Genomic DNA, 49,884 nt, shown 5'->3' on the forward strand with positions numbered 1-49,884 from the left:
CGGACCGCGAGCCTCTCTTCCTGGTAGAGCCGGAACAGTTTCTTGTGGTTGACCAGATAGCCCTCCCGCCTGAGCAGAACATGCAGGCGCCGATAGCCGAAGCGACGGCGCACCTCGGCAATCGCTCTCATGCGTTGGCGTAGGGCCGCGTCGTCCGCCCGGGTCGTCCGATATCTGATGGTCATGCGGCAACAGCCGATGGCTTTACACGCCCGCCGTTCGCTCATCCCGTGGGCGTCCACGAGATGGGCGACAGCTTTCCGCTTCCCCGCGGGCGTCACCACTTCTTTCCCAGGAGGTCCTTTAACGCCGCATTGTCCAGCATGGCGTCGGCCAAAAGCCGCTTCAGCCGCGTGTTCTCATCCTCCAGCGTCCTCAGCCGCTTGGCCTCCGAGACCTCCATCCCGCCAAATTTGGCTTTCCATTTGTAGATGCTGGCATCGCTGACGCCGTGCTTCCGGCACAGATCGACAACCGACACGCCAGCCTCGTGCTCCTTCAAAATCCCGATGATCTGCTCTTCCGTAAAGCGGCTGTGCTTCATGCTCTGGTCCTCATATGGGCCAGAGCGAACTTCAATCTGGATTAAGTCCAGGGGGCAAGGTCAAGTGCGATTGGTTGCGGCGTCGGTTACTCGGCCGCGGAGGCTCTTGCTCGACCCGCGTTTACCCTAAGCACCACCAGAACGGCGGTTACACTTGTGACAGTTACAGCGGCCGACCTGGGCTTCAAGGGCGAGACGGTGCCGTTGCGGCAAATCTACGAACTCGCGCAGCAACTGGGCTTCGGGCTTGCACCGCCCGAAATCGCCCCGCAGCTTAGACTTCAATATCTGGACCAGCCTGTAGGTGAGTTTCTGGTGATCGGGATGAACCCGATCCGGACATGGACTGGTGAAGAAGTCATCCTGCCCGTGGCAAATGGCGGAGCGGGCCTCATTCTCATCGGCCACGATGGTCGCCTCGATGCGGAGATACCTGTGACCTCCCGCTTCGTGTTCCTGCGCTCCTTGCCCATGGCGCCAGCGGCGCTGATTCGAAACTGACTGTCCAAGATGGCCGAGGTGATAAAATGCTGGCGATCCAATGCGATGAAGTACGTTGCGGTTCCATTCTGTGCACTGCTGCTGTTCACGACCGCGATACTTGCGCGAGATGACGGGCGCTATGCGAACTCCCCGCTGAAGTCGTGGTTCGAGGGTCACCGCGGGGACATACGACATGGTAGCGGCCTTCCATTCCCACCGGCTGCCGGGACGTATTCTAGGATCCAAGGGCGCCCTAACCGCCCCGTCGGCGTTCTCCCTTTCTGAATCAGCGATCAAGGACTCGCGGACTATTCAGGCCATTCGAGCCGTTAGCCCGACCCCGAGAATTGAGTTCTGTGTCGGGATTTTAGGCGGCGAAGCGCGAGCTCGAACGCGGTCTGCTCCGCCCAGACCCGCAGCGTCGGCTTGCGGGCGTTCTCGAGCAAGAGCGCGAGCGCCGGCGCCCGGATGGCCGGTAGCTCCAACCCGAGAACTTCCAGCAGAGCATGACAATCGTCGACGGCCCGGTGCGCCTGGTGGAAGAAGCCGGCGCCGTTCAGCAGATATCCGAGCTGCGAGCCCGCGAAGCCGTGTTTGCGGCAGTCGATCTCGCTCATGCTGCAGCCCCACGCCTTCTGCTCGAACACGGGCCAGTAGCGTTCGAAAAATTTCCGATCGAACCCGCTGTTGTGCGCGATGACCACGACCACCGAATCGTCGACGAAGGCGTTCACAGCGGCCTCGTCGATCTTGTGGCCAGCCACCATTTCGTCGGTGATGCCGGTGATCGACGTCACCTCCGCCGGGATCGGCGCGGACGGCTCGTTGAAGGCGGAAAACGTGTCTCTGACGCAGACGATCCGCCCGTCCGGCGTGTAGTCGAACTTGACCATCCCGAGCTCGCGCGCGGAAGCCTACGATATACTGCGCGGCATGGCCGGAAAGCTGGAGAAGGCGCTGGTGACCGCGTTCAAGCCGGTCGCGCTCACGAGGTGAGCGCGTCGACTGCGCCGCAACCTCGGCTACTGCGTCGCTCGGTACGGTCGCGGGAAAATCGATCTGCTTCAAGCCAGACTAATCGGTGCCGACTAATCCGCGCTGCACCAAACTTGCGTCAGAGCGCATTGCCGCATCTAGAATGTTCTGGAAAACTTCTCGCCGATGATTGGGTCGGTGCCACCGAATTGGTTCGGTGGCCGCTATGGCGGGAAAGATCAGTATGGGCGCGCGGCGCGAAGTGGTGTCAGCGGTTCCTTACTACGATTCGAGCTGCGTGATGTGTCGCCATCCTAAGCATGTGTGCACGCTATATCGACGCTGTTATCATCGCTCTAGTGCAACGGACCTGAATGCCTTGATTGCCAATGAATTCTACGGAGGTGAACCGCTTCGCTGGTCCGCACCGCGTGAACTCGGAATGCATGTGCCCGACGAGCCGGTAGTCTGCTCCTCCTGCAGGAGCGCGCCTCCTCGGATTACTTGCTGGCTTCAACGATCCGACGAACACGCCTGAGCCTTAGGTGCGCGGAGCGTAGTAACCGTATGTTCCGCTTTGGTGTGTAGCTGTTTACGCCGCAATCGTTGCAACGGCTGCGTTCGCGCTGAACTTCAGAACATGGTTCGAAAAGCAGGTTCGTCTTGATTTAACGCTCATGCCCGATGCTGTCCTGATTGGCGGCCAAGTAGCGCACAGCAGTTAATTTTGATCATCCGCGCATTTGCTCATGCACCTATGGCGGAATTCGGCAAGCTCTTACTACTTGCGCTAAGGCGCGCCTCAATTAGACGATGATCCGGGCTTTGCATCAGTTCGTTCCAAATTCGGGAACGCGGCGAAGCAAAAGTCCCGAGCGTTGCACATTTACAACCCGCACAGCCATTGGAGATACTAAGCTCATCAATCGAGACGGGCCGAAACATACTCTCATAGCTTACTTCATACGAATAGCGGGGACGGAAAGTGTTTGATGTCTATCGCAATGATAAGCGCGACTTTCTCGTTCTAAGCACAGGCGCTGCGATACCCGTAGTTTGCTCTCGGAATAAGTGGCGCAAGAGCAGAAAACGAGTTCTCAAAGTCAGCGACGAGATCAAGTCAGCCGTTCAAAGACAGGGCTATTACGTTCGCAGCTTGCGGGTCACCAAGGAGCGGATGATCTAGGTCGAGCAGGCCGGCGGTTTCTCGGTGTGCTACCTCTACAGCATCACCCACCATCAAGCCTTCATTCTCGCGTCTTCCGCATGGTCAACCGATGCGTTGGCGCCTTGCAGCCGATGCCGGTGTCTTCCCGTACTATCCCGCGCCCATGATCCGCAACACAGATGCCGGGGACCGAGAAGTCGCTGAAGTTCGTACGCTTCATTTGTCCGGATGGCGCTGCGTCTGCTCCGGCGTGCTATGTCCCGCTGTCTGCGAGGTTCGGTTTGTGGTCGCTTCAAACACGGCGATACGCCGATCGAATTGCCATAGCTCGATGTCGTTGGCATCAACTAGCTGCTGAGCGCGTTCTCTTGCGTCCTGCTCGTCGGCACACTGCAAACTGGCCACGCTTATAACGTGGCGGTGCTGATCCAGAAGGTAAGCTCGGTAGTGCGCCATCCCCACGCTCCCCAACGCCGAGAGCAACATTACTCCAGTGACGCAAAGGAAAACCACGGAAATCTGAGTTGGGGAGTTCACGCTTGATGTCTATCGCTTTCAAAAAGTCCATGTGCCCTCGAACGCCCGCCGATTGCACACTCGCGTCAAAATGCCAGAGTGGTAGAATAGACCGCAAGAATTCGCACCAAACAGAGTGCATTCGTGAGTGCTGCAAGTACCGGCGACGCGCGAGCGATGAACATCTTGCGCGAACTGCACGAGGCCGAGACGGAGCTGGTCGGCAAGACCGTCGTCTTGGCTGACGGCAAGGCTGGCACAATTGATCGCGTCTTCCTCGATGATGAGCACGGACTTCGCATCTCGGTCGCGGGACATGAAGGTCGCTGGCCGGTTTCGACGATGAAACACATTGAGGGCTGATCGGCCGTGCGCCCGGTGGCAGCGTTACCCTCCCAGCAGCGCGCGCTCGACGACCTGCGATCAATCAGTGAATGGTTGACTTCACCGGGTCTGCCGATTGATCGAGAGCTGTATTCTCCTCGGCCTCTCGCACTCGGCCTCGAAGGGTCTCAAGTTCGGCAAGCTGAGAAAGAAGCGCCTGAGCGCGCAGGCACAGGACAACGCGGTTGTACGCCCGATTACGGTTACTCATTGCACGCCCCCGATGTTTGAAGAGTTGGCTCCTTGGGTCGGTTCTCATCCCCGTATTGCAAGGGTTTTCTCACCCGGCCAGATCAAGCGAGCTGGTCGAGCTACCGACGTTGCATTCCCGGAAGTGGGACGACAGCTCAAGCTCAGCCAAGTGTTCCCAGCATTCCGCGTCCGCGAGGAGTTTCCATTTGTTCATGCTGTTGTACGCGGCCTGTTGACGGCACAGCGAACCCATCGCGCGCAAGCGTCGCACCTTCTCCACTGCGAACCTCCTTCAGGTTTTTTCCAAAACATTGTTGGTCTCGGATGGAAAGTCTCGCAGATTAAAATGACGGGTGATAGTCCGGTGTTTGACTGGTTTAAATGACAGCGCAATCGTCTGACTTTTCAGCGGCGTAGTATTTTCAGAAAGCGCTTGATTGCATCCAATGCTTCGATCAAGGACGGCCGCACTGGTCGAGGTGGCAAGCGTGGCTTGCGAGGGGGCATCGTGATCACAACAAACAAAACGTTGATCAGTAGCCATAGCCCAAGAACTAAAAGGGTAGTCCGCACGCGAACGTCCCAAATTTAACTAAATATAGGGGCACCGCGCGGGACAGTAATGACCGCTTTGCCTCTCACGGCCAGCACAGCCAACCGATTGTCGGCCGTGCCACCATGGCTGGAATTGCATCATGCAAAAGGCCACCAACTGAGAGCCTCTGAGGTCCGTCGGCTTCACTCACGTTCATAGACGTATAAACAGCGCCCTTCAGCAGTCCGTCCACGCCTGAACACGCGTATTGCACGCTGCTAAGCGCATGACCGTCGCGGTCGCCTATTTGATCCTGGATTGGCGCACCAATAACGCTGCACTCGTAACGACCAACTGGATCTGCCACGGCAACTTCGTTTGCGGCAAGGAAAGCAAGCACGAAGCAGATAAAGGCGGACGGTATTCGTAGGACATGGATATCAATCATGGGAATGCTCCATCGGAAAAAAGGACAGTATGAATGCGGATGCATCCTAGCCCTTCTGCAACCGCAAGCAAGCTTATGCCGATCGTCCCTACGCCGAAGTTGATCGAATGCCGCCGGCCGCGGTCATTGCGCTACCGCGATGCGGAATAGAGTGGAGGCGAACGCATCTGGTGGCTGAAGACGGCTGCCTTCGAAGGTGAGTTTTAATGTTGGAGGCTTGAAACTTGCTGGTTTCTGCTGGGGTTTGTTTCAGCCAGAAGAAACACCGTCGCGGAGGAGGAAAACATGAACCAGCTAAATCGGCCATTGAGCAGGAGCGCAGTTATAGCTGGCAGCGTCGCTGCTGGTCTTCTTGCGCTCTCCGGTACGGGCGCCTCGGCTGCCATTGCGTGTAGGGGAGACGTTTGCTGGCGTGTTCATACGCCCTATCTCTACCCGCCGTCTTCGACAATAGTCATCCATCCTGACTATTGGAGGCCCCCAACTCCGACAATTGTCATTCGCGAGCACTGGCGTCCGGTGGAGCGCTTCACGCGGGAGTACATCGTGCGGGAGTATGGCAGCTTCGACGATCCCGAATGGTAGCCCAAGCCGCATAAAGGCAGACTGGAAGCCCCAGTACGTACATGGCACCCTGGGGGCGGGACTCCGATTGTCCTGGGTTGTTGCCTGTCTTAAGCTCGACCGGTGTGCTGTTGCGCCACCGATGCCACGATAGTTCGCCGCAGGCAAAGAAAGGCCCCAGTCCGGGGCTGACTCGAGACTGGGGCTAGCTGGTCTACTCGGCACCCATTGTTGGGGGATGCTCGCTTTAAAGGGGGCGCGCTTTGGTTCAATCTGAGCTCTCACTCGGATCGGCTGTCTTGCTCAGCCGCGGTCGCGGTGGTGATGCTCATGATGATGGATGAGGCCCCTCCAGACTTCGCGATGGCGGTTGACGTCAACGACGTCGAAAGCAACGCCGTCAGCGCCGGCGGGGTCACGACGGCGAACTTGCCGCAGTTCTTCACGCGCGGCCGACCGAAGCACTCGAAGCGAAGTTAATCCATCTATTTGCGCAGACAGCTCAGCCGCCAAGCCGCCTGAGTGGAGTTGCTCATGAGTACTGAGCCGAATCCCGACCGCACCGTGATCCTATTGTTCGCGATCGCAGTGACAATCACAGCCTTCGCAGCATTCGTCACCACGTTTGAGCGGGTTGGGAGCACCACACATGATGCCAAGACTCTCTCCGGCACCACAGGCTTCGCCAGCCCTCGGCGGCCTCTCGATCGCGGAGCGGGGCGACCAGCAGTGCGGAAGTAAGCAGGGCGCCGCTTCCGTGCGCTGCGGCATAAGATCCGCTGCCGGACTTTCGAACGACAGCCGACCCGAAAGGCAACGAAACAGACGAGCAACGACAGTATGGTGTCCGCCTTTCCACGTTCACGCTACCGGTCGTCTTTTGAGGCTTGCATGTTCCTACCTCTAATTGCATACTTTCCCGTTATCGCCTGCACATCGTTTCAATAGAATTGTTCGAGGCGGTGATGAGTAATCGAGGTCAGGTTTTCAACTTTTCGGCTATTCTGCGCGAACGGGTCGAGGGGCTGCTCGCATTTTTCGGGGAACTGCAGACGCTCCGAGGGCGCCTACGCGCCGCTAACGCGAGACGGATTGGCAGTGGTCGGCGTATCCGGAAGTCGGCCCGCAGAAGGAGAGTTCTTCGGCGGCCGTAACTACCGTTCAATGCGACAAGTGGTCTTGTTTAACGGTACATTGCGGAGAGCGGCTAGTGCTCACCTTTCAGGAAAAATACTGCGCCTCTGTCACTAGCCTGTGCAAGAATCTCCCATTCTGATGCGAACCTAAGCCATGATTCCCGATCGGCCTCATTCTCCGCCAGGCGGGCCGATTGGCGGCATTCCTGCGCCTCCTTTCGCAGCCGCTCGGCATCTGTAGGCTTCAACTATTCACCATCGGTATGGCACGCGTCTATTGTTGGAAAAACGCCGCTTGCCGTTAGCGGGTTTCTAAAGGTTTCCGCTTCATCTCGGCAGCGCGCACTTCTACAGACATGCGGCTCGTTCCAAGAGCTTCGACGATCTCTTGCCAGGACTTTCCTGCCTCTCAGCTTGTGAACGACTTGTGCGGATTCGCGCGCGCGTATCTGGTTGGTGGGTCGCGTTCGAATGCTGGGGGGCGAGATCGATCCACTGGCAGTGCAACTGTCCAGCGGCTGCGCCAACGCACGCTAGAGTCGACGCGCTCAATGCCGGGGACTGTGTTACCAGGCCGCACAGGGATTACTCATGATAGGCCCCTATTCGAAATGAGCACAGATGCACGGGCCTGGATCGTAATCAGTCGCCGCTTACGGCTGCTGCACGGGTGAGCCGCGCAACGCGCCGCACTCTATCCCAAACTTCTATAATCGGATGGGCTTCGAGAAACTTCTCGGCTCGGTGCCTTGCTTCGTCATCGCCCGCACATTCCAGTTCGTAAATGGCCAGCGCCACTCCGGACAAATCTACTGCGTACGCTACGTAGCGCATTGGAACGGTCTCTCGAACCCGGCGGAATGCCCGCGAGTAAAACGGCGCAATTCTGACTCGGGATCGGGAGAATAGTTCCTGGCTGGCGGCTCAGCTGGTTCTTCTCCGTGGCTAAGCCCTGATCTATTCGAACCAGCCTCTGTCTCGCGGTGTGGCAGGGTTCGCCAGAGCCTCCCCTTGCCTAGATTGCACCAACGGTCTCGCTCGGAATCACTCCTCGAGAACGCGATCGTTTCCTCTGGGTCCCGGAACGGTCTGACGCTCTGGGGCCAGAGCAACAGCGGAAGATGGCCTCATAGCCGCGCGCCATATTAGAAGATCTGGGGCGGCATTCCTGGCCCGCGATTGATACCGACGTATCAATTAATAGAACGCGACAGCAACACGTTTCTCTTTGCGCCAGACAACAGCGCAGCGGCGCAAGTCACCGTCGGGAATAACAGTCAGCGCGAATTCGTCGGGAATTTTTTCATCTGCGGCAAGATCGAGGGCTGCGCCGAAGGCAGATATGCTGCGAATAGTGCAATCGGTTTTCGAACGGCCGAAGCTGATCAAGCCGACTCTTGCAACTTCTTTCGAACGAGGGCTGTTGTCATCCATAGTGTCCTCCAATTTCCGAGGAGCGCAAATTACGCATGGCAATGAATCGGCGGTGATGGTGCATGCCTTCCAGTGTCACCGAAGAGTTGGTTCACAGTTGTGCCAGTCAGTCCAACAACGCCCCGTCGGCAGCGGCAGGGCTTGCTTGCCTCAAAGAAAATCCCGCAGCCGAGCGATTTCGGATATCTCTTCTGCGGTCAGTACGGCCGTAATAAGTTGCGTTTGCGGAGCAGTATGTATCTCATAGAGATGACGCTGGCTGGCGGGCTTCGCTAGGAGACCCCGGATGCATGCGTCCAAAGTGCCCTCGATTACGAGATATGGACTAAGCGATGCCGCTGCGCGTTGATTTCCAATTGAAGGCCATTTTTTTAGTGCTGCCGCGGCAGTGAAATCGATTTGCGCGCGCTGCTTCGAGCCGACCGGCGCCCCTGACGCCCCTCTCCGGCGATCCGCCGATTCCGTTCTTTTCGCAGCTCTAATCATTGCGCGGGCCAGGGTCCGGACCGGGATGTTTGCGCTTTAAACTTTCCGGCTTCGTCAATAACAATTTTAGAAACTCCACCGCCGGTGCTGCGGGACTTCCCCCGAACTGAGCAGCAATCTCTGCGCTCGGCACTTTCACGGCCGAGGTTTCAAGTTTGCCTATGTCGTTTTCAGTCGGAGGCCGGATGTTACGTTGAGGCATTGTCCTCTCCTCCAATGCAAACGGTCCTCAGGCTTTTCCTAAAAGGAAGACTGCCGGAGCTGAAATGGCGCTGGAACATTAAATGTCGTAATTAAATCTGAGATAATATATGATGTTTTAATTGGATAATAAAGATAATAATCGATGGATTAACGCAGGCTCGAATGCCCGACGCCACCCCTTTGTATTATCTTGCATTTTTGGTGCCGCGCCGGGTGAAGAGAGGCGCTAGTTCCCTTCGCAGCGGAGAACGGTATTTAATTTGACAATTTAAATAGGCTCGCACCATAGCGTCTCGGGCTGGCAGCGGGACAAGTTCTACCCAGCCGCCTATGGCGATGGTTGCAGGAGGAGGTCTCGGTAACCCTCTCTTGGGAATCGCGCGGAATCGCGCGACAGGATGACCGCCTATCTTCTCCGCGCCCGCTTGTCCCTTGATAGGCTAGCGCACTTTTTTCGTCGCGCTATGCGAGCCTCTTACCGCGTGGCAATCAATCCGCTCGCAGTCGCAACTATCCAACGGTTACCCCAACGCACGATAGAGTCGATCCGCCCGATGCCGGGGATCACGTCGCCCCGTGCAGCCATTCGAATCCCATCGGGCCCTTCGAGCACTGCCGTTCCGCCGCGAACGTCAAGGACTGCCCAACCTCCAATAGTGTTGGTCTTGTCTCGGGGACCGACAGGAGCTGCCCCGTAGACCCGAGCGAGCCGGTCACAGACACGTCCGCCTCGACAGCCGAAGAAGCTTGGTTCGAAGCTTCCGCCGATTGCGCCCCACTCGACGCTTTGGGCAGGGGCTTCGGAGCAAGGCCCGCGCTTATTGTGGAGGGCTGACCTACACCAGGCGGTGTTCGCGAGGCTGATGCTAATGCTATCTTTCGGGCGCTTTCGATCCTACCGCCTGACTTCGTGTCCGGCATGCGGCGCGAAACCGTTTCTACCTGAGCAATTGGGTGGAGAACCGAGATAGTTGCAGGACCGTACCAAGCCCCAGCCCATCCCAACCCGAAGCCCCCAGCCAATGCGGCGACGACGAGCCAAATGGTGCGATTTGGATGGCCGCTTGGCGCCAATAGCGCCAGGATCTCATCTCGATTCGAGGTCGAGAAATCTGATTGGTCGAGAGTGACGGGCCAGGTCGCGAGCTCGCAACTGCCTTGATCCACGACCGTCTCGAACCTCTCCAAGGTATTCGCATGATGCAGTGGCATGCTCGGGTCCCTTGTGGCCCCCAATGATCATGCTGGGAACTAAACCAACCCTTAACAGCCGATGCATCTCGGCACGAATAAGACAGTGGTGCATCGCGCAGAAGACCAAAGGAGTGATCTACCGGATGCCCCCGCAGCGCTCAATTGACTGCCGACTTTTGAACCGAAGCCTGGTCGATTAGGAACTCATCCAACTTCCCGCCGCCTCGAAGCTGCGGCCGCAGCCACCGAGGCAGCCTGCCGCGACCGGACCATGTCTCCGCCGGGTTCTTCGGATTGCGATATTTGGGACGAACGGGCGGGTATGGACGGCGCTTACGATCGAGCCGTGTGGCCTCGCCGGCCAGTCCCATCCTGTGGAGCCGTTCCTCCAACTTCGCTTTTTGCACCAACATTTTTTGAGTGAGGCTGGCGGTGACCTGTTCGTGAAGTATCCAGAGCTCGTCAAGGGAGAGCGAATTTAAATGCGCGGTGTCCATGGCTCGATCCAAATTCTTGGGAGAAGGCCCAGGCAGACAAGTCGGGAATGAAGGAGCAGACAAGCCACCAGCTAAATATTAGCCGTACAATCCACATTTAAATGCGGAGGTAGCAGGGAGAAAGGCACCACGGCGGTAATATCGTGGCGAAGCTTTTAATGGTGCGAGGGGTAACTCTCGCTAGCGGCTCGCAGACCGATATCGTGACATCCACAAACTTAACGCCCTGACCGGTTGGGCTTTCGCTGCTGATGACGCTGGGGGCTTCTCAATCTTAAGCTCGAGCCGCACGGTTCGGCACGCCGCGAGATTACGCGGCTGAGCCATCGATGAGTTCTAGAGCGCTGGTATAGCCGAATTGCCACACGTACAAAGGTTCCGCGTACGTGCACTCACTTTTGGCACTGCCTCACACCCACGTCGGATTACGATTGCGGTCCCGTTGGGGGACTGGCCATGCGGTACAAAGTCTTCGTGGTGGAGAGCGGCAGGCGAGTCATTTGCGCCGCAAAGCTCGACTGCATTGACGAACAAGCTGCGAGACGTCGAGCCGAGCAAATGTGCGGCGAGCACGACGTTGAGCTTTGGGAAGCCGATCGGCTCGTTGCTGTATTTCGAAGTGCCACGTCGGCCGACACGAAGGGCGGCCGCTCTCCTGAATAGATGGCCGGTCTAGCCTCCGCGGAGTTAGTGCATGCTCTCATCGATCGAGGCGCGATTCGCTCTTCTCATACTCGCGGGCCAAAAATCGGTTTCCCTCTCTTATCGGAACGGCGCCGCGGTCGCTGGTGCGCCTCAAGATGGTCGACGGCGTTTTCGTGCCTGGCACGTCGTGTAGCAGAAGTCGCGGAGCGTTGCACATTTACAACCCGCACCGCGGTTCGAGGTTGTAAGCTGGTCGATTAGAATGACCGAAACGTATTTTGTGTTTACTTCGATTGGATTAGCGGGGGCGAAAAGTGTTTGATGTCTATCGCAATGGGAGGCGTGACTTGCTCGTTCTAAGCACAGGCTCCGCGATACCCGGGCCTTACTCTGCAAATAAGTGGCGCAAGAGCAGAAAACGAATTGTCCTAGGCCAATGTTGCCGAACTTCGATAGCGTTCGTGACGCAACTTGCATACTGCAACACCGACTGCTCGCAACCTCATAACTGTTTGTAAACTGCTTCGGCGTAAATTCTCGGACACGACAATCTACAGATAGCCGGCGTGGTGGTCGTCATTATGGCAAGACTAGTCCAAGTTGGCCTGCCCCGTTGTATTTCGCGTACAGCTCTATTTTTCATAGTCTCGTGTTTTTCATGTTCGGCAAAGCGACGCCGATCCGTAATTGAGAATTGCGACCATGTCTTCAGTGCTAAAATTCCGGCAGCCATACAAGGCGAAATCTGAGACAAGTCCCCAGAGACTGCCCGGCATTGTGGCGAATGTCGCCGCTCTGTTGTCGCAGGTTCAAGCTCTCGACATTCAAACAGCAGATGACATCCGTCGGGCTGTTTTCATTCTTGAGCTCGCAAATAGCTGCATCCGATTGATCGTGGGGCAGACACAACTGAATGAAGCGACGAGAACGACTCTACTGGCTCAGTCGACGAAGATCGATTTGCTTATTGCAGAGACGCTCAGGGAGGCGGCGCATTTATTTGGAGAAACTGATTTGAAATTGGGGATTGCAGATGATGGAGAACAACCGAAAAACGCACCGTGTTCGCTTTGAACACAAGCATACGGTCAGCATCATGGGTGTCGATGGGACGTGGCGACGAAGCTGCACTCTTGTCGATGCCTCTGCAACCTGCCAAGCTTGAGGTCGACGGCTCAACAGACCCCCTGAAAGCACAGGAATTCTTCTTGGTTCTGTCCTCCACGGGTCTGGCATTTCGGCGTCGCCGACGTCCGACCCGTTGTCGTGACGATACGCCCAGCCCCTATCAATCGTAAAGCTTCGTGCGTCCCAAGCCGGTCACTTCGCAGGCATGGTCAATCGTGCAGGTGAGCCGCTGGGCGAATGGCATCGTGCTCGGTTCTGCTGCTTTCGGAGCGGATAGACTGACTTGTGACTGTTGTCCGCCAGTTTCCTCTCGTCGATTGTATCTCACGTGGCCCTCCATTCGCACAAAGCTCGACTGGGCAAGAGTTGATGGTGCGACGAGCAACGTCAATGCGAACATCCGAGGGCGCTCGCGTACGACAGCGCATGTCAGCGGCGCTTTGAATGTTTCCGGACACCAAAGGGTGACGAGGAAATTCTTCGCGAATGCGCCAGCCACAGTGAGGCATCGCGCCAAGGCTAGTCTGCTAGTGTCGGCAGCAAATTCCCCAAGCGTTCGCCGCTGTTCACCAGCGTCTTATTCAACCATTATTCAACGAACGCGGCTGATGGCTACCTAAGTGCCTGAGTTTGCTGGCGCGCCGTCCAGAACAAAACCGCGAACTCATACACAATTGAAATTGCTTGTGATTTTTCTTGTCGTCAATCATTCGACGCCGGTCGGCCCGCTGTCGTAGGGGATTTCAGCCCGCCTCACGACGGCGAGCGCCTTTTGCTCCGGGATCGTAGTATTGTCGTCGGAAGCCGTCGAAGCTTCGAGACCGAGGATTTCGCGCAGCACTCGATCGCGGCGCTCAAAGAGATGCACTCCAGATCAAGCTGATGATCGCGGCAGCGGTCGGACGGCACGACAAACGGAGGACATTATGGCGTGGCGTGACGACAGGGCACGGGCAACTCTCATCCGCGAGGCAGCGGGCAGCGTGCAGCCGGGCCGGAGCCCCCGGGCCTTTGCCGAGCTTCTGTTCGGCTACACCAATGTCGAGGATCTCGCCAATCACGATGCCTCGTCGCTGGCCTTCCTGGCGGAACAGGCCTGGGAGCACGTGCAGCAGCGCACGGCCGGCAGCGCCGATATCCGCGTCGTCAATCCGATGATGCCGGACGGGCGCGAGATTTCCGTGCTCGAAATTCTCAACGACAACATGCCCTTCCTGTTCGATTCCACGATGGCGGAGCTCGCCGAGCAGGGCATCGAAGTCACCCTCGTCGCTCACCCGATCATCGCGGTGGAGCGCGATGACCAAGGCAAGCTCCTGCGCTTTTACGGCGAATCACTGCCGGCGGGAGCAAAGGGCGCGCGCGAGAGCCTGATTCATCTCCACATCACTCGCCTGGACGCCGATGCGGATCGTCAGAAGCTGATCGACGGCCTCGCCGGCACGTTGAACGACGTCAGCGCCTGCGTCACCGACTGGCGCGCCATGCGCGAGCGCGTTGAGGCGGCAATCAAGACGTTCTCCTCCAATCCGCCGCCGCTGCCGATCGACGAGGTCGCCGAGGCCAATCAGTTCCTGCAATGGCTGTGCGCGGACAATTTCACCTTTCTCGGGGTGCGCGAATATCGCTTCTCGCCGGACAGCGATGCGTCCGACGACATCACGACCGGCGAAGGCCTCGGCATCCTCCGCGATCCCGATGTGAAGGTGCTGCGCCGCGGCAGCGAAATGGTGGTGATGACCTCGGAAATCCGCGAGTTCATGCGCGAGCCGACGCTGCTGATCGTCATCAAGGCCAATGTCTCCAGCCGCGTCCATCGCCGCATCCGGATGGATTACATCGGCATCAAACTCTATACGCCCGACGGCCGGCTCGAGGGCGAATTGCGCGTCGTCGGCCTGTTCACCTCGGGCGCCTACACCCGCTCGGCACGACAGATTCCTTATGTCCGCCACAAAGTTTCACAGGTGCTCCAGCGCGCCGGCTTCGACCCGAACAGCCATTCGGGCAAGGCGCTGGCACACATTCTCGAAGACTATCCGCGCGACGAACTGTTCCAGGTCGACATCGATACCCTCTACAATTTCGTCATGGAGATCCTGATCCTCTATGAGCGCCCCCGCGTCCGCGCGCTGGCACGGATCGACAAGTTTGATCGCTTCGTCTCCATCCTCGTCTTCATTCCGCGCGACAAATACGATACCGACGTGCGCACGCGCGTCGCCAACTTCCTCGCGCAGGTCTACAAGGGAACGCTAGCGGCATCCTACGTGTCCTTCCCCGAAGGATCGCTTGCGCGCGTCCACTACATCGTCGGGCGCTATGAAGGCAAAACGCCCGTCATCGAACGCGCCACGCTCGAAGCCGGGATCAGCGCCATCGCCGCGACCTGGGCCGACAAGCTGAAGGCAGCGCTCACCGCCTCGACCGACGGCATGCGGGCGCGCATGCTCACCAACCGATATGCCCGGGCCTTTAGCGGCGGCTATACCGAGGTGTTCGGCGCGGAGCAGGCGATCACCGACATCACGACAATCGAAAAGCTCACGCCAGCCCGCCCGGTGATGATCTCGGTTCACCGCCTCGAAGGCGAGGACGATCCCAGGCGCTTCGGCCTCAAAGTGTTTTCGGACGCCGCACCGCTGTCGCTGTCTTATCGCGTGCCGGTGATCGAACATCATGGTCTGCGCGTGGTCAACGAACGCACCTATCAGATCGTGCCGGGTACCAGGCCGGAGCCGGTCTGGCTGCACGACATGACGATCGAGACCAGCGACGGCGAGCCGATCGAGATCAACCCGGACTTCAGCCACCGCCTGGAAGCCTCGATCATGGCGGTGGTCCGCGATCGCGCCGAATCCGATGGATACAACGGCTTGATCCTGCGCACGGCCCTTGGCTGGCGGGAAGTCTCGACCATCCGGGCGCTGTCGCGCTACCTGCACCAGATTCGCGCGCCGTTCACCCAGGATTATATGTGGGCGACGCTGCGCAAGAACGCCGCTATTACGGCCACCCTCGTCGCGCTGTTCCAGGCCCGCCTCGATCCACGCCTCGCCGCCACGGACGCCGAGCGTTCGGCACGAGAGACAGCCCTCCTTGCCGAGATCGAGGAGCAGCTCAAATCCGTCGCCTCGCTCGATGAAGACCGCATCCTGCGCCGCTTCACCAATCTGGTGCAGGCAACCATTCGCACCAATCTGTGGCAGATCGGCGAGGATGGACATCCGCGTCCGGTGATCTCCTTCAAGTTCGACGCGCGCAGGATCGATGACCTGCCGGCACCACGACCGCTCTACGAGATCTTCGTCTATTCACCTCGTGTCGAAGGTATTCACCTGCGCTTCGGCAAGGTTGCGCGCGGTGGCTTACGCTGGTCCGACCGGCCGCAGGATTTCCGCACCGAGATCCTAGGCTTGGTAAAAGCGCAGCAGGTCAAGAACGCCGTGATCGTGCCGGTCGGCGCCAAAGGCGGCTTCGTGCCCAAGCGCCTGCCGTCGCCTTCCAATCGCGACGCCTGGCTCGCGGAGGGCACCGAAGCCTATCGCATCTTCGTTCGCTCGCTGCTCGAACTCACCGACAATCTCGACGGCGACGTCGTCGTGCCGCCCGAATCGACCGTGCGCCACGACGGCGACGACCCCTACCTCGTCGTCGCCGCCGACAAGGGCACTGCCACCTTCTCCGACGTCGCCAACGCGATCTCGGCCGAGAAGAACCATTGGCTCGGCGATGCCTTCGCATCCGGCGGCAGCCAGGGCTACGATCACAAGAAGATGGGGATCACGGCGCGCGGCGCTTGGGAGGCGGTCAAGCGCCACTTCCGCGAGCTCGGCACCGACATTCAGACCACCGCATTCACCGCGGTCGGTGTGGGCGACATGTCCGGCGACGTTTTCGGCAATGGCATGCTGCTCTCGCCGGCGACAAAGCTTGTGGCGGCTTTCGATCATCGCGACATCTTCATCGATCCCTCGCCTGATCCCGCCATCAGCTTCGCTGAGCGCAAGGGCTTGTTCGATGCGCCGCGATCGAGCTGGCAGGACTACAACAAGTCGCTGATCTCGCAGGGCGGCGGCGTGTTCTCGCGCCAGCTCAAGGCGATCCCGCTCGCTCCGGAAGTGCGCACCCTGCTCGATCTCGACAAGCCGCAAGCCACGCCTTTCGAGGTGATGACGGCGATCCTGAAGGCTCGCGCCGATCTCTTGTGGTTTGGCGGCATCGGCACCTATGTCCGCTCCTCCGGGGAAAGCGACGATCAGGTCGGGGACCGCTCCAACGATCCGATCCGCATCGCGGGTGGTGACGTGCGCGCCCGGGTGATCGGCGAAGGAGCCAATCTCGGCGTCACCCAGCGCGGCCGCATCGAAGCGGCGCAGAAGGGCGTCAAGCTCAACACCGACGCCATCGACAATTCGGCCGGCGTGAACACGTCCGACGTCGAGGTCAATATCAAGATCGCGCTGGCGCGCCCCGAGCGCGAGGGACGCCTCAGTCCCACTGACCGCAACAGCCTGCTTGCCGCGATGACCGACGAGGTCGGCGCGCTGGTGCTGCGCAACAACTATTTGCAAACGCTGGCGCTCTCGCTGGCCGAGCGCAAGGGTGTGGCTGAGACCGGCTTCCTCGCCCGCCTGATGCAGTCGCTCGAGCAGCGCGGCTTGCTCAGCCGGGCGGTGGAGTTCTTGCCCGACGACGCAGCGCTCACTGAGCGCACACGGCGCGGCCAGTTCCTGACGCGGCCCGAGCTTGCCGTGTTGCTCGCCTACGCCAAGCTGACCCTCTACGATGACCTGCTCGTCACCAGCGTGCCCGATGACCCCTATCTTGCCCGCGAGCTGTCTCAGTATTTTCCGCGCGAGATTCAGGACAAGTTCCCGACAGCGGTCGAATTCCATCGCCTGCGCCGGGAGATCATCGCGACCAGCCTCGCCAATGCGGTGATCAACCGCGGCGGCCCTGCCTGTATCGTACGCCTGATCGACCAGACGGACGCCGATATCCCGACCATCGTCATGGCCTACGTGGCGGTCGATGAATGCTACGGTCTGAAGGGGCTCAATGACGCGATCGATGCACTCGACGCCTGCATCGACGGGCAGGTGCAGCTGTCCCTGTACGCTTCCGTGCAGGACCTCCTGCTCTCCCGCATGGTCTGGTACGTGCGCAATCTCGATTTCAAGGGCGGGCTGGAGGCCGTAGTCGCGCGCTTCGGCCCGGCTATCCGCCAGATTGTCGGCGCGCTCGATACCACGCTGCCGCCGGACTTGCAGGCCGCACGCGCCAAGCGTCGGCAGGACCTGACCGACGCTGGCGTTCCGGCCGGCCTTGCCGGCGAGCTCGCCGATCTCGACGCTCTGGTCTCGGCACCTGACATCGTGGCGGTTGCCGAGCGCACCACGCGCCTCATTGGCGACGCCGCTGCGACCTTCTTTGCCGCCGAGGCGAATTTCCGTCTCGACCGCATCATCGCCGCCGCGCGCCACGTGCCGGCAAACGATTATTTCGAGCGCATGGCCATCGATCGCGCCGTTGAGCAGATCGCCGGCGCCGAAAGAAGACTGGCCGCGGATATGCTGGCGACCGGCCAATCCGGCCGGCAGGCTGTCGAGACCTGGCTCGCGGCTCACCCCGAAGCGACGCGTATCCGCCGCTCGGTCGAGGAGATTGCTGCCAGCGGCCTGACGCTCGCCAAGCTGACGGTGGCGGCGAACCTGCTGGGGGACTTGGTCAAAGCCTGAGGACGTTGCGAGGCAGCGATGCAACACGTGCAATGCCAGCGCCGGTTGTCGCCGGCGGACGGAGGAATCCAATGATCCACGCCACTTGCCATACCGCCGATAATGTCCGCTGCATCGAGTTCGATGCCACACCCTGGTTCAACGAGGCTGACGCTCCGAGCATTATCGACTTGGCCCAACGAGGATGGGCCAGTACCGCGATTGCAGATTCCCTCGAGGGCCGACGCGGATACGAACGGCTGCACGACCTCGTTGAGTATGCGGCGAAGCGACTGCAATCAGAATCCCTGGAGGACCCCACCTGGGAAACCTTCGAGTGCGTCGTCGACGGACCGGAGGCCGTGGCCTGGCTTGAGAAAAACCAACCCGACGTGATGACAAGGATCGGTAAGCCACGAAAAGCGCTGCAACGGCGCGCTTGATTGGCGGCATTGCGAAAATCAATTCAAGCGCAAAGCTTCACTCATCCAATTTCTTGTTCAGTTCAGGATCGAGCTTGGTCCGGTCGACAGACTGATAGAACGTGATAGGTCTGCATTTTCCTTCGAAATCGGCGAGGACGACCGCCGTCCACGGGCTCGTGGTCTCGCCCGAACCGTCGCGGGGGTCCGGCATGACCTTGCGAGCAGCGACCACATACCAAGCGCGACCGGCAGTTGCCGCCTTCGCAGCCGCAGCGAACTCATCCAATATCCCGCGCAGATTTTTGCGCATTTCTTCTTCAGTGTCCCCGCGGAGGTATTTTCGAGACGACTTTCCCGCCTCCCCGTACTCATGATGAATGTTCAACTGCAGTCGGGCATCGTCCACTTCGATCTTGGTCACCCGTGTCACCGCTCCGCCTTCGCGAAGATAGTCTCGCACCCGGACGTCGCAGGCCAAAAATCTGTCGGTGGGCGGCTGAGCAACGCTAGCTGCAGGGGAGACTGCGGCAAGTTTCTTTTTTCGAGGAGCAGCATCCGCAGGCATCGTGGCGAGGGTGGCGCTGAGGAGCGCCACGGCAAGCACGACTGGAAGAGGGGCATTCATGAGTGCGCTGCCAATTCGGTCTTTCTAAAACGCACGGGCCTCGCATTGGTTCCGCGGCGAGGCCAGGGTGGAGCAATCATGAAGGCCCTGAGAAGCGGGCGGCGGCAGCTCAGGAACTTTTTCCTCAACACAGTCTTGTTTGTTATTGTTCTACGACCTTACGGAGGCGGCTTTTTCGACCGTCGGCCGGTCATGGACTCGATACTCATCAAGATCTTCGCCACGGCGCTTGCCTTCAGCCAGGTCACGACGCGGCCGGATGGGGTCAAGACGGAGTTCGATGCGGTGCGCGACCGCTTCGAGGTGGCGCAGCTTTTGAGTGCCGGCTGCGCCCACATGCGCAAGGCTTTCGACATCGAGGACATCAACCTGGACGATCTGATTGCCACTGCCATGGATGACAAGCAGGCGTTGAACAACGAGATCAAGGCGCTCAAAGGACTGAATTTGGCCGACCTCCAGGTGGCCTATAAGCAGTTCTGCAAGGTCGAAAACGTGGAAGAATCTCCGGTCGATCTTGGTCAGGTCATCGCCTTCTACAACAGCGCGGTCAAGGATCTGCCCGACGCGGTGCAGCTTAAGCACCTCAGGCTTCCTGGCACCAGCATAGTCCTCGACAACAAGGGCGAGCGCCTGGCCGAGATTTACGTGCCGAACAATCGCCGCATCTGGGTCAAGCTTGCGGATATCCCGGAAGCGGTGCGTAACGCATTCATCGCCGCCGAGGACAAGCGCTTCTTCCAACACGCCGGCATTGACGAGCGCGGACTGGTCCGCGCTTTCATCGGCAACTTCACGCACCCGGGCCGGCCGCAGGGTGGCTCGACCATTACGCAGCAGGTCGCCAAGAACTTGCTGGTAGGCAGCGACATCACTTACGAAAGAAAACTGCGCGAAATGATCGTTGCCTCGCGGATGGAGCGCGCCCTGACCAAGGCGGAAATCCTCGAGCTCTATCTCAACTCGATTTATCTCGGTCGCGGAACCTGGGGCATCGAGATGGCGGCGCGCAGCTATTTCGGCAAGCCGGCCAAGGCGCTCTCCGCCCTCGAGGGCGCCCTTCTCGCCGCGCTCGCCAAGGGACCGAACTACTTCAACCCCGACCATCACCCCGAGCGCGCGCGCGAGCGCCTTGCCTACGTGCTCGGCCGCATGCGGGACGACGCCATGATCGACGCCGCCGCGGCGAACGCAGTATTGCCGCAGCTGGTCGAGTACCGGCCGACGCGACGGGACTTCGGCTTTCACTTCGTCGATCACATCGCCCGCGAGGCAAAGTTGGTGGCGGGCCTCGATACTCTCACCAACTCCTCCTACACGGTGCGCTCGACCGTCAACTCGGCCTTGCAGCGCGTCGTCGAAGCGACATTGCAGGAGGGCCTCGCGCGGTACGAGCTGAACACCGGCCGTTACAAATTTGAGGGACCCGAGGCGAACATTTCCGATGACGTCCGTCGTATTGCGGCAGACCTGAAGACCGCGGAACCGGCTTGGCTCGCGGCGTTGAAGGCGACGCGGCTACCTCTCTACGACGTTCACTGGGAATCGGCGGTCGTCCTGGAGAATGCGCGTGGCAAGCGTGGCCACGCCATCAACGTCGGCCTGACCGACGGAAGAATCCTGCCGCTGAACACCTGGAGCGCCGCCATCCAGCGCGGCCTCAAGCCGTACGATGTGGTCTACGTGCAACTGCGCGAAGCCAAGGGCAAGGAAGCGGCGCGTGCCGATCTGCGTATTCGACCGACGGTGCAGGGAGCGGCGCTCGTACTTGGGAACGAAACCGGCCGCATTCTCGCGATGGCGGGCGGCTTTTCATATCCGGCAAGCCAGCTTAACCGCGTCGTCCAGAGCCTGCGGCAACCCGGCTCAACCTTGAAGCCGCTGACCTATCTCGCCGCCCTTCGCAAGGGATTGCAGCCCAACACGCTGGTGATGGACGAACCCATTACGCTGACACCGATCGGCGCGACGGTCCACGCGCGCCGGGGCGATTTCTGGTCGCCGAAGAACTATGACGGCGGCGCTTTGGGCGCCATTACACTGCGGCGTGCGCTGGAAAACTCCCGCAATCTCGCCACCGTGCAACTGCTCGCGTCCGGCCTCGACGACGGTGCCGAGCGAGGCCTCGACCGGGTCTGCGAGCTCGCGATGGAAGCGCAGCTCTACAAGGACTGCATGCGCTACTACCCGTTCGTGCTCGGTGCCCAAACCGTGCGGCTCATCGACCTTGCGGCTTTCTATGCAGCGATCGCCAACGAGGGCGCCCGACCCCGGCCCCATGCGATCGAAACGATCGAACAGGACGGCCGACCAATCTACCAGCACGATCCGCGTGCGGTGGACTGGATCGGCTCGGCCGACCGCGCATCGTTTTACCAGTTGAAATCAATGCTGCAGGGCGTGCTCGCGCGCGGAACCGCGCGCGTCGTGAAGCATCTTTCGCCCTTTGTCGGCGGCAAGACGGGTACCACTGATAATGCGGTCGACGCCTGGTTCGTCGGTTTCACAAATGACGTTACCATCGCCATCTGGGTCGGCTACGACAACAGCGATGGCGGGCGCCGCTCCCTTGGCCGCGGCCAGACCGGATCAAAAGTGGCGCTGCCGATGTTCGAGCCGATCGTGCAGGCAACCTGGGAGCTGCACGCTCCCAAGACGGCATTGAACGGCCCTTCGCGCGAAGCAATGCATCAGCTCGCTACTCTGTCGATCGATCCCTATACCGGCGATCCTTCACCGGCCGGCTCCGGCCGCGCTTTTACCGAGTATCTCAAGAGGGATCCGTCGGGCAGAATCGATGATACGCAATTTCGGATCGTCTCGCGTGCAGAAAGCTACGCCTATCGTGGCGGTCGTGATGAAGACGACGGGCCATTCCAGCCGTGGTCCGACGAGAGCCCCCATTACGGCGATAACCGGTTGCCCTTTCCATTCCCGACCTGGCGTCTTGGTCCTCGCGAATATCCCTCCTGGCGCGGACCTCCCGATGACGAGGACCGCCTCCCGCGACCGCCGCTCCGAGTCGACCCCGATTATTTCTGGCGGCGGCTGAATTGAGCATTGACCCATGAGACTCCACCGTGCCGCTGTCCTCATCGCTGCCTGCGTGGCCGCTTGCACAGGTGCGGCCGCGCAGGAATTCCAGCTGGAGGACGTGCCCGCACCCGCCAGCGTCCCGATCGATCAGATCAAACCGCGCACCGTCATCTTCGCCGACCAACGCAACGACAAGCTCGCCGATCCCTCGACCGAGCTCATTCCTTTCGACGATTGGGCCCGCTCACGTCCGGTTCAGCGGCGCTTCCTCTCGCTCTTCCCGAGCTTCGTTGAGCCCACGCTCAACCAGCAAACGAAGCTGAAGCTCTCGGTCTACCAGGCGGAGGCGCGGTTTCGACTTTCAAGACCGGCAGCGGCATTGGATCTGTCGCGGTATGCAAATGTCGCGTTCCTTGAGCAGATCGATCCGGCCGTCAAGCACTGGCCCATCACGGCGGGCGATGATGCTCCCAACAAAGACGCGGGCGCCGCGCATAACCGTCCGCCGGATCGCCGCTGGTGCGAGGACGCGAACGCGATCTGCGTGCGGTCCCGCTACATGTTCGAAGGGAAAATTCCGGCGGGCATTCAGCTTGCCAACAAGCTGCGCGAGGAGAGCAAAAAACCGATTCCGGATTTCATCGAGTTCCAGAGTGAGATCATGCTGGTCACGCAGCCGCGCCTTGCCGAGTTGCCGAGCCTGACAGGGCTCGACTCCACAGTCACCAGCGCGCTCGAGCAGAACATCTTTTGGGTGAACCAGGTCATCCAGTTCGGCAAGCTGCTTGCGGTTCTGCAACAGCATCCGACCGAGCGGGAAGCCGCCATCGCAACGGTCTACATCCTGATTGCGGTCAGGAACGACGTGCTGAACAAGCAAAGGGAATACAGCAATACACCCGTTCTGCGAAACCTCGTTCCCGCGCAACTGCTCATGGGCAAGAGCTCCTTCAACAGCGGCGATTCGCTGAGCGCCGGCCTGCCGAAATACGCCAGAAGCCGCATCAAGGCGATCGCCAACATGATGGAGCGGGAATAGATCGTGTGCGGCAACGACAAATCGCGTTTGCAGTCGACAGGCGTCTGAGAAACCCCGAAGAACTGGCAAACAGGTCTCCGAGCCAGGGCAAGACTCCTGCCGCCACCGCTTGCAAGATCAGTCGCTCAAGAGGCTGGCACTCCCGATCGGGACTCCCATCCCAAAATATCGCGGAATATCGTGCATTTGGCGCTCCCTAGGGGAATCGAACCCCTGTTTCAGCCTTGAGAGGGCTGAACCGCAGAAGCGAGTTCGCGGCCGACATTGTCGCCCGAGTCCCCGAGCGACCCGGAGGCGCGTCCGGCCTCGATCTACCAAGGATTAGATTGTTGGCCCGGGCTTTTGTCAGATTGCGTGGCCAGTTCCACTTGATGGGTGGGGCCCACGACAACGATCGAGGAGTCAGGTTCAAGCGAATGAGCGAGCAGCAACGACGCCTCAAGAGATTGCCAATCAAGGATTCACCACGAAGCCATCAAGGATTCGGTTACTAAGGCGAAAGCTGAGGCGCTACCGATGCGCTACGGACCGGGATTCGATGCGACGCGACCCTTTTAACGCATTGATATCGTGCAGACTTCTGGTAGCGGGGGTCCGCTACATCGCTAAACCCACTATTTCGGAGGTCCTGTTTTCTTACCGGCGAGCAGCCTAACTCGGGCCGTCGGGACTTGGTAGTCCGCCAAAAGGCCGCCGATTCTTTACCTCCCCGCGCCCCATAGTCTTCCTGACGTGGCTCATTGTGCCGGGTGTCATCTACGCGTGGCGCCGGGGCCACAGGCAGCTTGCTTGTAAGGCCAGCCTTTTGATGTTTGCTGCACTCACAATTGATGCACTCGGCGTTCGTCGCGGTCTAAAGGTTGAGTACTTCGTATTCACTGATCCCTTGATCATCATCGCCGGAATGCTGCTGATGGCCCGGATCGACTTTGTGCGCTCCCATCGGGCAACGTTCCCAGTAGGCGCGACGCTGATTGCCTTGCACATCGTTGTAAGCAAGGCCGAGCCTATAAAAATGCTCATTAAACGCAGCGGGCCGGAAAGCATTTGTGAGTGGCACCAGGAATACTTGCCAACCTCCGCCTGCCCTGGTGTGCTTCCCTATCGAGTTCGAGGCCCACCAGCACGTAAAGACTGATCGTATTCGTCTCAACTCGGACCGGTGCCGGAAACGGACCGTGCACCTCTCCAGGCCAGTCTTGCCTTTCAAAGTCAAGCGGGGCCGGTTCCATGCAGACAACAGCACCTCCCGCCGATGCCGCTTTGCGTGGACTGAAAGCCGCGCAATACGTCCGCATGTCAACGGATGCCCAGAAATACTCGATCGAGAACCAAATGGCGGCGATAGCCGCGCACGCCGCGCGGCGGCACATCAAAATTGTCCGCACTTATGCCGATGCCGGCCGCAGTGGGCTTCGCATCCAGGGACGCGCCGGGCTCCAGGATCTTATTCGGGACGTCCAGCTTGGCCGCGCCGACTACGATTGCGTGCTGGTGTATGACATCACACGATGGGGACGGTTTCAGGACGTGGATGAAAGCGCCTATTATGAGTTTATTTGCAAACGCGCGGGCGTCCGTGTCCACTACTGCGCCGATGAGTTCGAGAACGACGGGAGCTTGGCCTCCATTGTTCTCAAGAACATCAAGCGGGTCGCGGCTGCCGACTACAGCAAGCAGCTGTCAAAGAAAGTCTTCCTCGGACAGTGTCAGGTCGTAAGCCTCGGCTACTGGCGCGGCGGTCCGGCCGGCTATGGGTTGCGCCGCATGCTGCTTGACGAGCATGGTAAGCCTAAAGGGGTCCTGGAGTACGGGGAACACAAGAGCCTAAAAGCTCAGCGCACCGTGCTAGTGCCCGGTCCCGCGCCGGAGCAGAAGGTCGTGCGCCGCATCTTCAAGGCGTTCGTCGACCGGAAAAAGAGCCGAACACAGATCGCGATCGACTTGAATGCGAACAGCATTCCCAACGCACGCGGCAAGCCGTGGACCTCGCTGACCATCAGCAACACCCTCAAGAACGAGGCCTATGCCGGGCATCTGGTTTATAACCGTCGCTCTCAGAAGCTCGGCGAAAAGCAGGTGGCCAACCCGCCTGAGATGTGGGTTCGCCGGGACAATGCCTTCAAGCCTCTCATTGCGCCACGTCTCTTCGCTAAGGCGCAGCGTCGACTTGCGCAGGTCGAGCATGGACGCGTCCTGTCCAACGCACAGATGCTCGAGCGCCTACGCACCCTGTTCCGCCGGAAGGGCCGCTTGTCGCTGAAATTGATGATGACCACAAAGAGTATCCCCCACAATAAGACCTACGCTCAACGTTTCGGATCGCTGGCGGAGGCATTCAGGCTGGTCGGCTTCGAACCCAATCCCCGCTATTGCTTTCGCGAGACCGCGGCAAAGGTGGACCGACTGATCGCCTCCATCGCCCGCGACATCATCGGCGAGGTGGAAAAACGCCGGCGCAGCATCACTTTTCTTCAAGAGCTCCGCCTGCTGACTATAAGCAGCAATGTGACTGTATCGGTCACCTTGGCGCGGGCGGTATCTGACGGAGAACAATATTCCGGACCTACTCCTCGATGGGAGGTACTAAGGCTCAAGTACAAGAAATCTGATCTCGTCCTGATCGTTAGACTTGATGCCGCCAATGAGCGGATCCAGGATTTCTTCCTGCTCCCCACAGCTAATCTGCCCAAGACAAGAGACGGACGCGTGCGAATTTCGACGCGGGTCTTTGGTCAAAGTAGGTGCCCCACATTTGCGACTGTCATCAGCGCCCTGCATCAGCGGCTGGATGGACCTCAGTGCGGCTTTGAGTTGCATGAACGCGAGGTCAGCCGCCGGTCAGCCATTCAAAACCGTGCTTCCACAACAACGCTAAGCCAGCAGAAGAGACCACGGACGCGAACGCGGCCCAAAACGCGGAGCGACTGCGCGCAGCACTGATCGACCGCAAGTACAGGAATGCCCCTAGTAGTGTGCCATAGTTCCTCCTGAAGTCTCCATTGAGCTTTGCAATCTTTGACAGCTCGGAAGTTGTCTCGATTTCATCGGCCATATGCGCTGACCCTCGTTACTGAACCAGCGCCTTATGAACCACTGTTTTGCCCGACGGATCAACCGAAAAATTTCGGTATTTCAAAAATATTTCTCAGGCCGGCTCTTTGGTCGTTGACCAACCTTTTGGCGTCATGCCAGGGGACGCCGCTAGGCCTAGCGGCTTGCCTCCCAGCCCGTTCGCCGGAATCTATGTCGCATGGGCACCAAGTCGCGCGAACTCAACTGGGGCGGCCGGATCATGGGCGCGAAGATCCATGCGCAGGGTGCCCGCAAGCGTGCCCAGGAGGCCGAACGTGAGGCAGATCGTGCGGAGGGAGCAGCCTGGTCTGTGCGCATGGAGGGCTACGGCGGACCTGCCCAGCCCTCCCCAACGGTCGGTCAGTGCCTCAACGGCGGCCTTGGTTGGCTGGAGGTCGAGTGCGTCCGCTGCAAGGACGCGCGCGAGCCTGCCTCTCGACGCCATCCGCCGGCCTAAAGATACGCCGCTCTGGAAGCTGGAAGCCTCGCTGAAGTGCCGATCGTGCCGCACACCGCGATACGCGCCGCCCGCGCGCATGATCAAGTTGATCGAGGCGCGGCAAATCACGCCTTACAAGTGGGTGCATCCAACTGAAGAACGTTAGGTCGAGTTGCAAATCGGGTTAGGTGGAACCATCTGCAATCTATATTCGATCACCACCAACCAAGCCGCCATCAGCGCGCTGTTTCGCGTGATCAATCAACACGGCGGTAATTTAGCGCCGATGCTAGGCGTATTCCCGGACTACAAGGCACCCATCGTCCGGACCGGGCGCGTCGTCGATGTGAAGCAAGTCGGGCGCGGGCATCGCGTGCCACAGCGCTGCAGTGACCGACCGGTCCTTGCGCCAAAGGCGATGCCCGACATCAGCATTGGTCCGCGAGGATCCTCAACTCAGGAGCCACGAGAGGGCGCCACATGATGATGAAACCAGCCTCGTCGGTGGCGAGGAAAACCCCTGCGCGCGATCTCCTCCGGTTCGCGAGGCGCTTGACGGGAATCTGCGGCAGGATGTTTTTGTCCAACACTTCGCCTGCACCATCTCGGCGTCTGCGGAGTCCGAAGTTGCTTCACCAAATGTCTGCGGACACACACGATCCTTTCAATGCCTAAGATCCTGCTACTCGCTATTTAACCTGCTCTTCCCCCTTCTTGCTCACGTGCCAAATGTGGATGTGATAATGGGGCTTATCGAGTCCAGGATGACCGGAATTGAAGTAGGCGGTTACGTGGTCCCCCTTTCCGGCGAGGCCTTCAAGATCGAATCGTTTTCGATTCTCAAGGTCCTCGATAGGGAGCATGTAGATCGTGCTGCTCAATCTGCCGTTGCGGTCGAAAGCACGGTATGGTCCGTTCGGGAGCGTGTTGGGCTGAACGTAAAGCGCGCCGATACCGGGGAAGAAGGGCGGAAAATCTACGAGCGAGCTCACCTGCTTATATCCTATGCGCTCGCTCTTCCGTCTGTCGCTGATGTGCACCGCCACTCGTTTAGGCTTGCGCCTGTGCATGTAGATCGTGCTGCTCAATCTGCCCCTAAGGTCGAAAGCACGGTCGCTTATGTGCACCGCCAATCGATTCGGCGGACTGGGCGTGAGCGTCTCGGTTTTGCGTGCTGTCTGCGCGTTCGCCGCCAGAGGCACGGCGAGGATGGCCAGGGCCAGAAAGCCTATGGCACATACACACTTCATCATTGTTATGCCCCTACCATTGCTGCTCGAAGGCCACCCTGTAACGGATATGAGATCGGTCAGCGGCCTCTCCGCTCCCGCCACCAGCGCAGGAAACCCTGAAACAAGCGTTCGCGCTCGGTGGCGGAAGGAACAATGCCCGACTGATCCAAATACCGCTCAAACTCCGCCCGCGAGTCGGCATCGGGTGTTGCCAAGTGGTGCTGCTTCAGCCAGCGTTCCGCGGGAGCGAAGCGGCTCCACCCGGGCCACACCGCCGCAAGATTGATCTGTTTCCATTTCGGGTGCCGCGCTGGACCCTCAAACTCCGAAATGCGCGAGAAGAACGCGTAAACGAACGTCTCCAAGCGTTGGTATCGCTCGCTTGTCCGAGGCGAGTTGGAAGCAATGAGGACCGAACCAACCGCAAGCGTCTCGATGCGCCCGTCAGAAGCGATCAGGTTCGGATAATCCTGGTGGGTGAAAGTCCCCGGCAGATAATCCCCTTCCAAGGATGAAGTGTATGGCACCGGAACGAGATGGAAGCCGTCCTCGCGCCCGTATCGTTCGAGCCAACGGGCGGGTTTGCCCGTGATGAACAAGGTGGCCGCAATGTCGCCGCTCCGCATGCCTTCCGCAGCTGCATTCTGATCAACATTAATTTCTGTCACTTTCACGCCCAGTCGACTGAGGATGTCCCGCGCCAAGACTTCCGTACCGCCATCCTCCTCCCCAAGGTTGACGCGTGTTCCAGCGAGGTCAGCAACAGTGCGGATCTCTGGGCGCGCAAGGATGTGGAGTTCTTCGTGGAAGAGGGGGGCGATGTAGACCAAGCTCTTCGAGATATCACCCAACTCCTTGCTGGCGCGCAGGCGCTCGAGCAGAATTGTGGGCGTAATGCCCATGTCGGCGCCCGGTAGGGTTAGCACGTCACGAACGTTCTGAATGCCGCCCTTGCCGACCATCGGCAGAATCCGCAGTGCGACCTCCCCTCTCGGACCAGTCTCCTGTCCGGTCGCGAGAACCGTCGAGATCTCATGAGCGATTGCAAAGTCGGTCGCGTTTGGGCGACCCGTCACGATCCCAACCGTATTTGAGTTAGGGGAGCGCTTGGCTTGTGCCAGGCGAGGCATGGCCTGCATTGGATAGGGCTGTATCTGTGGTTCAGCTTCAGGCTCACTCGTTCGCGCGATCGATGGCATAGCCTGATGAAACACGCAGGCCAATAGCAAGAAAACAACGATCGCCATTCGCACAGGCAGAAGCTTGCGATGCGATCTACAAGCTTTCTGGCGGTCCTCGACAATGGCAATGAAGATGCCTCTTGATCCTATTTTCATCGTAGGGTCTCCGCCTAGCCCTGTCGCGTCGCATGTGCCTTTAGGTCGGCCAAGCTGCCTTAGACCAATCGAGCCTGCACGTCGCGCCTCCCCGATATTTCATGACGCTTATCGTTGCCTCGATCTGCGCTCGCGCCTGTGTGATTCCACCCTCGATCAGGCAAGGTCAAAATTTGGACGCCCATACGTGGTCCGACACTCTAACGTGGGCTCATCAGCCGAATAATACCTCTTTCGAGGTATTTGCCCGACCTTCCGTGTCATGGCCGGCACGTACCTTGTGTGATGCGCCTCGTTCCCCACGCTCAAGCTCTTTCTCAAGCGCGGAAGTCATATTGGATTGAGCCGACGACGATCTGGGGTTTGAGGAATAGCTGACTCGCTGATTCCCATCGGGATCTTCGCCTCCGGCGCCATGTGTGGACGGCTTCGGGTTGGCAAGGAGAATCTTCACTTTGCGGCGTTGGTCGGTGCGGCCATGTGTTGGGCCTGTTTGCGCGGTTCACGTGACCGCTGGCCATACTGCCCTCCGCGGATCAGGTCCCGATCAAAAGCACGCATTTCAACGATGCCGTGGCCCGTGTGGGTTGTCCTGATCGCCGGATCGACCGGCGCTGCATTTAAGTGCTGTTCGCCCTTCCAACCGTTAAGTCACACCGGCATGTCCGGCGTGATCTCGTTTTACGCCATGAGAGCGGCGGGTTCCTTGTAGCGTTCGTTCCTCGCCATTATCGCCCAGGCTATCCTGGCGAGTTTGTTGGCGAGCGCGATGGCGGCGACCTTGGTTGCTCGCCGGGCCAGCAATGCGGAGAGCCAGGGTCGATGCCCCGTTCCATGGATGTTGGCATAGCGTATCACGGCGAGTGCGCCTGCCGTGAACAGGCTGCGCAAATAGCGATCGCCCTGCTTGCTGATACTGCCAAGCTTGTCCTTGCCTCCGCTCGAGTTCTGCTTCAGCACGAGTCCAACCCAGGCCGAGAAGTCCCGACCTGATCGGAAGGCCTTGGCATCAGCAACGCTCGCGACCAGCGCCGTTGCCAGCGCCGGACCGACACCAGGAATCGCGTCCAGCCGTTTGCTCGTCGCGCTTGATCTGTGCCAGGCGATGATGCGTCTGTCGAACTCCAGGAGTTTGGCCTTCAGTGCCCGCAACTGACTGCCGAGAGCCTCAAGACACGCGCGGGCCACCTCCGGGAGCCGGCGGTCAGCTGTATCGGCGACGACTTCCAGCAGTTGCTCGACACCTCGGCGACCGACCGGGGCGACAATCCCGAACTCGGCAAGATAGGCCGGATTGAATTGATGACGGCAGTCTGCTGGCGGATAAAGAGACGGCGCGCGCGATGAAGCATCAGACAGCTCTGTTGCTCGACCGTCTTGGTCGGCACGAACCGCATGTTGGGTCTCGTGACCGCCTCGCAAATGGCCTCTGCGTCCGTGGTGTCGTTCTTCTGCCGCTTGACGTAGGGCCTCACATAGGCCGGAGGCATCAACCGCACCGTATGCCCCAACGCCTGCAGTTCGCGGGACCAATAGTGGGATGACGCGCAAGCCTCGATCCCCACCAGGCATGGCGGCAACTTCTCAAAAAACGACAGCATGATCCGGCGCCTGAGTTGGCGCCGGATCACCACCTGGCCGGCTGCATCGACGCCATGCACTTGAAGACCGACTTCGAGATATCCAGACCGATCGTCGAAATTGACTGCATAGGCTGCTCCTCCGAATCGTAGGAGCCTCAAACGGCGCCCAATCCTTGGCACTCTCGTGCCCGTGGAGGAGCCGTCCACAGCATCAAAAGCGGACGTCATAATCAAGGAATGGGACTTGGCTACTTACTTACGGCTGTTAAATCTGTGGCCTGATTGCCCGACTTCTCCTCTTGTTTCATGGCGCGAGCGCGCGCGTTCGGATTGCGGCGTTCCCATCCCGAGTGCAGGCTATAACGCACGTTGGTGGGGCTAGAGTCCCGATTACCGAACGACGTAAATCGAAAGACATAAAGCCAACGCTGAATTGCAGGCGCCTGTTTCTGGCGAGAGTATTGCGGGGCTGAACGCGCGAGAGCAGTTCGCTTCCAAGCAAAGCAAGGAGAACATCATGCAAGACAGACGCACGCGGAGAGAACTCAGTGAGAAAGAACTAGAGCAGGTCTGTGGTGGAAAATTAACAACTGCGAACCCGGGCGGGCAGCCCCACGGTGCATCGCAGATCACCACTACTTCAGGGAATGGTAATGCCCCTCCGGGCCAAAATAAAGACCTGCCCCCGGGACTCCAGTAGTCGGCGGGATCGAACGCCGATCAAGAATTCGTCCAATACAGATCCAAGGAGAATGTCATGGATACTCCGTTGAAAAAGATGGACGATTTGAGAGAGATCGCCGAAACCGAGTTGGATTTTGTCCACGGTGGCGCACCGCCGGCCCAGGGAAGCGGCAAGAATGAAGGTGACCACAAGGTAGACGTCTTCGCAGGGAATCCGCACGACCGCCCCGGCGCGAACGCCAAGTAAACACCGTAGTTTTGATCGCGAGGGTAGCCAAGGAGATCGCCGACTTCCAGTTCGACGGCACGCCGATCAACCAGACGCTCGTCAATGATCTCGCCGGCGGCGGCTTCATCGCACGGCAGCGCAACGTCGTTCTGGTCGGCGGCACCGGCTCCGGTAAAACCCACCTGGCCATCGCCATCGCCAGAAGCTGCATCCGATCTGGTGCCCGAGGCCGCTTCTACAACGTCGTCGATCTCGTCAATCGCGTTGAGAGCGAAACCCGCAACGGAAGGCAAGGACGGCTCGCCGAGCATCTGGCCCGGATCGACTTCATCGTGCTGGATGAACTCGGTTATTTGCCCTTCTCTCAGTCCGGGGGCCAGCTTCTCTTCCAGCTCGTCAGCCGGCTCTATGAGCGCGCCTCCGTCATCGTGACCACCAATCTCGCCTTCGGCGAATGGCCGAGTGTGTTCGGCGATGCCAAGATGACCACCGCGCTGCTCGACCGATTGACCTATCACTGCGACATTGTCGAGACCGGCAACGATAGCTGGCGGTTCAAGAGCCGAGACGACGTTTGTCGAGCAGAAGAATGGTGCGGTCGTCCGCCGCCTCATGGGCTATGGCCGGTTCGATGGCGTCGAGACGGCGCGTATGATGGGCCGCCTCTATGCGGCGGCACGGGCTCTATGTCAACTTCTTCCAGCCGTCGTTCAAGCTGAAGGAGAAGCGTAGCGAAGGGGCTAAAGTGATCAAGCGGTATCATCTCCCATCGACGCCCTACGACCGTGCATTGGCGCATCCCAGGGTGACCGCAGCCGTGAAGAAACGGCTCCGCGATCAGTATCGCTCGCTTGATCTGGTCGCACTGTTGGCGGAGATTCGCGCAACCCAAGAGGAGCTAGCAATCGCGTCGATCATCGTGCCGGACAGGCGCGCGGCCTGCAACCCGCTCACACTAGCGCCCTGACAGCGACCGCGGCGACGTTCGCGAAGCCGCTCGGCAAGACGGTGACGGTCGGCGAGCCGCGTGGAACGCACTGGCGAACTCGTCGGCCCTATAAGACCAGAGGTCGCATGCCGTCCAAGCTCGACCCGCATCTTGCTGCGATCGAAGCCTGGCTCGCAGAGCAGCCGCAGCTCACGGCGCTCGCAATTGTCGGCCGGCTGAGCGAGAAATACCCCGAGGAGTTCGGAAAGAGACAGCATTCGATTGTGCAACATCTGCTGAGGGTGCTCAGACGGACGGCTGCCGAACGGTTTGTCGCCCAAGGCCCGCTCGGCGACGCCATGACCGCTGCCCCATTGCCCGGGGTTGTGGACGGCTCGGGCTATGTAGGGCCCGGCCCGCCTACAGCCCCTCTCGTCGAGCAAGCCGGGAAACCATCTGGCGCGGCCGATCAATCGACATCCGACCGTCATCGGCAATGGTGCCATTAGGGTAACATTCGCGGATGCGGCAATACGAGGCGCCAAATTTGCAAGCCGATTGACACGCTTGAGGATGTAATTCCCCTGCATCGTGTGGCCTCGGCGGTGGCGCACCCCGCGTCGATCTTCGCAAACCTGTTCGCAACGAGCGAGCAAGTTCATCGCCTTCACCGCAAATGTCACTGCCCCTCGCCGTGGAAGTCCTTCAAGAAGGCATTCTCGATGTGCCTCCGAAGCTTATAACCGTGCTTTGAGAAGCGAACGGCCGTGAAGTTGAGCGGCCCCTTCTACAGCTCTCGCGTCCAAGCTGCTGTTTGCTATCAGAGATGCGTCGCTTCGTTTGACTGCGGCCCTTGCTTGGACAGAGTGCGGGACCAGCAAGTTTGGCGCGACGGGCGGTGAGTTGGCGTTTTCGCTAAGCTCGTTGCTAATGCCCCAAATGGCGGCTTGCGTCCGATTGTGCACGCCGATTTTGCGAAGGATCGCCTTTACATGAACCTTAACCGTCGATTCCGCGATGTCGATCTTCCGTGCGATGCATTTATTCGAATCGCCTTCGATGACGCAGCGCAAAATCGATTTTTGCCGCGGAGAAAGCTGTTGTGCACTGCGTTCATCTGGCGTGACTGTCAGGTCCTTGCGCGCGGTTGCGCGATCATTGTGTCCGCCCTTGAGATCGAGGGATAAGGGCAGGAATGCCGGAGGAAACACTGTTTCGCCCATGATCACCAGTTCGATCGATCTGGTGAATACGTCACGGCTCATGACGTCAACGAAATACCCATTAGCACCGGACTGAAATGTTGCAGCCACTTCATCTGGCCGGTATCGATCGGCAACCACAACTACGCGCCCATCTGGGTGACCGCGTCTGAGAGGCTCGATTTGCTCGCGGACAATCTGGAAATCGTCGCCGGTATGTACAAGGACAAACAACTTTTGGCCCTGTTCGAATTTCCTTACGTACAATCGATCAGCACATGTCACTGAACTCACAGTGCCAAAATCCGCAGAGCGTAGGAATTCAGTAAGAGCGTCTTTTCGTAAGCTGTTTCCTCCAATGACTATGGTCGTTAGAGAGCGTTTCCTCCTGATAGATCTCCTGCTCATAATTGATCTCCTGCAGGCAATTCAAATGTCGCAAACGACAGGATGCCGGTCGGTGGCAGTTATTGGTATATTTATATTCCAGGCGGGCTGGCTGAACCTGCATCTCGCGAATCGGAGGCTCCTTTGCCTACGATAGACAAGCGCCATTACCGGCAAGATACCGATGAAACGGGAAATCGCCGCAGCTTAGGCCCGCAGCACTGCGCTCATGTGACGTAGCGCGACTACATAGTAGGCCGAGCACGCGCTCTGTATATGCAGCCGCTATTGCAGAGGCAGTCGCATAGAAACCATGTGAGAGTCTGTATTGCTCAATACACTTTACCACTTTATTTCGCGCTGAACCAAAGTGGAACCGAAATCGGCGGCAAGCTCCCGGGCGCACCTGTTCGAAATACGAGGATTGGGCGGGCGTGCAGTTCACAATCAATTAGCTCTCTACGGCAGGACGCTCTTACGCGGCCCAATCGACTTCTTGAACGATGTTAGGATCGCTGATCGTTATGGAGTAGTCCAAAGGATGTACTTGCACGGATGCGCTCGCTGCTCAAAGCTTGTGCAAGCCGACCGGCCGAGGTATTTGCCATCGGATCTTTCGGCGGCGAATGCCAATACTGATATTCGTTTTCCAAGGATAGACTTACGATGATAAGGCAGCTGGCTAAGAATAGAGTGCTTGCCGCCATGTCGCCAGCCGAGATTGAGCTTCTCAAACCGGAGGAAGCCGAGTTCTCGCGCGGTGATGTCCTGTTCGACTGGCATAGTCGGGTGGACCGGATTTACTTTCCTCATACAGCGCTTGTATCGCTTTTGACCCACCTGAAAGAGGGCGGGACGATTGAAACGGGTACAATCGGTTGTGAAGGGATCGTTGGGTCGTTTGCGATTCATGGCGATGGCATTGCTCTGACGCGGTCGATTGTGCAGATTCCGGGACGTTGTTCCGTGGTCAAACTCAATCGGATGAAGAAGGCGGTTTCCGAAAGCGAAGGAATCCATATGCTCGTCGGTCGCTTTCAACAGGCCTTCGCCGCACACGTTCTGCAGCAAGTTGCGTGTAATGCAGCCCATGATGTGCTCTCGCGATGCGCGCGCTGGATCCTTATGGGCCTTGACCGAACTGAGGGTGACGTTGTCCATCTCACGCACGAATTCTTGGGAGAAATGCTTGGTACGGTACGACCGACCGTGTCGTTGGCTCTCAAGAAGCTTCAAAACGATGGGCTCATCGAGACGTCCTACGGGAGGATCCGAGTGCTGGATCGTTCGGGGCTCGAGAATGCGAGTTGCGAGTGCTACGGGGTCATCCGAGCGACATATCGGAGACTGCTACCCCTGACGTATGCGTGAGGCCATCGCGACGGAGTTGCGAGCGAGCGCTAACACTGACTCAGCGCCGCGAGAGCATCCCTAAGCAGCTCCGAACAAACTTGCCACCCGGTTCGCCGGGTCTCGGCAGCACGCGCGCCGATTTTATACGTCGCTGGACCATAATCTGATCCTGCGGCCGTGAATTTTATGTATCTACGCAGCTGGGCTCGCGAAGCCTTGGCGGTAACACGGTCAGGGCTTGACGTAAGTCCAGCCCTGCTCCTCCCGCTCCATAATGCGTACCACGCCGGAGTTGACGACTTGAGCCTGTGGAATGAGCTGTATCTCCTTGTTCTCATGCTTGCGCATGTTCTCCCGCGTGTTGCCGCACGCTTTGAACATCACATCCGGCGTGCTCAACGACATCGTTTCAATTCGGTCCTTCACCGGCGAGGTATCGGTGCGGAGCATGTGCAAGCCGGGCCCGAAGGTGATCACTTCGATCTTAACCTTCTCGCCCATGTCTTTATAATGTTGCACAACGTTTGTAGCGTTGTTCAGGGTCAGATTCATCGCCGCCGCATCGTTACTATTCACCTGCAAGATGAGGCGATGTTCTTTGTTCTTAGCCGTCGATCGATTCTCTGAGCTCGATAAGCGGCGCACGTCATTTTTCGTCGCAACCACCGCTTTTTGTTTTCGCAGAAGGGGCTCCGGCGCCCGGTCGCCAGGTCGCGCAGCTTCCTGCGCCGTAGACAAAGATACCGCCACAAGAAGCATCGCCAGGCTTGTTGTTCCATTTAGCGCAATTTGCGGTAACATAACCACCTCCCATTAGCTTTCCTTGTGCCAATATTAGCTGTTCGGCTTTGCGATGGCGGCAGGCCATTTGCATGCCGTGGCAATCTTGGTGCGCACCGCCTCAAGTCCGACCAAGGAGAACGTTCCATGTTGAGAGGCCCCCAGGCGGGAAGCAATGTACACGACCAGTTCGCCATCGTTTGGGAGCGACTGAAATAAGGCCCTCGGATCGGCCTTGAACGCAATACCGGTCCCGAATGCAGGAGTGGCCGCAGCGATTTGGACGGGCTGGCCACCCTTGGTGCTGTAGGAGACGACGTAATCCTCAGCCCGCCCGGAGATCGCGGGGCCGGAGACAGCGAGTTCGCTCCGTTCACCCCGGCAACGCATGGTCAGCTGCAGCGGTGAGCCGCCTGCGACCTCGCGCGACGAGGTCGTCGCGGTGGCGATGGGCGTGTAATCCACAGGCGAAATCGTCTGACTGACGACCCACTCGCTTACCGCCACTGTGGGCCCGGCCGGCGGCCCGATGCTTCGCGCGAGCTTGTCCAGACATTCCACCCGCTCCTCGCGCTGCATCAGACTACAGGTACGAAGTTGCGCCAGCGGATTCTCGGCGCTCTGCGCGGGTGCCACTCCTGTAACGAAAGCGAGCGCGGAAGCCGCGGTAAAGATCGCGCGATTCATTTCGATGCCTGCGTAGCGCGAGAATGGTTATCCAGCCACACCTGCGCCGCTGGAAAGCGGGTAAGCCCGGGCACCGTCGCACCTAGATTGATCGATTTCCATTTTCGATCAAATCCGGGCTCCTGCAGTCTGTCGACGCGGGAGAACAGATGATCGACAAAGCGAGCGACACGCTCATAGCGATACGTGTTATTTCGCCAATTGTAGGCGACCAACGCAGTCGGCACGGCGATCGTGTCGACGTGTTCGCCTTCTTTAATAAGGCCGGGATAATCGGATGCTTCGAGAGATGCAGGAAGATAGTAATCTTCCAGCCTGCTTTCGTACGGTACCGGCAGGAACTTGAATCCAGGGTCCCAGCGTCCACGCACGAAGGGCTCGACCGGCTTGGACGTGATGAACACGACCGCAACAATATCACCCTTGCGCATTTGTTCCAACGCGACCTGATGCGGAATGAAGGTCTGTTGCACGTCAAGTCCGAGACGGCTGAAGATCAGCGGCCCAGAATAGGCTGCGGCAGTACCTTGATTGTTGAAATTTACCTTCTTCCCGACCAGGTCTGTCAGACTGTGAATCTCCGGCCGAACGAAAATATGCAGTTCGGAGGGAAAGAGATTCAGCACGTAGGCGAGGCGATGCTGAATGTCCGGCACTTGCCTCTTGTACTCGTCGAGCACGTCGGCATTGATGATGGCCGCATCGATGCCATGCAAATAGAGCAGTGAGTTGACGTTTTCGGCGGCTCCTCGCGTCACGATAGGCAATACATGAAGATTGTCGCCGTCGTCAGCAACACGAGCGATCTCTGCAGCAAGACGGATAGGCGCGCCCTCGAGGAGGCCTCCGGCAAGGCCGACGGTCCAGGCATTCATCGTCACTCTCGGTTCCGGACGAGTGGGTGTCTGCGCTGACGCAGCAGTGTCCATCTTGGCACCTTTCGTTCGCGCATCCAGGCCGGAGGGCTGCAGCAGGAACAAAGGAGCGAGAGCAGCGAGCAATAATTGTGGTCGAAAGAACTTTAGCATGTGGTACTCCTTTTCGTGAGAGAATGACCAGCGCCGCAGCTCCTCTACCGAAGCGCTTCCAATCGCTGTTTCGCTTGCGTGTTGCCGACCGCCTCCGCCCTTGCGTAAAGCTCTCGCGCCTTTGACACGTCCCCAAGGGTGCCAACTGTTGACCATTTGGGAAGAACGTGGGGGTCGTAGGTCTCCGCTAGTGCGAAGGCTGCCTGTGCGTTTCCTATTTCAGCCGCGCGCTCAAGCACAATCCGAGCGGCGCCTATATCGCCCTGCTCAAGCAACATCCTCGCGCGTGCGACCAATCTTCCCGCGGCCGCGCCCTCATCGGCGCTGTGGGGCCGCTCGTTTCCGACACGTGCTGACTTGATCTGGTCTGCTTCGAGGGGTTTTGCCCTGTCAGCCTCAAGCTCATTACTAGCGCTTGGAATCGGCCGCGCGCTGGCGACCACTGCGGCTGTAAGCGCGTGGTTGTTCCTGCGCTCGGACGCAGGATCGACTTGCTTCACGCTTGCTTGTTCTTGTTGCAGCGACTTGTGCGGCTCCGTAGTCTCCGTTTCCGCCACTTTCTTTAGCTGCTCAACTTGCCCGCTCTCATTGCGAGCTCGGGAGTCGTATTCATCTCTCGCGGCGTGCGCCGCCTGGAACTCTTTCGCCAGCGCCTCCGCCTTGTCATGCTCCTGCTGTAGCGATCGCTTCAACTGCGTCGCATCACTCTCTGCAGCCTGCTTCAGTCGGCTGGTTTCGTCCTGTGCCTTAGTTAGCAAGGCCGTTTGCGTCTCGACGTCGCGCTTGGCCGATGCCAGCTCCTGTTCGAGCCGCGAGGCTCGTTCGCGTTCCTGCTGCAGGGATGCTCGCAACTCGGCTGCGCCATTGTCCGCTGCCCTCTTCTTGAGGTCTTCCAATTGCTCATCGATTTTACGTGCCTGCGCCTCGTAGGCATATGTCTGGGTGCGCGCTGTTGAAAGCTCCTTCGCCAGCGCCTCCGCCTTGTCATGCTCCTGCTGGAGCGATTGCTTCAACTGCGCCGCGTCACTCTCTGCATGCTTCAGTCGGCTGGTTTCGTCCTGAGCCTTAGTTACCAAGGCCGTTTGCGTCTCGACGTCGCGCTTGGCCGATGTCAGCTCCTGTTCGAGCCACGAGGCTCGTTCGCGTTCCTGCTGCAGGGATGTTCGCAACTCGGCTGCGCCATTGTCCGCTGCCCTCTTCTTGAGGTCCTCCAATTGCTCATCGGTTTTACGTGCCTGCGCCTCGTAGGCATATGTCTGGGTGCGCGCGGTTGAAAGCTCCTTCGCCAGCGCCTCCGCCTTGTCATGCTCCTGCTGGAGCGATTGCTTCAACTGCGCCGCGTCACTCTCTGCATGCTTCAGTCGGCTGGTTTCGTCCTGAGCCTTAGTTACCAACGCCGTTTGCGTCTCGAGGGCGAGCTTGGCCGATGCCAGATCCTGTTCGAGCCGCGAGGCTCGTTCGCGTTCCTGCTGCAGGGATGCTCGCAACCCGGCTGCGCCACTGTCCGATACCCTCTTCTTGAGGTCTTGCAGTTGCTCATCGGTTTTACGGGCCTGCGCCTCGTATGCGTATGTCCGCGTGCGCGCGGTTGAAAGCTCTTTTGCCAGCGCCTCCGCTTTGTCATGCTCCTGCTGTAGCGATCGCTTCACCTGCGTCGCATCACTCTCTGCAGCGTGCCTTAATCGGCTGGTTTCCTCGTTTGCCTTAGTTGCCAAGGCCGCTTGCGTCTCGACATCGCGCTTGGCCGATGCCAAATCCTGTTCGAGCTGCGACGCTCGTTCGCGTTCCTGCTGCAGCAACTTTCGCAACTCGGCCGCGCCACTGTCCGTGACGTGCGGTGGCGCCGCGCTCTCTTCTCTCTTGGCTGCTAGTGCTGTTTGGGCCTCACTTTCGCGCAGATTTCCGGTGAACTCCTGGTCCAGCGAATCAGCCCGCTGATGCTTCGGCTCGAGAGGCTGCAGCAATCCAAGAGCGCGCGTTCCAACGGTGAGTTCGCAGGACCGTCTCTCCGCCGAGCGGCGTTCCGGAGATTGTCCTATATCGCCGACGGCCGCTTGCGAAATATGCATTACTTTTTCGCTGCTGGCCCGACTGGAGAGATAAGAGTCCTTTGCGGTGACCAACTCAGGCGGCAGGAGCTCTGCTCCGTGGTGTTCTTCCGGCGCCTGTCGCGAGATTGGATTGTTTGCCGCCGCTTGCATAAGCCGGGTCGAAGCGTTGCCGACATTGGACGATCGCGAACCGGCGGAGGCGGGCCCTTGTACCTGCGGGGACTCCGAAGACGCGCGCGTTTCCGCCCCTGATGTGGCCGCCAGGACGCTTACAGCAATGAGGACCACCGCTCGCCCATGAGGGAAAACCTGGCGCGCCGGCGGTTGTGCAAGAAGAATATGTGACTCGGCGGAGTCACGCGATGCTGCGCAAGCGTTTGCGTCTTTAAGAAGATCATTCTTCTCTTTTTCCGGAGCATACCTAATCAACTTCCGCATGGCGAACCGCCCCAACTGCGATGCCCAACGATACTCTTCGCAGCTTTGCGCCGCCATTCCTCGCATGGAGGAGGGGCAGCACCTTTTCTGTTCCTCGGATGGCCGACCCTTGTCTATCCTTTTGGGTTAGGGTCGTGCACGATAGACCGTTGAGCCGGGATGCATCCGTTGGCGATTGAAGGTGATGTGCTCATGGTTCGGGATGGCTCAGGGCAGGACCTACTCCATCACACACATCATCCGGAGATCGCGAGCGATCCGCTCAAAAGTCCTAACGGCGAAACGATCGTCGGCAATGCGACACCAGGTTACAGAAGGTGCCTAGTCGTTGCGTCGCCCCAACGGGAGCTCCGCTTCTGCGAACGAAAGGCCTTGCTTCGCTGGAATGCGCAATAGGTACCTTGTTGCGCCCACTTAGACCATGTTGGCCGCTCTTCTCGGCGTCCCTCAAGCGTTGCGGCCATACAGCGAGGAAGCCGCTCGAATGCGATATCGACTACAGCCTGTCGTTCGTCGATCAGCTCGTTTCGTCTACCTCGTCAGGATGTTATCAAAACACAACATTGGTTCGACACTCCGTTCTTCGACGTCAGCCGCGTTAGCACAGTCCTCTGCGACCGGGACTTCAGCCAACCCAGTACAATCAAGCGCGATACCCTGATTTCCAACGAGAGCCAATTGCGTCCTGTTTGCTGCACCAAATTTCCTCATCAATTGGCCTACGTATACCTTCACAGTTGCTTCCGTCATCCCGAGCTCCCGCGCGATCATCTTGTTAGAGTCTCCGAGGCGGACACGCTCAAGCACCTCTCCTTCTCGTCCCGTCAGCTTGCTTTTCCTCCTGCGCCCATTCTGATCGGATTTCAGTGCGGAGCCAGCGCTGCAGTAGTGTGATCGCGGTCTCTCTTCCTGTGATTGGTTTTGCGCTGATTGCCGCTGAAGCTGACGAATAGCGGCTTGTGGATAATACGAACCACCATGTAGGATAAATGATAATGCCTCGCATGCGAGATTGGCGTCTATACCGGTAGGGACAAAGCCTGTTATCTCAGCGGCGACTGCGGCAGCGATCTCTTGAGGATCATCTCTATCCGAGATAATGATTAAGGGTACATCACCTGATTGCCCACGCAGCATCATAAATGTTTGCAAGTTTCCCGGCTCAGCGACGGAGTCGCCGCCCACGTTGACAATCAGCATCCGAATGTCTGTTTGTGCGTGAAGTGCTTCGCAGGCCTGATCGACATCGAAAGATGTCAACCTCAGATCTTCCGAGTTTGCCCAATGCTGAAAGAAGCTTATCAAGCTCGCGCGTCGCAGGCTTTTTGAGTCTATAATCGCAACTAGCGGTTTCCCGTGAGGGATAGACATTCCGCAACTCATGCGTCTGCGCCCCACACACTTACATTGCGATTTGTAATTCAGATAACTCAGTTGGCCCGAGTCCCGCAATCCCCTTCAAAATGGGTAGAGTCCATCACCTCAGAGGGGGATGGGATATGAAGCCCCATCAGACATGAAGCTCCCATCAATAGAATGGTGAACGCGGCCGCGAGGCGAGACGCGCCCTCAGATCACGTATCAGGGGAGCCAGATCAGGTATGAGGCCAGCGAACGGCGGGCGCGTTCAGGTCGATGCGCATCGGAGCCATCGATCGCACGATGCGGCGCAGCGCGGCGGCCAGCGTCCAATTGCTCGGAGGGTCATCATCCGAACGCGCATCGCAACAGAAGGAAAATGGTTTTAAGTCAAAGGTCGTATCGCCGTTCTCGGGGCAACGGTCGTACACGACGATATTGCCCATTGGACGATTCAAATGTCGTACGCCTCATGCAGCGTTGCGCAACACTGAAATCTACGTACAATTTTGTGTCGCAAGAAGACTGCCGACACGGGCAATCTATTGCGTCAGACCGACTGAAACAGGAGGCTGCAATGACCATGACTAGCAACAATGGAATGCGTGAGTTGGCCGACAAGGAACTGGATGCAGTGTGTGGCGGGGGCGGCTTCAGAACGGGAGACATTTGGGCCTTCCAGAAAAACGTTGCTGTGGTGAACAAGAGCAAGGACGTCTTGATCTACCAGTCCAACAACAACAATACTGGTATTCAAGTCGGGTAAGTGATTGCCCGCTCGTCCCGATCGAACTTGCGGAGGAGCGGGCTCTTCAACAGGAGAATCCCAATGGCTTATAAGCGCGCGCTTTATGAGTTGGACGAGCGCGACATTGACATGGTCTCTGCGGGTCAGAGCATCCACATCGCGATCGTTGTGAGATCGTCAGATCGAACCATCACCCAAACTGGCGGGAGCCAACTCGACGTAATAACGAATAACAGGACCATCATTGACGCTATGTCGATCGGCAAGCCCAGTAGGTAGTGGGTTTCAGTTCACCAACATAGCCTCTGATGGACGGAGACGTGTCCCGAGGTACATAGCAATTGGGTTCTGGAGCCGTGTCATCGCAGCTTCTGTTATTTCGCCAGGAAGCAGTTGAGTTCCAACACGACCATCGGCAGTGGGGCCGGGTCGCGTTGCTCCAGACGAGATCGACGAAGGTTATAAGCTGGCTGATTGCGGCGGTAGTCGCACTTACGGCCGCATTCCTATTTCTCGGACAATATGCTCGAAAGGAGACCGTGGCGGGCTACCTGACGCCGGTCGCCGGCACGGCGAAGATTTTCGCCTCCAAGTCGGGAACAATCAAAGAGGTCCATGTCAAAGAGGGTCAGGAGGTCAAAAGAGGGCAGAGGCTTTTAACCATCGAAACTACTCAGATTGCGGCAAATGGGCAGGACGTGAACGATGTGATGCTCGGCACACTCGGGGCGGAGCAAGTATCACTAAGAAATCAAATCTGTGCGGAACAGGACCGCATTAACTCCGAGGAAGCGCGCCTATCAGCCAAAATTGCAAGTCTCGAAACTGAAGTATCGCGGTTCGACGCTCAGATAGAGAACCAGCGCGAACAAATTCGGTTGTCCAGCGAACTCGTTTCGTCTGTAACGAGCCTGGCGGCCAGAGGGATAGTCTCAGACGTGGAATATAAAAAGCGGGAAATCGCCGCGCTCGAGCAGAAGCAGAAGCTCGACTCCTTGAAGCAGCAGGCAGCCGCTCGGCAGAATGAGCTTACCGAAGCCCGTTCTTCCCTCGAACAGCTGCCGACTATCACGGAAGGAAAGATCCAGAACCTGCGCAGCGCACTTGCCACGACAGAACAGCGCATAGCCGAAATTAGTGGACGCCGGGCGTACGAGGTGCGAGCGCCAGCGGCGGGACGCATCTCAATTCTGCAAGCGACTGTTGGTCAATTCGCAGATCCGCAAAGACCGCAAATGCAGATCGTCCCTGACCACAGTGAGCTGCAAGCAAACCTGTTTGTTCCGGCCAAGGCCATAGGCTTTGTTCAGCCGGGGCAGGACGTCAGAATACTATACGAGCCGTTCCCCTATCAGCAGTTCGGTACATATCGCGGCCGCGTAAGTGAAGTCTCACAGACGATGTTGACGCGCGCTGAGACCTCCGCACCCATTGAGCTCAAGGAGCCTGCCTACAGGGTCACGGCGAGACTCGATCGCCCAGACATTGACGCGTATGGCAAGCGTATACGGCTTCAGGCCGACATGCTTTTGAAAGCAGACATCATTCTTGAAAGACGATCTCTGATCAGATGGTTGCTCGATCCATTGCTCAGCGTCAGAATGTCAATCTCAGGATGCAATCATGGTGCATGTACTAAACCGTAGGCATCACCTACCGGTAATCCGACAAACAGAAGCAGCGGAATGCGGTCTCGCGTGCATTGCTATGATAAGTTCATATCATGGCCACCAAATTGATCTGAACACGTTGCGGCGACGCTATCCCGTCTCGCTAAAGGGTGTGACGCTAAGAGCCGTAATTCAGGTGGCCTGCCAGATGCAACTAGCTAGTCGTCCTCTGCGCTATGAGCTTGATAAGATCAGGGACCTGCACCTGCCCGCGATCGTGCACTGGGACATGAACCATTTCGTAGTCCTGAAGTCGACCACGAGGCGAGGTATTGTGGTGCATGACCCGGCTTTGGGAGAGAGGTTCTTTCCGACTGTCGAAGCCTCCAAGCATCTGACCGGCGTTGCTCTTGAGCTATCCCCAACCGAGGCATTTCTTCCTAAAGACGAGCGAGCGTGCCTTCCATTTTCAACCTTCTGGAGCCAGCTGCGCGGTAACGCACATGCACTGGCTCAGGTTTTGGTGCTTTCAATAGTTCTTGAAGCATTTGTGATTGCAAGCCCTTTCTACCTTCAGCTCAGTGTCGATGAGGTCAGCGCCAGGGGCGATGCCGATCTGATGACGGTCCTGGCTCTTGGATTTGCTCTCCTAACTGCCATCAAAGTTGTTTCCACTATTATCCGCTCCTCGATCATTCTAGTTGTCCAGAACGCGTTGCACTTCCAAATCGGCGCTCGTCTGTTTCACCACCTGATCAGATTACCGATCGCCTATTTCGAAAAGCGGCACATCGGCGATGTCCTCTCGCGTTTCACGTCCATTGAGCCAATTCGCACGGCACTCGCAGAAGGCGTGATAACTGCCGCCATTGATGGCGTAATGGCGGTTGCAACGCTGGCAATGATTTTTGTCTATAGCACTCAACTCGCGGTCGTCGTTCTTGTTACATTTGCAAGTTATGCGGCAGTGCGTCTAAGTCTCTATCGCGTGCTGCGAGAGCGCAACTTAGCCGTGATAGAAGCCAAGGCTCATGAAAACTCGACGTTCATCGAGACCCTGCGCGCGATCCAAAGCCTGAAGATTTTCAATCGTGAGACAGACCGCGAGACCCAGTGGCTTAACCGTTATGCGGATGTAGTAAGCGCCAATGTTCGGCTGGGTCACATCAGAATAACTTTCACAGGTATCAACGACACGCTGTTTGGACTTGAGAACATTCTCAGCATTTACCTCGCCGTCCAACTGGCTCTAGGCAATCACTTGACGATCGGCATGATCTTCGCCTTCATTAGCTATAAACAGCAGTTTATCGAGAAGGCCGTTCAGTTCGTCGAAAAGGTTCTTGATTTCCGAATTATCGAACTGCATCTGGAGCGCTTGGCTGATATTGCCCTAAACCCCCTTGAGCGGGGCCATGATCGGCCGTTGGCCTATACCCCGCGCGTTCAGGGCCGGATCGAATTGCGAAAGGTCTCTTTTCGATATGCTGAAACGGATCCTTTTGTACTTGAAGACATCAGCTTTATCATTGAACCAGGGGAATTTATCACGATTATGGGTCCTTCAGGCGGAGGCAAGACGACCCTAGTCAAGGTCATGCTCGGGTTGCTGGAACCGACAGGCGGGGAAGTGCTGATCGACAATGTTCCTCTCTCGACGATTGGTGGAAGAGCCTATCGTGAGCACGTCGCCGCAGTGATGCAGGAGGATCAACTACTCTCAGGCTCTATTGCCGATAATATTTGCTTTTTTGACGCCACTTTCGACGAAGCGCGGATGATTCAATGCGCGCAGCTGGCGGGTATACACGAAGAAATCATGGCGATGGCGATGACCTACAACAGTCTAATCGGAGACATGGGTAGCTCATTATCAGGTGGACAAAAACAACGACTAATGCTCGCGCGGGCGCTTTATCGACAGCCTAGCATTCTGTTTCTGGACGAGGGCACGGCCCATTTGGACGTGGATAACGAAAAGCGTATCAACGAGAGCCTTAAAAGCTTGCAAATGACTCGGATAAATGTGGCGCACCGGCCGGAGACAAGCAGCGGAGCAGATCGAATTCTGCGAATTGCAAGGATGTTGACGAGCGATCTGAGGCGCGGTGAGCACTGCCAACCGGATGAAGCCGTCATCCCTAACTTCCTAAAGCTAGAAAAGCAGGAGCGTAGCGCTCCAGGTTAGGCCCAGACCCGCTTACGATTACTCTCGTTGTTCTGCGGCGGCATTGATGACCAGGCAGCGGATCCTGGGCAATTACGTTACTGCCCAATGCCTCGATGAGTTCCACGGGAGCAATCCTGTTCCCGTGTAACAGCCGATGAGAGGTAAGCCCCCCGGTGGAAGGACGTACTGGCAAAGTGGCACTAGCGAAAGGGTTGGGCTTGCTCCGACCGGATCAGGTCCGATTTATCGAAGGCGTCGCCAGAGTGAGGAACCGATACGCTCATAATGTTCGGAACATGCACCGACCACTTCAGGACATCCTCAGCGAGGAGCAGCAAGGCAATGGCAAAATCGTTGAAGACGTCACGGGCAACGCCGGCGCCTTCATGGAATTCGTCTTTGAGCGCCACCAGTATGAGGCGGCCGTTCAGACGTTCGCGAGGGACGCGAAATCCATGGACAGGATAGAGCCTTCCTTGTCGTCGCAGTGATGGGCTTCTACGTCATGGTCGGCAGCAAAGGGCCTGCCAGCGTGAACCGGTCGACCACCGAGGCAGCTTAATGGGGAGCCTTGTCTTGCCGGTTAAGCAGCTCCAGTCGTCGTTCGAGCTCTGCTTTCTTCGCGACGAGTCTTTCGGCGAGAATATCATTGACGATCGTGTGCAGTTGCCACAGCTCTTCGAGAGACATGCTCTCAAACGGCTTCCGCTCCATGAATCACCCGACCCACGCTTTCCAATAGCTTGGGCTTAGAAGCGGGAGCCTGGCAATTCCTCGTAGGTTGAGCAGGAAGGTTATCTACAGGTGCGGCGTCGGGCCACCTTCTTGAAAGCCGACCGGCTCGCCCTCAACCGAAAGCGCCGCAACTCAGCGTGCGCCAGTCGATTCCGCAGGTTGGCCAATTCGGCCATCTGACCTTCGAGAAACGCAAATCGCTTCTGCAGTGAAATGGCGCGATGGAAAACAACTTGATCAAAGGTACTCAACATTATCCCTCAACCCAATAAAACGATTTAAAGTACGCGAGATATCGTGACAGAATTATCACTGCGTTTAATGTTCACTAGTGTGCACAACTCAAAAGAATGCCCGGCAGCGTGAACCGGCGGGCTCCCGTCGCAATCCCGCCTCTCATCACGCGGCGGTGTCGATCTCCGCTCTACGGGCGGTTTGGGCGATTCGCTCACCATCCTCACGAACGTGGGCCTCCAGTGCATGCAGAACCGGCTTGCGTTGTCGGCGCCCATGGAGAAATGCCCGGGCCACTAGACCGGGCTTTGGCAATCTTGTCCCTGCCGGTCCCCGATCCCGGAGGCCAGTTGTCAGGGGGCTTTGAACCTGGCAATCGACTCGCGCAGATTCCTCAGATAATCGAGCAACGGACCCTGCCCGAAGTGTTCATCCGGCTCTTTCTGCTAAAAAGCCGAAAAGGATGGGCGGCCGCCAATAGACAGCGAGGCGGTGAACGTCCGCATGACGGCTGACGCGCTGAAAATATTAGATGATTGGCGTCGCCAGCAGGAAGACCCTCCCGGCCGACCCGAAGCCATCCGCCGCCTCGCGAGATCGGGCTGAAGGCGGAAGGGAAATAAGCTCAAGCTGAGCCACTAGCCGCGCGCCACAGGCAGAACGATCGAGCCGTCATAAGGCTGTGGCCTAGGCGTTGCATCATAACTGCCAACTGAGATTTCAGTGCTCAGGTGGAAAATAGGCGCTCCCGACGCATATTCGGGCGTGGACCTTTTTTTAGTATATTGGGACTTGGCTCATGGCTTACGACGCAGCCACCGTACAGATGCTTCGCGACGTTCTCGACGAAGTTCTCTCCAGCCCGTCATTCACCCTTCAGCGGCAGCGATCCGCCATAGAGGTCGCCGAGCGCGTGCTTAAGCTCGCTGCCCAGGGGGAGCGTCAACCCGAGAACATCAAGCGACACTTGCGAAACGAGTTCTTTGCGTCGGATATCTCGCGGCATTGAAAGGGCTTAAGCTAACTTTGAGAGTATTGAGCCACCTCAATGCTCCAAAATAGACTTCCTCGCCTTAAAACCGGTGAACGAAGATCATCCGGCGAGCCTACGGCTACTTTGACGTTGATCATGAGCAAAAAACCACCCAGCGCGCCACCAAGGCGGTTGTGAAAGCCCCCCGCAGGTCCAAGCCGCCACACCAAGCAGCAGCTACATAGTCGATCGGTATTGAACTACGTCCAGCCCCTCACGGGCTTCTGTCCGCTTCTTATCAGGGGCGTCGCAGGATCTGGACAAGCCGAGTGAGGCTACAGCCTGCTACTCCGCCGCCGAACTTTTCCAAGACGTCGGCAAGGTGGCCATGCCGATCGGGGGTTAGGTGTTGCGCAAGTTCGAGCGAAACGGCGACAGTTAAGACGAAGATCATGATCCCCGTAAAGTGTCGAGGGTAAGCGCTCATAAAGAGTGTGCCTAACACGCTGTAGGCCACAAACCGTTCGGGCCCCGCATGGCCAGTCTCTGGTCGGAGACCGATAGGCGACAAGCTCATAAAAATGATCGCGATGAGTGCAGTCCAAGCCGCCACGAGCAGCAAATTGCGTATCATAGCAGCTACATAGTCCATCGGCATGAGCTCAGAGCCGGCGGGAAAGTTTGGACTGTAGATTACGATCGGCTCATCGACCGGGCCGGGCGGATCATAGCACGAGGGCACGCCAGCCCTCGCGGAAGACCTAACCAATCCGCAGATTGCCGGCTGACTGCTTGCCGCGATCACTGACAATCTCGTAGCTGACCTTCGCGCCCTCGGCCAAGCGCTGTTCGTCGCTGCCAGCAAGCTGAACTATGAGGGCATCGTCTCCAAGCGCGTGGATGCGCCATACAGATCGGACCGGGTCGAAGCCTGGCAAAAGATCAAGGTCGTTCAGAAGGGCAAGTTTCAGGTGGTCGGCTTCGTCAAGGATTCCGGCGTCGCCGCGCTGTATCTGGGCAAGAGGGAAGGCAAGGATCTCGTCTATATGGGCAAGGTCGGCACGAGCTGGGATCGAACCACCTCGGCGCAGATCCGCAAGGCGCTCGATGCCGTGGTGTGTAAATAAGCGCCGAACTTTGACCCCCGCATTGCCTCATCCAGAATGTTACTGGACAACTTCTCGCCGATGATTGGGTCGGGGCCATCGAATTGGTTCGGTGGCGTCTATGGCGGGAAAGATCAG

General features: G+C 58.4%; 36 protein-coding genes, 1 tRNA gene and 7 pseudogenes. 21 read left to right on the forward strand and 23 right to left on the reverse strand.

The window, feature by feature from the left end; genetic code table 11:
* Window positions 1-544 (reverse strand): annotated as a pseudogene (locus IVA96_RS20625) (transposase); the annotation flags it as partial.
* A 66-nt stretch (window positions 545-610) separates the two neighbouring features.
* Here IVA96_RS20625 and IVA96_RS20630 point away from each other — a divergent pair.
* A pseudogene (locus tag IVA96_RS20630) lies at window positions 611-1,045 on the forward strand (hypothetical protein); the annotation flags it as partial.
* Between the two features lie 365 nt (window positions 1,046-1,410).
* On the opposite strand, the pseudogene IVA96_RS20635 reads toward IVA96_RS20630, so the two are convergent.
* Window positions 1,411-1,929, reverse strand: a pseudogene (locus IVA96_RS20635) (3'-5' exonuclease); the annotation flags it as partial.
* A gap of 1,058 nt (window positions 1,930-2,987) precedes the next feature.
* Between IVA96_RS20635 and IVA96_RS20640 the strand changes: the two are divergent.
* Window positions 2,988-3,188 carry a hypothetical protein gene (locus IVA96_RS20640; RefSeq protein ID WP_247278644.1) on the forward strand — a complete coding sequence of 67 codons (201 nt, stop codon included), beginning with the start codon at window positions 2,988-2,990 and terminating at the stop codon, window positions 3,186-3,188.
* 198 nt (window positions 3,189-3,386) lie between these two features.
* Here the strand turns inward: IVA96_RS20640 and IVA96_RS20645 are convergent, their stop codons facing one another.
* Window positions 3,387-3,626 carry a hypothetical protein gene (locus IVA96_RS20645; protein WP_247278643.1) on the reverse strand — a complete coding sequence of 80 codons (240 nt, stop codon included), beginning with the start codon at window positions 3,624-3,626 and terminating at the stop codon, window positions 3,387-3,389.
* 237 nt (window positions 3,627-3,863) lie between these two features.
* Between IVA96_RS20645 and IVA96_RS20650 the strand changes: the two genes are divergently transcribed.
* Window positions 3,864-4,049 carry a PRC-barrel domain containing protein gene (locus IVA96_RS20650; RefSeq protein WP_247278642.1) on the forward strand — a complete coding sequence of 62 codons (186 nt, stop codon included), beginning with the start codon at window positions 3,864-3,866 and terminating at the stop codon, window positions 4,047-4,049.
* A 301-nt stretch (window positions 4,050-4,350) separates the two neighbouring features.
* Here the strand turns inward: IVA96_RS20650 and IVA96_RS35845 are convergent, their stop codons facing one another.
* The 5 genes from IVA96_RS35845 to IVA96_RS20675 all read right to left on the reverse strand — a co-directional run bounded on the left by IVA96_RS35845 (window position 4,351) and on the right by IVA96_RS20675 (window position 10,760).
* On the reverse strand, window positions 4,351-4,542 hold the full coding sequence (locus IVA96_RS35845; protein WP_122406599.1) for a hypothetical protein: 192 nt from the start codon (window positions 4,540-4,542) through the stop codon (window positions 4,351-4,353).
* Between the two features lie 358 nt (window positions 4,543-4,900).
* Window positions 4,901-5,245, reverse strand: a complete 345-nt coding sequence (locus IVA96_RS20660) for a hypothetical protein (protein WP_247278641.1) — start codon at window positions 5,243-5,245, stop codon at window positions 4,901-4,903.
* Window positions 5,246-8,142: 2,897 nt separating this feature from the next.
* Window positions 8,143-8,379 (reverse strand): PilZ domain-containing protein, encoded by a 237-nt coding sequence (locus tag IVA96_RS20665; protein WP_247278639.1) that lies wholly within the window; start codon window positions 8,377-8,379, stop codon window positions 8,143-8,145.
* Between the two features lie 478 nt (window positions 8,380-8,857).
* Complete coding sequence (locus IVA96_RS20670; RefSeq protein ID WP_247418932.1) at window positions 8,858-9,067, reverse strand: hypothetical protein; 210 nt, start codon at window positions 9,065-9,067, stop codon at window positions 8,858-8,860.
* A 1,354-nt stretch (window positions 9,068-10,421) separates the two neighbouring features.
* Window positions 10,422-10,760: an H-NS histone family protein gene (locus IVA96_RS20675; protein ID WP_247278637.1), complete on the reverse strand. Its 339-nt coding sequence runs from the start codon at window positions 10,758-10,760 to the stop codon at window positions 10,422-10,424.
* A 959-nt stretch (window positions 10,761-11,719) separates the two neighbouring features.
* Here IVA96_RS20675 and IVA96_RS35850 point away from each other — a divergent pair.
* Together IVA96_RS35850 and IVA96_RS20685 are read left to right on the forward strand one after the other, a co-directional pair.
* Window positions 11,720-11,923 carry a hypothetical protein gene (locus IVA96_RS35850; protein ID WP_247278636.1) on the forward strand — a complete coding sequence of 68 codons (204 nt, stop codon included), beginning with the start codon at window positions 11,720-11,722 and terminating at the stop codon, window positions 11,921-11,923.
* A gap of 184 nt (window positions 11,924-12,107) precedes the next feature.
* The gene (locus tag IVA96_RS20685) at window positions 12,108-12,479 is read left to right on the forward strand and encodes a hypothetical protein (protein ID WP_247278635.1); all 372 of its coding nucleotides are present in this window, start codon (window positions 12,108-12,110) and stop codon (window positions 12,477-12,479) included.
* 760 nt (window positions 12,480-13,239) lie between these two features.
* Here the strand turns inward: IVA96_RS20685 and IVA96_RS35620 are convergent.
* Complete coding sequence (locus IVA96_RS35620) at window positions 13,240-13,374, reverse strand: hypothetical protein (protein WP_256464590.1); 135 nt, start codon at window positions 13,372-13,374, stop codon at window positions 13,240-13,242.
* Window positions 13,375-13,459: 85 nt separating this feature from the next.
* On the opposite strand from IVA96_RS35620, the gene IVA96_RS20690 reads away from it, so the two are divergent.
* The gene (locus IVA96_RS20690) at window positions 13,460-18,274 is read left to right on the forward strand and encodes an NAD-glutamate dehydrogenase (protein ID WP_247418933.1); all 4,815 of its coding nucleotides are present in this window, start codon (window positions 13,460-13,462) and stop codon (window positions 18,272-18,274) included.
* Window positions 18,275-18,345: 71 nt separating this feature from the next.
* Window positions 18,346-18,696 (forward strand): hypothetical protein, encoded by a 351-nt coding sequence (locus tag IVA96_RS20695; protein ID WP_247418934.1) that lies wholly within the window; start codon window positions 18,346-18,348, stop codon window positions 18,694-18,696.
* Window positions 18,697-18,733: 37 nt separating this feature from the next.
* Here the strand turns inward: IVA96_RS20695 and IVA96_RS20700 are convergent, their stop codons facing one another.
* Window positions 18,734-19,099, reverse strand: a complete 366-nt coding sequence (locus IVA96_RS20700; RefSeq protein WP_247418935.1) for a hypothetical protein — start codon at window positions 19,097-19,099, stop codon at window positions 18,734-18,736.
* Here IVA96_RS20700 and IVA96_RS20705 point away from each other — a divergent pair.
* Window positions 19,049-22,360, forward strand: coding sequence for a transglycosylase domain-containing protein (locus tag IVA96_RS20705; protein WP_346347904.1), 3,312 nt, complete (start codon window positions 19,049-19,051; stop codon window positions 22,358-22,360). The two genes, IVA96_RS20700 and IVA96_RS20705, sit on opposite strands and share 51 nt — an antisense overlap.
* A gap of 10 nt (window positions 22,361-22,370) precedes the next feature.
* Window positions 22,371-23,378 (forward strand): hypothetical protein, encoded by a 1,008-nt coding sequence (locus IVA96_RS20710; RefSeq protein ID WP_247278631.1) that lies wholly within the window; start codon window positions 22,371-22,373, stop codon window positions 23,376-23,378.
* A 187-nt stretch (window positions 23,379-23,565) separates the two neighbouring features.
* On the opposite strand, the gene IVA96_RS20715 is transcribed toward IVA96_RS20710, so the two are convergent.
* Window positions 23,566-23,656 (reverse strand) — tRNA-OTHER (locus IVA96_RS20715).
* Between the two features lie 530 nt (window positions 23,657-24,186).
* Between IVA96_RS20715 and IVA96_RS20720 the strand changes: the two genes are divergently transcribed.
* The 4 genes and pseudogenes from IVA96_RS20720 to IVA96_RS35855 form a co-directional block, all read left to right on the forward strand.
* The gene (locus tag IVA96_RS20720) at window positions 24,187-24,516 is read left to right on the forward strand and encodes a hypothetical protein (RefSeq protein WP_346015455.1); all 330 of its coding nucleotides are present in this window, start codon (window positions 24,187-24,189) and stop codon (window positions 24,514-24,516) included.
* A gap of 92 nt (window positions 24,517-24,608) precedes the next feature.
* Entirely contained in the window at window positions 24,609-26,321 is a 1,713-nt protein-coding gene (locus IVA96_RS20725; protein WP_247418936.1) for a recombinase family protein, read from the forward strand.
* A 310-nt stretch (window positions 26,322-26,631) separates the two neighbouring features.
* Window positions 26,632-27,058, forward strand: a pseudogene (locus tag IVA96_RS20730) (hypothetical protein).
* 30 nt (window positions 27,059-27,088) lie between these two features.
* Window positions 27,089-27,226, forward strand: a pseudogene (locus IVA96_RS35855) (SOS response-associated peptidase); the annotation flags it as partial.
* A gap of 355 nt (window positions 27,227-27,581) precedes the next feature.
* Here IVA96_RS35855 and IVA96_RS20740 read toward each other — a convergent pair.
* From IVA96_RS20740 to IVA96_RS20750, 3 genes and pseudogenes are all read right to left on the reverse strand, one after another.
* A complete protein-coding gene (locus IVA96_RS20740; RefSeq protein ID WP_247333814.1) occupies window positions 27,582-28,145 on the reverse strand; it encodes a hypothetical protein in 564 nt (187 codons plus the stop codon).
* 56 nt (window positions 28,146-28,201) lie between these two features.
* Entirely contained in the window at window positions 28,202-29,461 is a 1,260-nt protein-coding gene (locus IVA96_RS20745) for a TAXI family TRAP transporter solute-binding subunit (protein ID WP_247278628.1), read from the reverse strand.
* A 681-nt stretch (window positions 29,462-30,142) separates the two neighbouring features.
* Window positions 30,143-31,172: pseudogene (locus tag IVA96_RS20750) on the reverse strand (IS110 family transposase).
* Between the two features lie 629 nt (window positions 31,173-31,801).
* Here IVA96_RS20750 and IVA96_RS20755 point away from each other — a divergent pair.
* From IVA96_RS20755 to IVA96_RS20765, 3 genes and pseudogenes are all read left to right on the forward strand, one after another.
* Window positions 31,802-31,975 (forward strand): hypothetical protein, encoded by a 174-nt coding sequence (locus IVA96_RS20755; protein WP_247278627.1) that lies wholly within the window; start codon window positions 31,802-31,804, stop codon window positions 31,973-31,975.
* Window positions 31,976-31,998: 23 nt separating this feature from the next.
* Window positions 31,999-32,676 (forward strand): annotated as a pseudogene (istB, locus tag IVA96_RS20760) (IS21-like element helper ATPase IstB); the annotation flags it as partial.
* A gap of 355 nt (window positions 32,677-33,031) precedes the next feature.
* Window positions 33,032-33,394, forward strand: coding sequence for a hypothetical protein (locus IVA96_RS20765; RefSeq protein ID WP_247418937.1), 363 nt, complete (start codon window positions 33,032-33,034; stop codon window positions 33,392-33,394).
* Window positions 33,395-33,622: 228 nt separating this feature from the next.
* Here the strand turns inward: IVA96_RS20765 and IVA96_RS20770 are convergent, their stop codons facing one another.
* The 8 genes from IVA96_RS20770 to IVA96_RS20805 all read right to left on the reverse strand — a co-directional run bounded on the left by IVA96_RS20770 (window position 33,623) and on the right by IVA96_RS20805 (window position 42,616).
* Window positions 33,623-34,321: a response regulator transcription factor gene (locus tag IVA96_RS20770; protein ID WP_247418938.1), complete on the reverse strand. Its 699-nt coding sequence runs from the start codon at window positions 34,319-34,321 to the stop codon at window positions 33,623-33,625.
* A 675-nt stretch (window positions 34,322-34,996) separates the two neighbouring features.
* Window positions 34,997-35,635, reverse strand: a complete 639-nt coding sequence (locus tag IVA96_RS20775) for a hypothetical protein (protein WP_247418939.1) — start codon at window positions 35,633-35,635, stop codon at window positions 34,997-34,999.
* A gap of 423 nt (window positions 35,636-36,058) precedes the next feature.
* Window positions 36,059-36,628: a hypothetical protein gene (locus tag IVA96_RS20780; protein WP_247278623.1), complete on the reverse strand. Its 570-nt coding sequence runs from the start codon at window positions 36,626-36,628 to the stop codon at window positions 36,059-36,061.
* 33 nt (window positions 36,629-36,661) lie between these two features.
* Window positions 36,662-37,294, reverse strand: coding sequence for a hypothetical protein (locus tag IVA96_RS20785; protein WP_247278622.1), 633 nt, complete (start codon window positions 37,292-37,294; stop codon window positions 36,662-36,664).
* Window positions 37,291-38,322: a TAXI family TRAP transporter solute-binding subunit gene (locus IVA96_RS20790; protein ID WP_247418940.1), complete on the reverse strand. Its 1,032-nt coding sequence runs from the start codon at window positions 38,320-38,322 to the stop codon at window positions 37,291-37,293. Before IVA96_RS20790 ends, IVA96_RS20785 begins: the two co-directional genes overlap by 4 nt.
* A gap of 44 nt (window positions 38,323-38,366) precedes the next feature.
* On the reverse strand, window positions 38,367-40,811 hold the full coding sequence (locus IVA96_RS20795) for a hypothetical protein (protein WP_247418941.1): 2,445 nt from the start codon (window positions 40,809-40,811) through the stop codon (window positions 38,367-38,369).
* 531 nt (window positions 40,812-41,342) lie between these two features.
* Complete coding sequence (locus IVA96_RS20800; RefSeq protein WP_247278619.1) at window positions 41,343-42,071, reverse strand: response regulator transcription factor; 729 nt, start codon at window positions 42,069-42,071, stop codon at window positions 41,343-41,345.
* Window positions 42,072-42,406: 335 nt separating this feature from the next.
* Window positions 42,407-42,616, reverse strand: a complete 210-nt coding sequence (locus IVA96_RS20805) for a hypothetical protein (protein ID WP_247278618.1) — start codon at window positions 42,614-42,616, stop codon at window positions 42,407-42,409.
* A 131-nt stretch (window positions 42,617-42,747) separates the two neighbouring features.
* Here IVA96_RS20805 and IVA96_RS20810 point away from each other — a divergent pair, with 131 nt between their 5' ends.
* The 3 genes from IVA96_RS20810 (at window position 42,748) to IVA96_RS20820 (ending at window position 46,716) form a co-directional block, all read left to right on the forward strand.
* Window positions 42,748-42,936 (forward strand): hypothetical protein, encoded by a 189-nt coding sequence (locus tag IVA96_RS20810; protein ID WP_247278617.1) that lies wholly within the window; start codon window positions 42,748-42,750, stop codon window positions 42,934-42,936.
* Between the two features lie 521 nt (window positions 42,937-43,457).
* Window positions 43,458-44,564: an HlyD family efflux transporter periplasmic adaptor subunit gene (locus IVA96_RS20815; protein ID WP_247278616.1), complete on the forward strand. Its 1,107-nt coding sequence runs from the start codon at window positions 43,458-43,460 to the stop codon at window positions 44,562-44,564.
* Complete coding sequence (locus IVA96_RS20820) at window positions 44,542-46,716, forward strand: peptidase domain-containing ABC transporter (RefSeq protein WP_247418942.1); 2,175 nt, start codon at window positions 44,542-44,544, stop codon at window positions 46,714-46,716. The genes IVA96_RS20815 and IVA96_RS20820 overlap by 23 nt, the downstream gene beginning before the upstream one ends.
* Window positions 46,717-46,898: 182 nt before the next feature.
* Here IVA96_RS20820 and IVA96_RS20825 read toward each other — a convergent pair whose 3' ends face one another.
* Window positions 46,899-47,108, reverse strand: a complete 210-nt coding sequence (locus IVA96_RS20825; RefSeq protein ID WP_247418943.1) for a hypothetical protein — start codon at window positions 47,106-47,108, stop codon at window positions 46,899-46,901.
* 1,358 nt (window positions 47,109-48,466) lie between these two features.
* Between IVA96_RS20825 and IVA96_RS20830 the strand changes: the two genes are divergently transcribed.
* The gene (locus IVA96_RS20830) at window positions 48,467-48,676 is read left to right on the forward strand and encodes a hypothetical protein (protein ID WP_247418944.1); all 210 of its coding nucleotides are present in this window, start codon (window positions 48,467-48,469) and stop codon (window positions 48,674-48,676) included.
* Between the two features lie 860 nt (window positions 48,677-49,536).
* Window positions 49,537-49,767 carry a hypothetical protein gene (locus IVA96_RS20835; RefSeq protein WP_247418946.1) on the forward strand — a complete coding sequence of 77 codons (231 nt, stop codon included), beginning with the start codon at window positions 49,537-49,539 and terminating at the stop codon, window positions 49,765-49,767.
* The last annotated feature ends 117 nt before the right edge of the window (window positions 49,768-49,884 follow it).

Source organism: Bradyrhizobium sp. 159 (genome assembly GCF_023073795.1).
Taxonomy (GTDB): domain Bacteria; phylum Pseudomonadota; class Alphaproteobacteria; order Rhizobiales; family Xanthobacteraceae; genus Bradyrhizobium.

What these genes read in the sequence shown, in the direction of transcription:
- IVA96_RS20645 (WP_247278643.1), bottom strand. Translation starts at nt 3,626, where the DNA reads ATGGCGCACTACCGAGCTTACCTTCTGGATCAGCACCGCCACGTTATA.
- IVA96_RS20650 (WP_247278642.1), top strand. Translation starts at nt 3,864, where the DNA reads ATGAACATCTTGCGCGAACTGCACGAGGCCGAGACGGAGCTGGTCGGC.
- IVA96_RS20660 (WP_247278641.1), bottom strand. Translation starts at nt 5,245, where the DNA reads ATGATTGATATCCATGTCCTACGAATACCGTCCGCCTTTATCTGCTTC.
- IVA96_RS20665 (WP_247278639.1), bottom strand. Translation starts at nt 8,379, where the DNA reads ATGGATGACAACAGCCCTCGTTCGAAAGAAGTTGCAAGAGTCGGCTTG.
- IVA96_RS20670 (WP_247418932.1), bottom strand. Translation starts at nt 9,067, where the DNA reads ATGCCTCAACGTAACATCCGGCCTCCGACTGAAAACGACATAGGCAAA.
- IVA96_RS20675 (WP_247278637.1), bottom strand. Translation starts at nt 10,760, where the DNA reads ATGGACACCGCGCATTTAAATTCGCTCTCCCTTGACGAGCTCTGGATA.
- IVA96_RS20685 (WP_247278635.1), top strand. Translation starts at nt 12,108, where the DNA reads ATGTCTTCAGTGCTAAAATTCCGGCAGCCATACAAGGCGAAATCTGAG.
- IVA96_RS20690 (WP_247418933.1), top strand. Translation starts at nt 13,460, where the DNA reads ATGGCGTGGCGTGACGACAGGGCACGGGCAACTCTCATCCGCGAGGCA.
- IVA96_RS20695 (WP_247418934.1), top strand. Translation starts at nt 18,346, where the DNA reads ATGATCCACGCCACTTGCCATACCGCCGATAATGTCCGCTGCATCGAG.
- IVA96_RS20705 (WP_346347904.1), top strand. Translation starts at nt 19,049, where the DNA reads ATGATGAATGTTCAACTGCAGTCGGGCATCGTCCACTTCGATCTTGGT.
- IVA96_RS20710 (WP_247278631.1), top strand. Translation starts at nt 22,371, where the DNA reads ATGAGACTCCACCGTGCCGCTGTCCTCATCGCTGCCTGCGTGGCCGCT.
- IVA96_RS20720 (WP_346015455.1), top strand. Translation starts at nt 24,187, where the DNA reads ATGTTTGCTGCACTCACAATTGATGCACTCGGCGTTCGTCGCGGTCTA.
- IVA96_RS20725 (WP_247418936.1), top strand. Translation starts at nt 24,609, where the DNA reads ATGCAGACAACAGCACCTCCCGCCGATGCCGCTTTGCGTGGACTGAAA.
- IVA96_RS20740 (WP_247333814.1), bottom strand. Translation starts at nt 28,145, where the DNA reads ATGATGAAGTGTGTATGTGCCATAGGCTTTCTGGCCCTGGCCATCCTC.
- IVA96_RS20745 (WP_247278628.1), bottom strand. Translation starts at nt 29,461, where the DNA reads ATGAAAATAGGATCAAGAGGCATCTTCATTGCCATTGTCGAGGACCGC.
- IVA96_RS20755 (WP_247278627.1), top strand. Translation starts at nt 31,802, where the DNA reads ATGGATACTCCGTTGAAAAAGATGGACGATTTGAGAGAGATCGCCGAA.
- IVA96_RS20765 (WP_247418937.1), top strand. Translation starts at nt 33,032, where the DNA reads ATGCCGTCCAAGCTCGACCCGCATCTTGCTGCGATCGAAGCCTGGCTC.
- IVA96_RS20775 (WP_247418939.1), bottom strand. Translation starts at nt 35,635, where the DNA reads ATGGACAACGTCACCCTCAGTTCGGTCAAGGCCCATAAGGATCCAGCG.
- IVA96_RS20780 (WP_247278623.1), bottom strand. Translation starts at nt 36,628, where the DNA reads ATGTTACCGCAAATTGCGCTAAATGGAACAACAAGCCTGGCGATGCTT.
- IVA96_RS20785 (WP_247278622.1), bottom strand. Translation starts at nt 37,294, where the DNA reads ATGAATCGCGCGATCTTTACCGCGGCTTCCGCGCTCGCTTTCGTTACA.
- IVA96_RS20790 (WP_247418940.1), bottom strand. Translation starts at nt 38,322, where the DNA reads ATGCTAAAGTTCTTTCGACCACAATTATTGCTCGCTGCTCTCGCTCCT.
- IVA96_RS20795 (WP_247418941.1), bottom strand. Translation starts at nt 40,811, where the DNA reads ATGCGGAAGTTGATTAGGTATGCTCCGGAAAAAGAGAAGAATGATCTT.
- IVA96_RS20805 (WP_247278618.1), bottom strand. Translation starts at nt 42,616, where the DNA reads ATGGGCAATATCGTCGTGTACGACCGTTGCCCCGAGAACGGCGATACG.
- IVA96_RS20810 (WP_247278617.1), top strand. Translation starts at nt 42,748, where the DNA reads ATGACCATGACTAGCAACAATGGAATGCGTGAGTTGGCCGACAAGGAA.
- IVA96_RS20820 (WP_247418942.1), top strand. Translation starts at nt 44,542, where the DNA reads ATGGTGCATGTACTAAACCGTAGGCATCACCTACCGGTAATCCGACAA.
- IVA96_RS20830 (WP_247418944.1), top strand. Translation starts at nt 48,467, where the DNA reads ATGGCTTACGACGCAGCCACCGTACAGATGCTTCGCGACGTTCTCGAC.